This window comes from Nitratireductor sp. PBL-C9, from assembly GCF_050877045.1.
GTDB lineage: Bacteria > Pseudomonadota > Alphaproteobacteria > Rhizobiales > Rhizobiaceae > Nitratireductor > Nitratireductor aquimarinus.
This window is the reverse complement of sequence record NZ_JBPAXW010000006.1, coordinates 118869-174880: the sequence shown is the minus strand read 5'-3', so window position 1 is coordinate 174880 and position 56012 is coordinate 118869. Positions and strand designations below refer to the sequence as shown.

Genomic DNA, 56012 nt, shown 5'->3' with positions numbered 1-56012 from the left:
GATGTGGGCGGCGACTACGATCATCTGGCGCGTGTGCTCGAATGGTCGGCCGGTGGCGATACGGGCGATGGCGGAGAGGGCGAATGAAGAAGCTGCCCTTCATCCCCGAAGACACGATCCGGGCGCAGGCGCTGGCCGCCGATCCGGCCAACTCCGCCTGGGTGTCGGCCAATGCCGGGTCGGGCAAGACCCATGTGCTCGCCCAGCGCGTGATCCGCCTTCTGCTGCAGGGGGCCGATCCGTCGAAAATCCTCTGCCTGACCTATACGCGCGCCGCCGCGGCCAACATGGCCAACCGCGTGTTTCGCGATCTCGCGGGCTGGAGCCTGATGTCCGACGATGCGCTGTCGGAGGTCATTGCCAAGCTTGAGGGCGGCAGGCCAGGCCGGGAAACGCTCGCCCGCGCGCGGCGGCTTTTCGCCCGTGCGCTGGAAACGCCGGGCGGGCTGAAGATCCAGACGATCCACGCCTTCTGCGAGGCGATCCTGCATCAATTCCCGCTCGAGGCGAACATTGCCGGCCATTTCGAGCTTCTGGATTCGCAGATGGAAGAGGCGCTGCTGGCCGAGGCGCGGCGCGATCTTCTGTCGGGCGCCGCCGGCGAAGACGCGGTGCTGTCGGACGCCTTCGCCGAAGTGCTGGAGCGCGGTGGCGAAAGCGGTCTTCAGGATCTCCTGTCGGAAATCGTCTCCCGTCGCGACGGGCTGCGCGCCTTCATCGACGAGATTGCCAACGACCCGGTTCCCTACAGCGCGCTGTTCGAGGAATTCGGTTTTGCGCCGGGTGAAGACGCCGAGGCGATTGCCGCTTCCATCTGGCCGCTTCCCGGTTTCGACGCCAGCGCGTTTCGCGCGCTTGTGGCCGAGGCGGAGGCGGTGGACGCCAAGACGGTGCTGAAGGGCATCGTGCCAGAGGCGACGCTGGCCTTCGAGGAGCGCGACCCGCTGCGCCGGCTGGAGCATCTGCGGAAGGGTTTTCTCAAGGCCGATGGCGGCGTTTATGGCGAGAGCACGTTCAAGAAGGCGCTGCGCGCCGCCCTGCCCGATATCGTGGAGCGCTATGTCGAAGCGGCGGAGGTGATCCGCACTGCAGTCGACCGCGTGGCGTTGTTCCGCATGCTGGAGGCCACCCGTTCGGCACTGGTGATCGCCGACGGCATGATCGCGCGCTACGAACGGCTGAAGCGGGCACGCGGTTTTCTCGATTTCAACGATCTTATCACGCGCACGATCCGGCTTCTGGCGCGCGCCGATGCTGGACCGTGGGTGCAGTACAAGCTCGACAAGGGCATCGACCACGTTCTGATCGACGAGGCGCAGGATACGAGCCCCGAGCAATGGCAGATCGTGCGGCTTCTCGCCGAAGAGTTTTTTGCCGGCGAAAGTGCGCGCGAGGGATTGCAGCGCACCATCTTTGCGGTGGGCGACGAGAAACAGTCGATCTACTCCTTCCAGGGGGCGGAGCCGGCGGCATTCGGCGAAAGCGGACGGGCCTTCGAAAAGAAGGTGCGGGCGGCGGAGCGCCGTTTCGAGCGCCTGCGCCTGCGCTATTCCTTCCGCTCAACCGAGGATGTTCTGAAAGCGGCCGACCTGGTGTTCTCAAGGGAAGAGGCGGCGCAGGGGCTGACCCATGATCCCGAGCCGATCGAGCATCTTGCGGTGCGCGCGGGCCAGCCCGGCTATGTGGAAGTGTGGTCGCCCATCGCGCCGGAAGTGGTGGAGGAGCCGGACGACTGGACGGAAGCCATCGACCACGCGTCGGCTCCGGCGGTGCGACTGGCTGAAACCATTGCCCAGACAGTCGAGGACTGGATCCGGAATGGCGAGATCATTGAAGGCACGGGCAAACGCCTGACGGCGGGCGATGTGCTGGTTCTGGTGCGCAAGCGCGACCGCTTCGTGCATGCACTGTCGCGCAGCCTCAAGAACCGCCACATCGATGTGGCCGGTGCAGACCGCCTGCGGCTGACGGCGCATATTGCCGTGCAGGACCTGATCGCGCTTGGCCGTTTTCTGCTGCAGCCGCATGACGATCTCTCGCTGGCTGCGGTGCTGAAAAGCCCGCTGTTCGGCATGGATGAGGAGCGCCTGTTCCGGCTTGCCTGGAACCGTGGCCGGGCGGTGCCGCTGTTCGACGCCATGCGGGCGCAGGCGCTGTCGGACCCGGCGGTGGCCGGCATGGTCGATATGCTGCAACGCTGGCAGAACGAGGCGGCGTTCAAGCCGGCCTTTGAATTCTATGCCGGGCTGCTTTCGGGCAGCGGGGACCGGGAAGGCGCACGCCGGCTGTTCGTCGCGCGGCTCGGCCACGAGGCGAACGACATTCTCGATGAGTTCCTGTCATTTGCGCTGGCCGGCGAGCGGGCGGGGCTCAACGGTCTTGAGGCGCTGCTCTCGGCGCTTGACGGGCAGGCCCCGGAGATCAAGCGCGAGATGGATCAGACGCGCGACGAGCTGCGCATCATGACGGTGCATGCCGCCAAGGGGCTGGAAGCGCCGGTGGTGTTTCTCGTCGATCCGGGCAGCGCGCCCTTCGTCGCCCAGCATCTGCCAAAGCTGATGCCATTTGCGCCGCGTGGCGAGGGCTGGCAGGGCAAGGGCTTCCTCTGGCGCGCCGGCAAGGATGTCTCCAATTCGGTGGCGGCAGGCTTCGAGGCGAATGCAAAGGTCAAGGCGGAGGAAGAATACCGCCGGCTTCTCTATGTGGGCATGACGCGGGCCGAGGACCGGCTGATCGTGTGCGGGTATCACGGTGCGCGCGAACCGCAGGACCTGACCTGGCAGAACACGGTGCGGCAGGCGCTTTCAGGTGCGGAGGTCGCGGTGGAGCTGGACCGTCCCGCCGCCTGTGCACCGGTCTATCGCTACCGTGTGAGCGAAGCGCCACCGGTCGAGGAAGAGGCAGCGCCAGTGGCCGAAGCCGCGCCTGAAACAGCGCTGCCGGAAACTCTGCTGACGCCGCCGCCAATGCCGACAGACCTGCCGCGTCCGCTTTCGCCATCGCGGGCGGGGGCGTTGATCGAGGCCGATTACGAGCCCGTGCCTTCGCCGCGGTCGCCGGTGCTCGACGGAGAGCGTAAGCCGGGCTTTGCGATCCAGCGCGGTATTGCCGTGCACAGGCTTCTGCAATTGCTGCCCGACTGCCGGGAGGATGCGCGCGAGGCCGCCGCGCAGCGCTATCTCGACCGTGTCGGCAGTGGCTGGACCGCGCAGGAGCGGGAGAGCGTCTGGCGGTCTGTTCAGGCCATTCTCGAGGATGCGCGTTTCAGTGCGATTTTCGCGTCCGGCTCGCGGGCAGAGATTTCCGTGATGGGCGAATTGACGCTCGGCGAGCGCCGTCATGCCGTTTCCGGCAAGATCGACCGCCTTGCGGTCACCGACGAAGCGGTGCTGATCGTCGATTACAAGACGAACCGCCCCACGCCGGAGACGCTGGCCGAAGCGCCCGGCGCTTATGTGGCGCAGCTGGCGCTTTATGCGGAGCTTCTCAAACCGCTCTATCCGGGTCGCCGGATCGAGGCTGCGCTGCTCTTCACGGAAGCGCCGGTTCTGCTGCCTGTTCCGGAGGAGGAGCTGGCGGCTGCGCTTGAACGTCTTGCCCCGGCGTGACACAAGAGCGCTTGACGCAGCGAAGCGCCACCCCCACATGTTGTACAACACGTTTTGCCGATAAGGAGAATCCCCATGGCCACCGTGAAGGCGGACAAGAACAATTTCCAGGCCGACGTTCTGCAGGCTTCCGAGCCCGTGGTTGTCGACTTCTGGGCCGAGTGGTGCGGCCCCTGCAAGATGATCGCGCCGGCTCTCGACGAGATCGCTGCCGAGCTCGGCGGCAAGGTGAAGATCGCCAAGGTCAACATTGATGAGAACCCGGAGCTCGCCGCTCAGTATGGCGTGCGCTCCATCCCCACGCTCATCATGTTCAAGGGCGGTGAAGTGGCTGACATGAAGGTCGGCGCTGCACCGAAGACGGCTCTTTCGTCCTGGATCAGCGGCGCAGCCGGCTAATCACGACGATATTCGAGACATGAAAAACCCGGCCTTGCGCCGGGTTTTTTGTTGGCTGGGTCAGCGTTCGTTTGTGAAGATGTGCCGCCCCATTGCATTGATGTGCTGCGTGGTTCGACAAGCTCACCATGAGGGAGGTCGAGGGCTGTAAAACCCGTTAGCCGCGCCACCGAAGCAGGCTTTTATGCAATGCCCTGCATCCCTCATGGTGAGCTTGTCGAACCACGCACAACGCCGCTGCCACAATATCGAGCCGGGACAACTCGAAAACTGGTTTCCGCGCTTCAGCCCCTGCCCTGTCAGCCCCAGACGAGCAGGCCGATCAGGCCGGCGGTGCCGACGATGAGACGCCACCAGCCGAACAGCGCATAGCCGCGCCGCGACACGTAGCCGAGCAGCCAGCGCACCACCAGAAGCGCTGCGAAGAAGGCGGCGATGAAGCCGATGGCGATGATTTGCACATCGGCGGCGGTGAGCTGGTCGTAGTTTTTGTAGAGGTCGTAGGCGAAAGCGCCGGTCATGGTCGGCATGGCGAGGAAGAAGGAGAACTCGGCTGCCGAGCGCTTGTCCGCCCCCATGAGAAGGCCACCGACAATTGTCGCGCCGGAGCGCGAGGTGCCGGGGATCATCGACAGGCACTGGAACAGGCCGATGCCGAGATACATGGGCATGGGAAATTTCGTGATGTCGCTATAGCGCGGCTTGGTCGCCCAGCGGTCGACCCAGAGCAGCACGAAACCGCCGAGAATGAGCATGACGCAGATCAGCAGAGGCGTTTCGAAGAGCACGGTCTTGATGATCTTGTAGGCGAGAACGCCGATCACCGCCGCAGGCAGGAAGGCGAGGAGTATGCCGATCACGAAACGCTGTGTTGCGGGATCGCGCGGCAGGTCGACAAGCATTTTCCACAGACGTCCAGCATAGACGCTGAGGATCGCCAGGATCGCGCCGAGCTGGATCAGGACCTCAAAGGCCTTGCCGGTGGATTCGAAGCCGAGGAAATGGCCGGCCAGAAGGATATGGCCGGTCGACGAGACGGGTATGAACTCCGTCAGTCCTTCGAGGATGCCAAGGAGAAGGGCCCCCACGATGGTCTGATCCGTCATGTCCGTTCCTCAATCAGGGCTTGCTTGTCAGTCTGCCAGTCTCCCCCTATAGCTGAGAGGACCAAATCGCAGAATCAGGTAATCGAAGGATTACCGCCACGGCCATGAAATGGCCAGAGCCTTCCTTTAGAAGCCGACAAATGCTGACGCTGTTTCATCATCCACTCTATGCTTCCTGCCGCTTCGTGCGGCTTTCCTTTGGCGAATATGGCGAGGAACTCGCCTTGATCGAGGAACGCCCCTGGATTCGTCGCGAGGAGTTTCTGACGCTCAATCCGGCCGGCACGATCCCCGTGCTTCTTGCCGAGGGGGATCATCCGATTGTCGGCCCGACCGTGATCGCCGAATATCTGGACGAAACCCGTGGCGCGCTCAAGCGCGACAAGCGGCTGATGGCCGAAGATCCGGTCCAGAGGGCAGAGATCCGCCGTCTGGTGGACTGGTATCTGATCAAGGCCGATGCCGATGTGACCCGCCATCTGGTGCGGGAGCGGGCGCTGAAGCCGCAGATGTCCAGCGCGGAAGGCGGCGGCTCGCCGGATTCGGCGGCCATTCGCGCGGCCCGCGCCAATGTGCGCCAGCACCTCAAATACACCAACTGGCTCGCCGGGACGCGCGACTGGATGGCCGGCAAGCGGCTCTCCTATGCCGATCTGGCCGCTGCATCCACGCTTTCGGTGCTGGATTATCTGGGCGAGGTCGACTGGCAGGAATATCCGGCCGCGCGCGACTGGTATTCGCGCATGAAGTCGCGCCCCTGCTTCCGTTCCATTCTTGCTGACCGCGTGCGCGGGCTCTCCCCCGTTTCCCACTACGCGGATCTGGACTTTTGATGTCCGGCGCGCAGGCCGACCGGCTTCGCGCGTTCGTCGAGAAAGAGGCGCATGCGCTGGGCTTTGACGCCGTCGCGGTGGCGTCTGCCGAGGCTGCACCGTCGCGTGCGGCCGAGCTTGGGCATTTCCTGAAAGAAGGCCGCCACGGCAGCATGCAGTGGATGGAGGAGACGGCGGACCGCCGCGCCCATCCGCAGGGCCTGTGGCCGGAGGTGCGCTCGGTCATCATGCTGGGGATGAATTACGGGCCGGATGAAAACCCGCTCGAAATCCTCAAGCGCCGGGACCGGGCGGCGATCTCGGTCTATGCGCGCAATCGCGATTATCATGACGTCATCAAGGGGCGGCTGAAACAGCTTGCCGGCAAACTGGCTGCGCGAACCGGCGAGGATGTGAAGGTGTTTGTCGACACCGCGCCGGTGATGGAAAAGCCACTCGCCCGCGAGGCGGGGCTTGGCTGGCAGGGTAAACACACCAATCTGGTGAGCCGCGAATTTGGCTCCTGGCTGTTTCTCGGCTCGATCTTCACCACCGCGTCCCTGCCTGCCGATGCGCCGGAGCGCGACCATTGCGGCTCGTGCCGCGCCTGTCTCGACATCTGCCCGACAAAGGCGTTTCCCGCGCCTTACCAGATCGATGCGCGGCGCTGCATTTCCTATCTCACCATCGAGAACAAGGGACCGATCCCGCGCGAGTTCCGCATTCCCATGGGCAACCGCATCTATGGCTGCGACGATTGCCTTGCCGCATGCCCGTGGAACAAGTTCGCGCAGGATGCGGCCGAGGCGAAGCTTCAGGCGCGCGAGGATCTGAAGGAGCCGCCGCTTTCCGGGCTTCTCGAACTGGACGATGCGGGGTTCCGCGCCTTCTTTTCCGGTTCGCCGGTCAAGCGCATCGGGCGCAACCGCTTCATCCGCAATGTGCTGATCGCGGCGGGCAATTCCGGCGAAGCCGGCCTGATCGACCATTGCAGGCGTCTGGCGGAAGACGAAGCGCCGCTTGTGCGCGGCGCAGCCGTGTGGGCGCTGTCGCGGCTTATGGACAATAAGGCATTTGCTTTACTTGAAACGCAGCTGCGTCCGCGGGAAAACGATGCAGACGTGCAAGCCGAATGGGATGGGCGATCATGACCAAGAGCTTCTTCATCTTCGGCGCGGGTTATTCCGGCCGCGCGATTGCGCGCGAGCTTGCCGGTGAAGCGGCGTCCATTGCCGGCACCACGCGCAGCGCGGAGAATGCCGAACGCCTGAAAGAGGCAGGCATCGCGCCACATGTTTTTCAGGGCGGGGCCGCGCTTTCGCCGGATCTGGAAAAGGCGCTGGCCGAAACCACGCATCTCATCGTCAGCATTGCGCCCGACGCGTCGGGTGACCCGGTGCTTGCGGTCGCGCGTGAGACGATTTCCAGGGCCATGCCGGCGCTGAAATGGATCGGCTATCTGTCGACGGTCGGCGTCTATGGCGATCACGATGGCGCCTGGGTGGATGAAACGGCCAAATGCGATCCCGTCTCCGAACGCTCGAAACAACGGCTGGTTGCCGAAGCGGAATGGGCGCAGCTCGGGGCGGAAACGGGGCTGCCGGTGGCGATCATCAGGCTGTCGGGCATTTACGGGCCGGGCCGCAACGCCTTTCGCAATCTGGAGGCGGGCAAGGCGCGGCGGATTGTCAAGCCGGGCCAGGTCTTCAACCGCATCCATGTGGACGATATTGCCGGGGCCACGGCGCATCTCGCCCGCCGGTTCGAGACCGGAATTTTCAACGTCACGGATGACGCCCCCTCGCCGCCGCAGGATGTGGTGGCCCATGCTTCCGTGCTGATGGGGCAGGAAACGCCGCCGGACATCGCCTTCGAAGATGCTGATCTCAGCCCCATGGGGCGGTCCTTCTATGGCGAGTGCAAGCGGGTGAGCAATGCGCGGCTGAAAGCCACCGGCTACCGGATGCGCCATCCCGATTATCGCGCGGCGCTCGAGGCCATGTGGGCCGACGGGAACTGGCGGACGGAAAATTCGTAAACCGCGACCGTAAGCGAATCACAAGCTGTGCTATGCTTTGATGATCGCACGGGCGGGTCGAAAACGAGGAAACGATGCGATTCCAACGGATTCTGAAACTGGCGGCCACGGCCTTTCTGGGCTTTTCCGCCACGCTTGCATCGGCTGAGGCCGAGCCGCTGGCCAAGCAGCTTTTCGGCGCGAAAACACTTCCCGCCGCCACCCGCCCCGCCGTGCACGGGTTTTACTCAAAGGGTTGTTTCGCAGGCGGCGTGGCCATTGCGCCCGACGGGCCGAACTGGCAGGCCATGCGCCTTTCGCGCAACCGCCGCTGGGGGCACCCGGTCATGATCTCGGTGCTGGAAAAGCTCTCGCGCGAGGCGGCGCAGGATGGCTGGCGTGGTCTGCTCGTTGGCGACATCTCGCAGCCGCGGGGCGGCCCCATGCTCACCGGCCATGCCTCGCATCAGCTCGGGCTCGACGCCGATATCTGGTTCACCGAAATGCCGGCGAAGCGGATGACGGTGGCGGACCGTGAGCGCATCAGCGCCATCTCCATGCTCAAGAAGGGCTCGCTCTACGTTGACGACAAGAAGTGGACGAAGGGACATGAGGCCGTGTTGCGCCGCGCGGCGAGCTATCCGGAAGTCGAGCGCCTTCTGGTGCATCCCGGCATCAAGAAGAAGCTGTGCGACACGGTGCGTGGCGACCGTTCGTGGCTGAACAAGGTTCGCCCCTTCTGGGGCCATCACTATCATTTCCACGTTCGCATCGGCTGTCCCGCCGGGTCGCCGGGCTGCGAGCCGCAGAATCCGCCACCACGCAGTGAGGGGTGTGATGACACGCTGGCCTGGTGGTTCACCGACGAGCCGTGGAAGCCGGCCAAGGGACCTGCCAAGCCGAAGGCGCGCGATGTCATGACCATGGCCGCCCTGCCCTCGGCCTGTCGCGCCGTGCTTGCCGCACCCGACCCGGTATCCGAGGTTGCCGTGACCGTGACGGGCGCCGGCGGCGTTCCGCAGGCGGCGACGGCTGAACTGCCCGTGCTCGGCTATCAGGCAGAAAGCCCGGCCAGTATCCTCTCGGCCATGCCGTCGGCCAGCGTGCCGCGCCCGAGCAACAGGCCGGCATTCCAGTAGATTATCAGCGCCGGACAGGACCAGGCGCGCCGGTTTTTTGGCGTCGGCGCGCTTGCCTTCTGTCTTCAACCGATTTAATTGCGCTCTAAAGGCGTGTTTCAGAGCGGCATATCTGCGTCTGTTCTGCGATGCGCTGGCAATAAAAGGGTTGTGGGGCAACGCGATTGGCGGTTCCATGACCATAAGCATGCTGGGTGCGCCGCACGGCGGGTCCGGGAACCATGCGGGGAGCAGAGCTAGCGCCGTCAGCGCAACGTCCCGTCGCCGGAAACATTCATCGGCGCGTCATCGAGAATGGGGCAAAGACTGACAGGCGCGCCGCGTTCGGCCGCGCCTGAAACCTGAGTCTATGTCATGCATTTCAAGAACGAAAACGATACTGCGCTTCGATTTCCCATCCTGATCGGCGATATCGGCGGCACCAATGCACGGTTTGCCATTCTGGTGGATTCCAACGCCGAGCCGAAAACCTTTCCGGTGGTGCAGACCGCGGATTATGAAACCATCGATGAGGCGATCCAGAGCGCCATCCTCGACCGCACCTCCATTTTACCACAGTCTGCCGTTCTGGCCGTGGCCGGACCCGTCGATGGTGACGAGATTGATCTCACCAATTGCGACTGGGTCGTGCGCCCCCGCCAGATGATGGAGAAGATGGGGCTGGGCGACATCATCGTCATCAATGATTTCGAGGCGCAGGCGCTGGCCGTTGTGGCGCTCGACGACGAGCATCTGGAAATGGTGTGCCCGGGCGAGGCGGACCCGACGGGCAGCCGCGTTGTTCTGGGGCCGGGAACGGGCCTTGGCATGGCCGGGCTGGTTCATGCGCAGCACACCTGGTTTCCGGTGCCGGGCGAAGGCGGGCATGTGGATCTGGGGCCGCGCAGCGAGCGCGATCTCGAGATCTTCCCGCATCTGGAGCGCATCGAGGGACGTGTCGCAGCCGAGCAGATCCTTTGCGGGCGCGGCATGGTCAACCTTTACCGGGCGATTAGCGCCGCCGATGGCAAGCAGCCCGTTCATGAAACGCCGGCCGAGATCAGCAGCGCGGGGCTCGATGGATCGGACCCGGTCGCCGTTGAAACGCTCGATCTCTTCGTCACCTATCTTGGCCGCCTTGCCGGCGACATGGCGCTGATCTTCATGGCGCGGGGAGGGGTTTATCTGAGCGGCGGCATCGCCCAGAAGATCGTACCGACGCTCAAGAACGGCAATTTCCGCAGGGCCTTTGAGGACAAGGCGCCCCATAGCGCACTGGTGAAAGAGATCCCCGTCTATGTGATCACGCACCCGATGGCAGCACTTGTGGGCCTTGCCGCCTATGCCCGCACACCGGTGCGTTTCGGGGTCGAAACCCAGGGCCGGCGCTGGAAAGCAGACTGAAAAGACGCCGCCCTCGACCGGATTCACCGTTGCATGAGCGAGAGCGAACGGGCATAGCCTGTTGGCAAAGCTGCACTGGAGCGCCAAGCGCCCGTATGGACGCCTGAAAATGCTCCCACGCTTTGGATCGCCGTGTGTCCGTTTGGACGCACAAAGGACGATCGAAAGCCCGGTTGAACAGGAACGGACGTTTTGAAGCTTGGAAAAAACAAGACGGATGTCGGTGAGGTCCTTCCCGTCATTCGCCGCATTTTCGCGGAGAACGGCCGCGATTACATCGGACATTACCTGATCGCGATTGCCTGCATGCTGGCCATTGCCGGCACCACGGCCTTCAGCGCCTGGATCATGCGCGACATCATCGATGAGGTGTTCTATCGACAGCGCTGGGAGCTGGTCGGCTGGATCTGTGGCGCAATCGTCGCTGCCTTTGCGATCCGCGGCTTCGCGACCTACGGCCAGTCGGTCATGCTCGCCAAGATCGGCAACAACATCGTTGCACGCTATCAGCAGCGCATGTTCGACCATCTGATGCGGCTTGGCATCGACTATTTCACGACCACCCGCTCCGGCCAGCTCGCCGCCCAGATCAGCCAGAACGTGACGGGCATCCGCGATCTGCTCAACATGACGGTGGCCTCCATCGCGCGCGACATGGTCACGCTGATCGCGCTTGTGGCGGTGATGGTGATGCAGGATCCCCTGCTCTCGGTCATCGCGCTGGTGATCGGTCCGCCGCTCATCTATTCGGTGAACTATCTGATGCGCCGCCTGCGCCGCGTCACGCGCGAGGCGGTGGATGTGAACTCCCGCCTGCTGGGCGCAATGCAGGAATCGGTGCAGGGCATCGCCATCATCAAGGCTTTCACCATGGAGCAGCAGCTCTCGGACAAGATGTCCGGGCTGATCGCCTATGCCGAGGACCGCTCCAACAAGATCGCCCGCGTTTCCGAACGCCTCGGGCCGATCACCGAGCTTCTGGCCGGCCTGGCGATTGCCGGCGTGATCGGTTACGCGGCCTGGAGGGCTTCCGTCAGCGCGCAGCCGCCGGGCTCCGTGTTTGCCTTCATCACCGCCTTGCTTCTGGCCTATGATCCGGTGCGCAAGCTGGCGCGCGTGCAGGTCAATCTCGAGCGCGCGCTGGTCAATGCGCGCATGATCTACGAGATCCTCGACACCGAGCCGCAGCAGCGCGATGCGCCGGGGGCCGGCACGCTCGCGGTGGAAAAGGGCACGGTCACCTTCGACAAGGTGGCGTTCTCCTATGGCGACGATCTGCCGGTGCTGCATGGCATCAGCTTTGTCGCGAAGGCGGGCGAGACCACGGCCATTGTCGGCCCGTCGGGTGCGGGCAAGTCGACCCTCTTCGCCCTGTTGCAGCGCTTCTACGATCTGGATGGCGGCAGCATCGAGATCGACGGGCAGGACATCTCCACCGTTACCAAGAGCTCGCTGCGCAGCGCCATCGCCTATGTTTCGCAGCAGCCCTATCTGTTCGAGGGCACGATCCGCGACAACATCCGCTATGGCCGTCCCGATGCGACGGACGCAGAGGTGGAAGAAGCGGCAAAGCTGGCCTTCGCCGACGATTTCATCCGCCAGCAGGTTCAGGGCTATGACACGCTGGTGGGCGAGAATGGCGCAAACCTTTCCGGTGGCCAGCGCCAGCGCATCTCGATTGCCCGCGCCATCGTGCGCGACGCGCCGATCCTGCTTCTCGACGAGGCGACCTCCGCGCTCGACAATGAGTCTGAAGCGCGTGTGCAGCAGGCGCTGGAAGACATCATGGAAACCCGCACGACACTTGTGATCGCGCACCGGCTTTCCACCGTGGTCAATTCCGACCGCATCGTGGTGCTTGAGGAAGGGCAGCTGGTGGAAGAGGGCACGCATGAGAGCCTTGTGCGCCAACCGCACGGCATCTATGCACGCTTCCATCGCATGCAAAGCCAGAAGAGCGAGGATCTTCTCGCCAACACGACAGCAGACAATGGCGCGGCTGCGCCGCAGGAGAACTAGCATGACGGATATGGGGCTGGTGATCGTGGGAGCGGCAGGCCGCATGGGCCAGACGCTGATCCGCACCGTTCACGCCATGGATGGGGTGCGCGTCGCAGCCGCTGTCGAGCGCCCCGGCTCGTCTTTCCTCGGCAGGGACGCCGGTGAGCTGGCCGGCCTCGGCATCATCAATGTGCCGATCAGCGACGATCCGCTGGCGGCCTTCGCCAAGGCCGATGGCGTTCTGGACTTCACCTCGCCGGATTCCAGCGTTGAATTTGCCGGCTATGCAGCGCAGGCCCATATCGTTCATGTGATTGGCACGACCGGTTTCGAGCCGGAGCACGAAGCGAAGATCAAGGCAGCGTCGCACCACGCCACCATCGTGAAGTCGGGCAATATGAGCCTCGGTGTGAACCTGCTTGCGGTTCTGGTCGAGAAAGCCGCCCGCGCGCTGGAGGCTTCGGATTTCGATATCGAGGTTCTGGAGATGCACCACCGGCACAAGGTGGACGCGCCTTCCGGCACGGCGCTTCTGCTCGGCGAGGCGGCGGCGCGGGGCCGCGAGATCGCGCTGGCGGAAAAGAGCGTGCGCGTGCGCGACGGCCAGACCGGGCCGCGCGAGGAAGGCACGATCGGCTTTGCCACGCTGCGCGGCGGTTCCGTCGTTGGCGAGCACTCCGTCATTCTCGCCGGGACCGGCGAACGCATCACCCTTTCGCATCAGGCTGAAGATCGCGGCATCTTCGCCCATGGCGCGGCCAAGGCCGCCCTCTGGGCGCATGGCCGCAAGCCCGGCCTCTATTCCATGCTCGACGTTCTCGGGCTCAACTGAATCTTCCATTACGAAGCAACAAGGAACCCATCATGTCCGGTACCCTTATTCTCGTTCGTCACGGCCAGAGCGAATGGAACCTGAAGAACCTGTTCACCGGCTGGCGCGACCCGGGCCTGACCGAAAAGGGGCATGAAGAGGCGAAGGACGCCGGCCGCCGGCTGAAGGCGCGCGGCTTCAAGCCGGACATCGCCTACACCTCCGTTCTGTCGCGCGCACAGGTCACCAATGACCACATCCTCAGCGAGCTGGGGATGGAGGGGCTGGAGACCATTCGCGATCAGGCGCTCAACGAGCGCGACTATGGCGATCTGTCGGGTCTTAACAAGGACGACGCCCGCGCGAAATGGGGTGAGGAGCAGGTGCATGTCTGGCGCCGTTCCTACGACACCCCTCCTCCCGGCGGCGAAAGCCTGAAGGACACGGGCGCGCGCGTGTGGCCCTATTTCCTGCACGAGATCCTGCCGCATGTGCTGCGTGGCGAGACGGTTCTGGTGGCAGCGCATGGCAATTCGCTGCGCGCGCTGGTGATGGCGCTCGACGGCCTCTCCGGCGAAGAGATCCTGAAGGTGGAAATCGCGACCGGCGTTCCCATCGTCTACAAGCTCAACGCTGATTCGACGGTGGCCTCGAAGGAAGTTCTCGAGGATTGATCTGTTTCAGGGCGCCTTCGGGCGCCCTTTTCACGTTTTGGGCCCCCCGCAAACCCATGCGGCGGAACGCCCCATGTCATTTTCTTTACAAACATCAAAATCCGCGTTGACACGGAAGGGTTTGCCCCCTACATCGGCATCGCACACCTGCCCAGGTGGCGGAATTGGTAGACGCGCACGGTTCAGGTCCGTGTGCCGCGAGGCGTGGAGGTTCGAGTCCTCTCCTGGGCACCATCCCCTTCCCGACAAATGAATCCGGTTTTGTCAGCAGCGCTTGCTGCTGCCTGCGTATCAGCGCTTCGGGCGCGGTCCGGGCGGGTTATCGGGGACCAGCTCCTCAGCAATTTTCTGAACAATGTCAGTGGCGCGGTTGGGCACATTGCCCTGCCAGTCATCGAACGCCTCTTCCCTGTAGGTCACGGCAACGGCAATGGTCACGCGGCCTTCGGGTGAATGGCCCTGCGGCAGCGTGGCGACAGCCGATGCATTGCCGGCAAAGGATGGCGTCTGCATGACCCAGTCCCCGCGCAGCATCGCGCCAAGGCCGTAGCTGAAGGCGCTGTCCAGCGTGTGGCAGTTGGGGCAGCCCTCAAGCGGACTTCCAAAGCCGATCAGGCGCGGCTCGATCATGGCCTTGCGGGATTGCGGCTGCAGGAACCCGTCGATGCCGGTGATCGTGTCGAAGCTGCGGGCCATGTCGGAAATGCCCGTCGTTTGAACCGAGCCCTGCGCCAGTGTCCAGGAAGGATTCCAGTGGGTGGCGTCCTCCCAGACGCCGCGCTCGGCGGTGTAGGAGTGCACCACCGGTTCCGGGACAGACGGCGTGTCATGACCCTGCGTCTGCGAGAGATTGAGCGGATCGAGAACGTAGCGCTGCATCAGTGCGGCGAGCTTTTCGCCCGTGGCCGCCTCCATCACGCGCCCGAGGATGACATAGCCTGAATGGGAATAGTCCCAGTTCTCTCCGGGCGCAAAGCGACGGGGGGTGGACAGGCTGACATCGATCAGCTCTTCCGGGGTCCACTGTCGAAAAGGATCGGCATAGAAGGGTTCGAGAAATCCTTTCTCACTCGCCACGTGATCGGGGTAGCCCGCCGTCATGTTAAGCAGCATGCGGGGCGTCGCCGTGTCGGCGGCGGGCAGGTCGGGCATCCATTCTGCAATGGGGCGGTCGAGGTCGAAGCGCCCCTCCTCCGCAAGCCGCAGCGCCACTGCCGCAACATAGGTGAGCGCAACCGCGCCATTGCGAAAGTGCCCGTCCGTGGTGAGCGGCACGCCCGGCATCGCTTCGCCATGGGCAAGCGTGATGAGCGGCTCGCCATCAATCCGCACCTCCAGAAGAAGCGCGTTGAGCTTCATGGCGTCGAAGGCGTCGAGCGCGATCTTCTGCACGGCGTCTGCCCCTGGACCGGTTTCCTGTGCTGCAAGCGGCGTGGAAGCCAGGAGCAGGCCGGCAAGCCCTGTAAGGCCGACAAGCCTGCGGGTGGAGCGAAGAGTGCGCGGCGTGTCGGTCAAGGAAGCCTCCCTCAAGGGCATAGGCGAAGCAGAAAAGCCCGAGAACGGCCCATCCTGCGTCGCAATTTCATGCCGTGGCGGCAGCTGCCGCTACGTCGCCTCATTTCGCCGCTATGCGGCCGCTACGTCAACTCCAGGAAACTGATAATGCATAGGCGACTTTCCCGCGGCGCGATGATCGCGCCGGCAGCCGCTTTGTTCGTTGCGGTGTTGTCCGCACCGGCGTCAGCACAGTGCGGCAGCGCGTCATGGTACGCGCTTACGTCGAAGACGGCTTCAGGCGAGCGGATGAACCCGGCTGCGATGACCGCAGCGCACCGCACCCTGCCCTTCGGCACGAAACTGCGTGTAACCAACGAGCGCAATGGCCGCAGCGTGGTCGTGCGGATCAATGATCGCGGCCCCTTTGCGCGTGGCCGCATTCTCGATCTGTCAAAGGCTGCTGCAGCGAAGCTCGGCTTCATTCGCGCCGGCCACACCAGGGTCTGTCTGGAAAAGCGCTAGGGTCAGGCCCCAAGCTGGCAAGCGAGCCGGAAGGCGGGTTAGCTGCTCGCGCGCTGCAGTGTTTTCTGTTCGCCCGTATGGTGGAGATAGCCAAGCGTGGCGTCGGCATTGCAGGGACGCCCGAAGAGATAGCCCTGCCCGCCCGCGCAGCCAAACTGCGTGAGGCGCTCGGCCTGTGCCTCGGCTTCGATGCCTTCGGCAACCACCTCCATGCCAAGCCCCTCGCACATGGCGAGAATGGCGCGGATGATGTGTTCGGACGGCCGGTCTTCCAGGATCGAGGCGACGAAGGCGCGGTCGATCTTGAGCTTGTCGAAATGGAACTCGCGCAGCCGGCCAAGGCTCGACTGTCCGGTGCCGAAATCATCCAGCGAAACGCGAATGCCAACCCGCCGCAGATCCTCAACGATGCGCTGTGCGGATGCCGGGTCGTTCATCAGGCCCGTTTCGGTGATCTCGATCTCCAGCCGGCGCGGATCGAAGCCCGTCTGTTCGAGAATGGAGAGAATCTGCAGGCCGGTATTGTGATCGACCAGTTGAGACGGCGACAGGTTGAACGAGAGGAACAGATCCTCCGGCCAGTCGCGTGCGGCTTCCGTGGCCTTGCGCAGCACCAGCTGCGATAACGGGCCGATGATGCCGCGTTCTTCGGCGATGGGAATGAAGATGCCCGGCGAAACCGGTCCCAGATCCCGGTCGGTCCAGCGCGCCAGCGTCTCGAAGCCCACCGTGCGGCGGGTTTCCAGATCGACGATCGGCTGGAAATGCGGCTCCACCTCGCCGGCGGCGACCGCCCGGCGCAGGGCCTGCTCGATATGGGTTACGCGCTTGGCGGCCTCTTCCATCTCGCGGGTGTAGACCACGACTGCGCCGCGCCCCGTGCGCTTGGCCTGATAGAGCGCGGTTTCCGCCTTGTTGAGCAGAACCTCGCCTGTCTCTTCCTCGGAATAATAGAGGGAGCAGCCGGCAGACGCCGAAAGCCGCGCGGTGCGGTGGCCGACATCATAGGGGGCAGAGAGAATTTCGATCAGAAGCCGTGTCTTCTCGCGGGCGGCCTCCTCGCTGAAGACCAGTGGAAACAGAAAGGCGAATTCGTCTGCGCCGATGCGGGTGACCGTGGAGTGCGTATCCATCGCGGCGCGCAGCCGCATGGCCACCTGCTGCAGGATTTCATCGCCCGCGGCGCGGCCAAAAAGGTCGTTGATCGGCTTGAAGCCATCGAGATCCAGTACGCCGATGGCGAAAGGAGCGGGGTCGTCCGCGCGTTCCTCGATCAGCCGGTCGATCTTGTCGAAGAATCGGCGCATGTTTCCGAGGCCCGTCAACGCATCGGTGAAGGCAAAGTCGGACTGGTCCGCCGTTATCGTCCGTGCTTGTGCGGGCGCCGGCTGCATCGAAACTCCGTTATGCGGGCGATCTTGTTCTCGATGCGCCGAACAGTGGACGCAAAGTGTTTATGAATCGTATCCAATATAACGTTATCGTGAACAGTCTTTTGTTCATCGACGGCGCGGCGTGACGTCTGTGCGGCATCCACAGCTTGACAGAAGCATGCGCGGGCCGTCATCTGCCGCACAACAGTCCCCTCCGGAGCTCTTTCCATGTCCCTGAAAGTCGCGGTCCAGATGGACCATATCTCCACCATTTCGATTGCCGGCGACACCAGCTTCGCGCTCGCTCTGGAAGCGCAGAGGCGGGGCCATGCGCTCTGGCACTACACGCCGGATCGTCTCTCCATGGCCGATGGCAAGGTCATCGCCTGGGCCGAGACGCTTGAGGTGCGCGATGAGGAGGGCAACCACTTCACGCTCGGCGAGCCGCAGCGCACGGACCTTTCGGAGCTGGATGTGGTGCTTCTGCGCCAGGATCCGCCCTTCGACATGAATTACATCACCACGACGCATATTCTGGAGCGCATTCACCCGAAGACGCTCGTGGTCAATGATCCGGCCTGGGTGCGCAACAGCCCGGAAAAGATCTTCGTGACGGAATTCGCCGACCTGATGCCGGAAACGCTGATCACCCGCGATCCGCGCGAGGTCGATGATTTCCGCAGGAAGCATGGCGACATCATCGTCAAGCCGCTCTACGGCAATGGCGGCGCCGGTATCTTCCACCTCAAGGAGGGAGACCGCAATCTGGCCTCGCTTCTGGAAATGTTCATGGAAGCGTTCCGCGAGCCCTTCATCGTGCAGCGCTACCTGAAAGAGGTGCGTGGCGGCGACAAGCGCATCATCCTCATTGAGGGTGAGCCGGTTGGCGCCATCAACCGTGTGCCGGCCGAGCACGATTCGCGCTCCAACATGCATGTGGGCGGTCGCGCCGAACATGCGGAACTGACGGATCGCGAGCGCGAGATCTGCGAGCGCATCGGGCCGTCGCTGCGCGAGCGCGGTTTCACGCTGGTTGGTATCGATGTCATCGGCGACTGGCTGACGGAGATCAATGTGACCTCTCCGACGGGCCTCCGCGAGGTCAAGAAATTCGGCGGCGCGGATATTGCCGCACTGTTCTGGGATGCCGTCGAGGCGCGCTGCGCCGCAGTCTGAGCGCTGCATCATGCAGAAGGTTTAAGGGGCGGGCCGCGTTTGCGCTCGCCCCGATCTGTTCTCCCGGCACAACTCTCTGCAACCTGCCGACAACCTTTGCGCTAGGTTGTTCTCTCAATGTTCTTGATCTGATCGCCTGAAGCTGCTTCAATGCGGTTGCAAGGGGATTGGAACTCGTGTTCTGGCTGCAATGCCGGGCGTGCGCAGGGGGAGAGCACATGGTTTCGCATGTGAGCACTGTGGCATTTCAGGGCGTGGAGGCTGTGCCTGTCGAGGTGCAGGTGATGGTGGCTCCCGGCAAGATGGGGATGCAGATCGTCGGGCTGGCCGACAAGGCCGTCGCGGAAAGCCGGGAGCGGGTGCAGGCGGCGCTTCATGCGTCGGGCCTTTCCATGCCGCCCAAGAAGGTGACGATCAACCTCGCACCTGCGGACCTGCCCAAAGAGGGCAGCCATTACGATTTGCCGATTGCGCTGGGTCTCATGGCCGCTCTCGGCGCGATTCCCGGCGATTCATTAGCTGGCTATGTCGTGCTTGGAGAACTTTCTCTCGATGGCACGGTGGCGGCGGTGAACGGTGTTCTGCCGGCGGCCATCGGGGCGAATGCGATGGGGCGCGGCCTGATCTGCCCGCATGCCTGCGGCGCGGAGGCCGCGTGGGCCAGCGCGGATCTCGACATTCTCGCGCCGCGCAGCCTCATCGCGCTCGCCAATCATTTCAAGGGTAGCCAGGTGATGAGCCGCCCGGAGCCGGCTCTCGGGCCGCCGCCGGTCAGATTGCCGGATCTTGCCGACATCAAAGGGCAGGAGGGGGCCAAGCGGGTTCTGGAGGTGGCAGCCGCTGGCGGGCACAATCTTCTGATGAATGGTCCGCCCGGGGCAGGCAAGTCGATGCTGGCGCAGCGCCTGCCATCCATTCTGCCGCCCCTGTCTCCGCGCGAATTGCTGGAAGTCTCCATGATCGCTTCCATTGCCGGGGAACTGGCGGAGGGCAAACTCACTGATCAGCGTCCGTTTCGCGCGCCGCATCACTCGGCCTCAATGGCGGCCATCGTGGGCGGCGGATTGAAGGCGCGTCCCGGCGAGGCTTCGCTGGCGCATCACGGGGTTCTGTTTCTGGACGAGTTGCCGGAGTTTTCACCGCAGGTTCTGGATTCGCTGCGCCAGCCGCTGGAAACCGCCGAATGCGTGATCGCGCGCGCAAATCACCGGGTCAGCTATCCGGCGCGTATTCAGCTTGTTGCGGCCATGAACCCGTGCCGTTGCGGCATGGCCGGGGAGCCGGGGCATCGCTGCCGGCGCGGCCCGCGCTGCCAGACTGATTATCAGGCGCGCATTTCGGGGCCGCTGCTCGACCGTATCGATCTTCGGGTCGATGTTCCCGCCGTCTCCGCGAGCGATCTTATCGGCGGGGGCGGGCGTTCGGAGCCCAGTGCGGTGGTTGCGGAGCGCGTCAGCTGGGCACGCGCCATGCAACAGGAGCGATATACGGCGCTGGGCCTGCCTGCGTGGACGACCAATGCCTCCTGCTCGGCCGCAATGATCGAGGATGTGGTGACGCTTGATGCGCCATGCACGGCGCTCATTCGGGAGGCCAGCGAGAAGCTCGGCTTTTCCGCGCGCGCGTATCACCGGGTTCTCAAGGTCGCGCGCACGCTGGCCGATCTGGATGGCGCCGGCGATGTGACGCGAACCCATCTGGCCGAGGCAATCTCCTATCGCGTGGCCGGCACGGTGCGCGCAGAGGCGGCGTGACGCTCTGCCGTTTCGTTTGCCTGTCCGGTGTTCGATGAGGCGGTGCGGAGGCGCGTGGTGGCCGGTGGTTTGCCGGGTAATTGTCTTGACTGGCGGTGCATCGCGGGTGTGGGTGTGTGTGCCCCGGGGTCCCAAGGGAGGGCAAGGCGGTTAGCCGGCGTGCTTCTTGTGGCCTGTCGATGCATTCAGTTCGGCTGCGGCCTTCAGAAGGGCCTTGAGCGCGTCTTCATCAATCGCATCGCCTTCGTGAAAGTCGATGGCGCGGCGGGTGTTGCCTTCGAGGCTGGCGTTGAAAAGGCCGGACGGGTCGTCCAGCTTCGCGCCTTTGGCGAAGGTCATTTTCACGGCCTTCTTGTAGGTCTCTCCGGTGCACAGCATGCCGTCCTGATACCAGACGGGAACGCCACGCCATTTCCATTCTTCCGTCACTTGCGGCAGGGCCTCCTGGACCAGTTGCCGAAGGTGGGCGAGGGTTTCGCCGCGCCAGTCATTCAGTTCCGCAATGCGTGCATCGATCTGTTCTGACGGGGTTTTGCCGGTGTCGGTTGCGCTCATGGGGCGATCTCCGATTGTTCTTTCTTGTGCGTGTCTGCTTTCGATGCTCAGTCGAGGCGTTCAAGAACCCTTTCGAGCTCCGCGATGAAGCGCGGCCATGCAGCGCTTGCGCCGCGATGGTAGGGCTTCTGTTCTGGCAGAAAGCCCTCCTGCTCCATGCGCAGCAATGTGCCGCCCGCCGTCGGCGTCAGCGTCCATGTGACAGTGCTGCGCAGATCCTTTGTGTCCCAGGCGTAGGAAAGCGTTCGGTACGGTTCGGCCTCTTCCACCACGCAGTCAACGCCACCCCAGTCTGCGGTCAGGCTGAAGCGGTGTCCGACGCGGGGTGCGAAATCGTTCTTCATCAGCCATTCGGCGATCAGGTGCGGCTGGGTGAGCGCCCGCCAGACCTTTTCCGGCGGATGCGAAAGCGCGCGCTCCACCACCACACAGAGCGTTTCGGCTGTTGCGTCGTTCATTGATCCATCCTGTCGAGAAGATCTTCCAGATCATCGAACCGGTTCTCCCAGAAGCCGGCCATCTCACGCGTCCAGTCGAGGAGCGGGGCCAGCGCAACCGGGTCGGCGCTGTAAAAAGTCTGTCGGCCGCTTTGCCGGTCATGCACCAGCCCGGCGCGCTTCAACACGCCAAGATGCTTGGAAACGGCGGGCTGCGATACCCCGGCCCCGGCGGTGAGGGCGGTGACCGTCAGATCGCCATCGCGGCACAGCCGCTCGAAGATGGTGCGGCGTGTGGGGTCGGCCAATGTTCGGAAGAGGGTATCGCGGGTCGGCTGCATCGTTACACATAACTACAGGGTTATTGTTTAATGAATAACCCTGTAGTTATGGATTTGTCAATGTCGGGGCTGTGCTGTGTGTCAGCCGGCCATCTGCCTCACCGCATCGAGCAGGAATTCATCCTGATAATGCGCGCCAGCAAAGGAAAGCCCCACCGGACAGTCATCGACCGTCATGATCGGGGCCGAGATCTCGGGAAGCCGCGCCACGCCGGAGAATGCGGTGAGGGTCATGGTCCGGTCGTAGAAATCGATCACCGCTTCCATTGTCGTCAGGGAGCCCTTCAGCGGCGCGATCACCGGCGTCGTGGGAAAGCAGACCACCGTGCCGGGGGTGAGGGCTGCGTTGATCGCCTGGAAGAGCCATTCGCAATGTTTGATGCTTTCGAGCGCGGCGATCCGGTCGAAGGCGGTCACATTGCCGTAGGCCATGGAGAAGGTGAAGCCGAGTTCCGGCTTCTCGGTCTCGATCCAGTTCGCAACCGTGCTCTGGAACTCCGCCGTCTGCAGGTCGCGCAGCGCCTTCAGATTGCAGTCGCTCAGGGGCGCAACTGCGCCGATCAGTTCCGCAAAGCGCATGGGCTCCGGCGCGATGCCGGTTTTCGCGGCAATCGCCTTCAGCGCGGCCTTCACCTGCTGCTGCACGGCCGCGTCGGCGATCTCCACCGCGTCCGTCAGGACGATGATACGCTCCAGCTTCTGCTGCTTGGCCTTGCCGCTGCGCAGGAGCACGCGCGCGGCGCTGTCGAGCGTTGCAAGGCTGTTTGCCACCACGCCCACCGTGCTGACGCTCGGCATGAAGGGCAGGACGCCGGCCTCCGAAACCCGGTGCAGCGAGGGGCGCAGGCCCCACAGACCGCACAGGCTTGCCGGGACGCGGATCGAGCCGCCCGAATCCGTGCCGAGCGAAAAGTCTGCGAGCCCATTGGAAACGGACGAGGCCGAACCGCTGGAGGAGCCGCCGGGAATGCGCTCCGGCGCATTGCCGTTGCGCGGCGTTCCGAAGAAATGGCTCTCGCCGTCGAGGCTGTAGGTGAACTCGTCAGCCACCACCTTTCCGACGCAGCGCGCTCCTGCGGCAAGCACCTGGTCGACACACAGCGCGTTGTGAACCGGGGCCGCATGGGCGTCCCGCCATGCCGGGCTGCCATAGGAGGTCTTAAGCCCTGCCAGGTCGATATTGTCCTTCACGGTGAAGGTCAGCCCATCAAGCGGGCCGGAGGCATGGGGCGCGAGGTCGAGTCGCTCGACCAGGGAACCGGAGGGATCGGCAAGGGATGTCTGGGGCATGGGCACTCCGAATCTGAGAACAGGCTGGAGCTTCCTGCGGACCACAATCGCTTCAATGTCTCAAGGCCCGGTGGCCGGAACCGGCGCGAACGCACCAGTCGCGATCCCGGGAGCGCGGGGAGGCGTGGTCAGGCCCCGTCGTATCTCTTCAGGCTGTTTCTCTGGAGCCCGTTTCTCTGGAGCCCGTTTCTCTGGAGCCATGTTTCGTAGAGATGCCCGCGCGCGCCCTGCGCCTGCGGGATGTGCGCTGCTTCAATGCCTTCCTGCTCATCGACGGGGCGGGCAAGCTCGGCGGCGATGGAGGCTGTCGACAGGCCATAGGGTTCGGCCTCGTCATTGGAATAGGCGAAGAAGACCCGGTCGATACCGCACATGCGCATGGCGGCGAAGCACATGGGGCAGGGCTGGCCGCTGGCATAGACCGCGCAACCGTCGAGATGGGGCGCGCCCAGCGCTTTGCCGGCGGCGCGCAGTGCAAGCAGCTCGGCATGGGCGGTGGGATCGCAGTCCACCGCCATACGATTGACACCGCGCGCAACCACCGCGCCGTCCTTCACCACCACGGCGCCGAATGGCCGGCCACCCTCATCGACATTATCGAAGGCAAGCGCGATGGCTTCGTCCAGAAAACGTTTCGTATCGCTCATTTTGCCCCTGCGCCTTCCAGAATTTCGATCATCTCCGTGTAGCCGCTGCGTTTTGCGTGCTGCAATGGGGTCACGCCTTCGCGGTCGGCAATGTCGGTGTCTGCGCCGGCGTCGACCAGCAGTTTCACAATAGCCGTATGGTTCGGCCCGCCATCGCCCAGGATCACGGCTTCCAGCAGCGCCGTCCAGCCCAGCTTGTTCACATGGTCGAGATCAACCCCGGCCTCGATCAGCGTGCGTACGGTCTCCACATGGCCGCGGTCGGCTGCCGGGATGAGCGCTGTTCCACCGAAGCGGTTGGTGCTTTCAAGGTCTGCGCCGTTGTCGAGCGTCAGGCGCAGAATATCCTGATAGCCGCGTGCGCCAGCCAGCAGATAGGGGCTGTCCTCGATTCCGTCCTTCGCATTGACGTCAGCACCCGCCTCGATCAGAAGGCGCGCGGCCTCCCCCTGGTTTGCCTGCACGGCGGCCATGAGGGCCGTTCTCTTGCGCGCGTCACGCTCATCGACGGCAGCGCCGTTTTGAAGCGCGCTCTCCAGCGCAGCGATGTCGCCACTTTCGGCAGCGGTGATGAGGGGCGTTTGTGCAAAGGCGCCGGTTTGAAAGGCGGTGGCCATCAGGGCTGCTGCCACGAGGCGGAGAAACCGCCGGCCGGATTGTGCGCGCAATACATTCATTGAGGTCTCCCGATCTGCTGGTCGGGAAAGACCTTAGTCCATCAATTGTGACGAAGTTTGGAGTGCGCCGGTGCGGCTATTCGCTCACTGCGCCGACAACCGGGTTGTTGCTTTCGCGCAGGCTCACCCAACGGCCGGTATGCGTGCTGGCCTGACGCTTCAGATAGCTATAGCCGGTGGCGCTCCACAGCTTCACGCTGTTGTTGAGGTTGTCGAGAACGAAGTCCCCGCGATCCGTGCGCACGGTCAAGACCGCATGGCCTTCGCCATTGGGCTTGCGCACCACGGTGATCAGAAGGTTGGAGAGCGAAATGCCGGCCCGTTTCAGCGCGCGGCGCTTCTCGAGCACATAGTCCTCGCAGTCGCCAACGCCGGTGGAAGGGTAGGTCCACACTTCTTCCTGGCCATAGATGTCGATGTCGTTCATCGGCTCGATGGCGTTGTTCACCGCGGTGTTGATCTCGGTCAGGGTTTTCCAGAGCGTTTTGGTCATATGCACCGGCCCCTGATCGCGCATGCGGATCGAGCATTCGACCGGGTTGGCCTTGCAGAACTCGTAATGACCGATGGGCTGAGAGGTCAGTCCGCCGGTTTCCATCAGATTCATCGCTCCGGCCGGTGCAATCATGCCCCCTGCCAGAAAAAGGCTCGCAAGAACCCCACTGCGGAATCCCCCCCGCAAAGCAGCCATCATGGCGCTCCCCGCTCGTTTCAATCGTTAACGAAACGTTAAGGATGATGGGGTGTCGGTGTCAATCAGCAGAGCGGCAATCTTACCAGCTATGGTTACCAGCGGTGCTTCTGGCCACCGGCTTTGGCGCTTCCTGTTGCGCAAATGCCATTGCCGCAGGGGATGATCTGCGCCCGACACTGAAGCTTTTCAGCGTCGGGCGATAATTGTGATGACCGGTAGATCAGGACGCGCCGGTGGAGCCTGTGGACGGCTTGCGGCTGCGGGCGGCCGGCTTTTTCGCCGTCCCGGCGCGTGGTTTCGCCGGTGCGGCTTCGGCTGCTGCCGGCTTTGCGGTCTTCAATCCGCCGGCCGGGTTGCTGCGCATAAAGTCGAGAATGCGCGGCGCGATTTCGGAGCGGAAACGCGAGCCGTTGAAGACGCCGTAATGGCCAACGGCGGGCTGCATGTAGTGATGACGCATGTCGTCGGGAATGTTGACGCACAGATCATGCGCGGCCTTCGTCTGGCCGACGCCGGAAATATCGTCATTCTCGCCTTCCACCGTCAGAAGCGCCACGCGCTTGATGGCGGAAGGGTCGACCAGTTCGCCGCGATGGCGCATCTGGCCGCGCGGCAGGTCGTGCCGGATGAACACGGTCTCCACGGTCTGCAGGTAGAACTCGGCCGTCAGGTCCATCACCGCCAGATATTCGTCATAGAAGTCGCGGTGCTTCTCCGCGGAATCGCCATCGTTCTTCACCAGATGCATGAAGAAGTCCTTGTGCGCCGTGATGTGGCGATCAAGGTTCATGCTCATGAAGCCGGAAAGCTGCAGGAAGCCCGGATAGACCTGACGCATGAAGCCCGGATTGGGCCACGGAACCGGCATGATGACATTGTCGCGGAACCACGAAATGTCCTTCTCCTCGGCCAGCTCGTTCACGGCGGTCGGGTTCTTGCGGGTGTCGATGGGGCCGCCCATCAGGGTCATGCTGGCGGGCACGGTCTTTGCGCCGCGCGCCTCCATGATGGCGATGGCGGCAAGCACCGGCACCGAGGGCTGGCACACGGCCATCACATGCGTGTCTGGACCCATCTGCTCGAAGATGTCGATCAGATAGTCGATATAGTCGTCGAGATCGAAAGAACCGTCGGCCAGCGGCACCATGCGCGCGTCCGACCAGTCGGTGATGTAGACATCGGCATAGGGCAGCATGGTCTCCACCGTGCCGCGCAGCAGCGTGGCGTAGTGGCCGGACATGGGCGCGACCATCAGGATCTTCGGGCCGGCATGCGCGCCTTCGGGCAGGTCACGCTTGAAGCGGATGACGTCACAGAACGGGCGCGACCAGACGATCTGCTCGTTGACGGCCACTTTCACGCCGTTGACGCTGGTTTCCTTCAAGCCGAATTCAGGCTTGGTGTAGCGGCGTGTGCTGCGCTCGAAGACCTCGGCAGCGGCGGCGACGCTGCGTCCGAAATAGGTCTTGGCGACCGGGTTCATGGGGTTGCTGTAAAAAAGCCGAACGGCGTCGGCATAGGCCCGCGCCGGCTGCAGCGCGGCGTGGTTGAATTCATAAAGCTGATAATACATTGCTAGGTTTCCTGGGAGGACCTTCGCTATGGCCAGGCCGCCAGGGGAAGTGGATATGTGACGGCGAAGCCTTGGTCGTTTGCATGCCAATCAGAGTAAACGACTTTTGCTGCGTTGCAATAGAAGCGCGCGTTTCCGATTTCTCGGAGAGCGGGCGTTTTATCAAGTATATGATTCTAAAAGAGAAAATAAGACTGCACGTCAAGCGTTGCTGTTGCGGCGCAGCATGAGAAGGCGGCTTTCCGGCGAAACATCGGGCGGGATTTCGATCAGAAAGCGCTCTTTCAGTGCTTCGGGCGCTGCATTCAGAGGCCATTCGGCAAAGCCGTGACGTTCGTAGAATGGCGCGTTGAAGGGCACGTCGCGAAACGTGCTGAGCGACACACCTTCGAGGCCGAGCGCCCGGCTCTCACCGATCACGGTCCGAAGCAGCCGCCCGCCAAGCCCGCGGCGTCCGTGCTCGGGCGCAACGGAGAGCTCTTCGACATGGAGAAATGCGTCGATGGGGCTGGTGATGACAAAGCCCACCGGGCCGTCTGCCACATGAACCGCCACGAATGTGCGGCGCTGCGCGGCGAGCCTGTCAAAGGCGTCTGCTTCCATCGCCGGTGTGGCGGCGAGATCCGCGTGCCCGTGTTCGGTAAAAAGCTGCGCAGCGCGCACCTCAACGGCCGGTAGCTGCTGCGCATCGGCCGGCCGGTAAGGGCGGATCACATAGTCCTGAACTGCGGTTGCCGTGGGCCTGTCCTCGCGGTTTCGGGGATTATTCCGCGCCCTCGACAAGCACCATGTCGGCATCGGCCACCGTGTTGCGGATGGCTTTCGCCGCTTGGTATTCGGGCGAGTTGTAGCAATCATGTGCGGCCTGCAGCGAGGGAAACTCGATCACCACATTGCGTCCGCGTCCGGTGCCTTCCAGTCCTTCCCATTCGCCGCCGCGCGCCAGAAAGCGCGCGCCGAACTTTTCGAAGGCCGGTTTGGCCGTGGCCACATAGTCCTTGTAGCGCTCGGGGTCGCGCACATCGACATGGGCAATCCAGTATCCCTTGGGCTCCTTGGGCTCGTTGGGCATGGTTCCTCCTCCCTTGCTTGGTTCCTGCCTGTTCTGTCAGGCTGCCGCCATCTCGTTGAGAATGGCTTCTGCCGCAGCCTTTGGATCTTGTGCCGCCACGATGGGGCGCGCAACCACCAGATGCGTGCTGCCGGCGCGGATGGCGTCGCCTGGCGTCATGACGCGTTTCTGGTCGCCATGGTCGCTGCCGGCCGGCCGGATGCCGGGCGTCACCAGCGCCATGTCAGGGCCGGCCACGCCGTGCATTTCCTCCACCTCGGTCGGGGCGCAGACAATGCCGCCCATGCCGGCCTCGCGGGCCTGGGCAACGCGCTTTGCAACCAGTTCACGGGCGGTGAGCGCATAGCCCGCATCGTTCAGGTCGGCATCGTCCATGGAGGTGAGAACGGTCACGCCGAGCAGGGTCAGGCCGGAGCCTTCGGCTGCCTTGACCGCAGCGCGCATCGCCTTGGGGTAGGCGTGGATGGTGAGCATGGTCATGCCCATCCGCGCGATGTTCTCGACGCCCTTGGCCACCGTGTTGTCGATGTCGAGCAGTTTCATGTCGAGGAAGATCTTCTTGCCGGAGCCGGCCAGCTCACGCGCGAAGCTCAGGCCGCCGGCAAAGGCGAGCTGATGCCCGATCTTGTAGAAGGACACCGTGTCGCCCAGCGCGGCGACCACGCGGTCCGCCTCGGTCAGGGTCGGTACATCGAGGCCCACGATCAGGCGGTCGCGAATATCGTTGGTCATGGTCAGGCTCCCACACGGGTTGAGGTCAGTTTGGCACGTTCGATCAGTCCGCGACAGACGGCTTCCATCATGCCCCGTGTGCGCTCGTCCCTGAAGCTGCCATCGGTGTCGAAGGCATCCTGTGCGCGGGCAACGGAGCATTGAGGGGTGATGATGTCGGCCTTGCAGTTCATCAGCACGGCGCGCAGGTGATAGAGCCCGCGAATGCCGGCGAAATTGCCGTCGGAAGAAGAGCAGAGCGCGATGGGCTTGCCGGCCCAGGGGCGCAGGGGCTTGCCATTGTCCTTGGAGAGGCGGCTTACCCAGTCGATCGTGTTCTTGAGCAGAGGCGGAATGGAAGCGTTGTATTCGGGGCTGGCGATCAGCACTGCGTCATGCGCGGCGATCAGCCGGCCGAGCCGGTACACATTCTCGGGAATGCCTTTCTCCCGCTCCAGATCCTCGTCCATGATCGGCAGCGGATAATCCACCAGCGATATGCGCGTGACCTCCGCACCCTGCTGCGCGAGTTCCTTCATGGCTGCGTCGGCGGTCTGGCCGCTATAGGCGCCCGTGCGGATCGATCCTGCAAAGACAAGGATTTTGGGGGTCATCGGCGAATGCTCCTCTGTTTGCGAAGAGCCGTATAAGCAATGAACTTTTCAATCAATGGAATATGCGTGTGGAAGACCGCCACCGGCGGCAGATGTGAAAAGGAGCCGACAAGCGGCTCCTGAAGACGTTTTTGCTGGTGGTTCACCGGCCCGTTCAATCCGGGGCTCGATCTAGTGCTTTCCCCGGCGATAGACCCAGAGCTGTGTCGGGGGGATGTTGCGCAGCACGAAATCGAAATGCTCGACCGTGTAATTGCCCTGGCCCGCCGGGATCGGGGATTTGGGGCCGTAGGTGAGCTGCACCACCGGACGTCCCTCGGGAATGAGGTCGAGAAGGGAATCCATATAGGCAACGCGCTCTTCAACGGGGAAGTTGAGCAGCGGAACGCCGGACACCACGCTGTCGAACAGTTTGGGTGTCTTGTCGCCCAGCGCCTTTTCCAGCGTGTTGCGGATATCGAAGGCGTTGCCCTCGATCACGTTCACGCCCGGATAGGTCTCGCGCAGATGGGTCACGAAATCCGGGGAGTACTCAACGGCGTAAAGGTTCTGCGGGTCGACGCCATGGGCGAGGATCGCCTTGGTGATGACGCCGGTTCCGGGGCCTGCCTCGAGAACCGGTAACCCGGATTTGGTGTCGATGACCGATGCCATCCGCCGGGCGGTGACACTGCTTGTGGGCATGATGGCGCCGACAGCCTTGGGCTGGTCAATCCAGCCGCGAAAGAAGCGCAGTTCTTCCCCAAAACGGTCTGCGATCGCTTTGCGCACACCTTGCCCTTTGCTCATCGTACCGCCATCCTCCTTCAAAACCCCGTTATAAAATCATTTTTGTTGCGGGAAGTATCCCGCCATTCCGCAGATCGGGCCGAACAGCCCGATCCAGTCCAATAGCCCAATGCAGTCCAATTGCACCGTGCGGCTATTCTCCGAAGGATTCGAAGAAGTCCTTCATACGTGAAAAGAAGCCTGCCGACTGCGGGCTATTTTCCTTTGAAGAAATTTTCTCGAACTCTTCAAGAAGCTCACGCTGTTTTTTCGTGAGGTTTTGCGGCGTTTCTACGGCCACCTGAATGTAAAGATCGCCAACCTTGGTCTGTCGCAGCACGGGCATGCCCTTGCCGCTGAGGCGGAACTGGCGGCCGTTCTGGGTCCCTTCGGGCACTTTGACACGGGCCTGCGTTCCATCCAGCGTGGTGACCTCGAAAGAGCCGCCGAGTGCTGCCGTGGTCATCGAGATGGGCACCTTGCAGTAAAGGTCGGCGCCGTCGCGCTGGAAAAACTCGTGTGGTTTGACCGACAGGAAGATGTAGAGGTCGCCGGGCGGTCCGCCGCGCAGACCGGCCTCGCCCTCGCCGGCAAGGCGAATGCGCGTGCCGTCTTCGATGCCGGCCGGGATGTTGACCGAGAGCGAGCGCTCTTCGGCCACGCGGCCCTGTCCGGAGCACTTCTGGCAGGGGTCGGAAATGGTTTCGCCACGCCCCTGACACTGCGGGCAGGTGCGTTCGACGGAGAAGAAGCCCTGTGCCGCGCGCACACGGCCCGAGCCATGGCACATCTGACACTGGGTCGGAGACGTGCCGGGCTTTGCGCCGGTGCCGGCGCAGTCGTCACAGGCCACGGCGGTTGGCACGCGGATCTGCCCGGTCTTGCCGGCGAACGCCTCTTCCAGCGTGATTTCCATGTTGAAGCGCAGGTCTGCGCCATGCTGGCGACCGCCACGGCGACGCCCGCCGCCCATCATGTCGCCGAAAATGTCTTCGAAGATATCGGCGAAACCGCCGCCACCGCCGCCGAAGCCACCGCGTCCACCCATGCCGCCATTTTCAAAAGCGGCATGGCCGAACTGATCGTAAGCCGCACGCTTCTGCGGATCACGCAGCGTTTCGTAGGCTTCGTTGACTTCCTTGAACTTCTCTTCCGCCTCGCCATCGCCAGGGTTGCGGTCCGGATGGTACCGCATGGCGAGTTTGCGAAAGGCGCTTTTAAGTTCCTTCTCGTCGGCGTTTCTCGACACGCTGAGCGTCTCGTAAAAATCTGCCTTCATCAATGAGAGTCCCGCATAATCTGTTTGGAGCGAACACTGTTCCCCCGATCAGTGCCCGTTATTTAGGTATTCGCGACAGCGAATGCCATAGTTTGCGGCAGATTGCCAGCGGCACGGGGCATCACACGCCATGCGCGCAGGCATCCGGAACCCCGTCAGGCTGCAGCCACGTTCGTGCGCGGCTTCTGCCGGCCGAGGCCGGCAGCATTCAGCAGATATCCAGAAAGCACGTTTTCGAAGAAGCGGAACGACGCCATGGCGACGAAAATCGTCAGAAGCATCACCGCGCCCGTATAGGCGAAAAACAGAGCGACCGAGGGCGACTGGATATAGTGCCCCCAGATGAAGGAGAAGAAAATGCTCTCCGTTACCGGGTGCCACAGATAGACGCCGAAGGAAACGGCCGCCGCCGGGCGCAGGAAGGCGGGATAGGTGTAGCCATCGGGATTGTTGCGCTCCACGACGCCAGCCAGAAACACGGCAACCGCCAGGAGCAGAAGCGTCACATAGATGTCGAGCCGGAGCGCCATGGAGGTGCAGGCGAGCAGGATTGCGACCCAGGCAGGCCAGCGGGCCGACACGGTCAGCGCGGAGCGCCTCACGAGCACGGCAAGAAGCGCGCCCAGCACGAAATCGGCAAAGGTGCGGTAAGCGCCCCATGTGTCTGCCTGAACCCAGCTCTCGAAGGGCATGACGCCCGTGCGCACCATTACTTCCAGAATGGCGTAGCAGGCGAACAGGAGGCCGAACAGGCCCGTGAGCCCGCCACGGCGATAGGCCATGATGATGACGGGCAGGAGAAGATAGGCAAACCACTCCGCCGAGAGAGACCAGGAGACGAAATTGAAGGTGAGATGGTCTTCCACGCCCCAGGCCTGGATCAGCAGCAGGTTGGCGGGAAGGGCGCTCCAGTCAAAAAGGGCGGCTTCGCCACCGGTGCGGAGAACGCCGAGCGAAACCAGAAGGCCGATAAAGACGAAGTAGGACAGCGTCGCCAGATGAAGCGGGTAGAGGCGTATCAGCCGCTTGTATAGATAGACGCCGTAGCTCCGGGCATCGCGCACCTGATCGCCATAGCGCGAGAAGATGAGAAAGCCGGATATGATGAAAAACATGTCGAGCAGTGGCCGCAGCGCTTCCAGCTCGTTTTTCACCTGAAGCCCTTCGCCGGGCGCGAAGTGGCCGAAGTGGTAAAGCATGATCAGAAGCGCTGCCGCAAAGCGCCAGATCTCATAAAGTCGATAGCGGATCATGAGCCCCCCGGCCAATCCAACAGATATTCTCGAGCGCCCTGTGTCCGTTCGGACGCATAAAGGGCGATCCAAGTTATTGATCGAGCATCGGAATAACCCAAAAACCGGATGCCGATTTTCGGTCCCACGCTCCAGTTTGCCGGCAATCTTATCGGGGGGATTCTTTAAAAGGCATGAAAAAAAGCCCGGGGCGAAAACCCCGGGCTTTTCAGATTCACTGCCTGACGATCAGGCCGACTTCTTGTCGTCTTCGTCGATCTCTTCGAAATCGGCGTCAACGACATCGTCGCCGGAAGCCTTGGCGTCAGCCGCTGCGTCTGCCTCGGCAGCTTCGGTCTGGCTGGCCTCGTACATGGCCTGACCAAGCTTCATGGAAGCTTCGGCGAGGGTGTTGGTCTTCGCCTTGATGTCCTCGGCGTCGTCGCCCTCGACGGCCGTCTTCAGGTCGGCGAGTGCGTCTTCGATGGCCTTCTTCTCTTCCTCGGAGACCTTGTCGCCATATTCGCCAAGCGACTTCTCCGTGGAGTGGATGAGGGCCTCGGCCTGGTTCTTGGCTTCGACCGCCTCGCGGCGCTTCTTGTCGGCCTCGGCGTTGGACTCGGCGTCCTTCACCATGTTGTCGATCTCATCGTCGCTGAGACCGCCGGAAGCCTGAATGCGGATCGCCTGCTCCTTGCCGGTGCCCTTGTCCTTCGCGGACACGTTCACGATGCCGTTGGCGTCGATGTCGAACGTGACCTCGATCTGCGGCACGCCGCGCGGTGCGGGCGGAAGACCGGTCAGGTCGAAGCGGCCAAGGCTCTTGTTGTCCGCAGCCATTTCGCGTTCACCCTGGAACACGTTGATGGTCACGGCATTCTGATTGTCCTCGGCGGTCGAGAAGACCTGGCTCTTCTTGGTCGGGATCGTCGTGTTGCGGTCGATCAGGCGCGTGAACACGCCACCGAGCGTCTCGATGCCCAGCGAAAGCGGGGTCACGTCGAGCAGCAGAACGTCCTTCACGTCACCCTGCAGAACACCGGCCTGAATGGCGGCGCCCATGGCGACCACTTCGTCCGGGTTCACACCCTTGTGCGGGTCCTTGCCGAAGAAGGCCTTCACGGTCTCCTGAACCTTCGGCATGCGGGTCATGCCGCCGACCAGAACCACTTCGTCGATCTCGCCAGCGTTGAGGCCGGCATCCTTCAGAGCGGCCTTACAGGGCTCGACAGTGCGCTTCACGAGATCCTCGACGAGGCTCTCGAACTTGGCGCGGGTCAGCTTCATGGTCAGGTGCTTCGGACCCGACTGGTCGGCCGTGATGAAGGGCAGGTTGATTTCGGTCTGCGAAGCGGACGACAGCTCGATCTTGGCCTTCTCGGCAGCTTCCTTCAGGCGCTGCAGGGCAAGCTTGTCCTGCTGCAGGTCGATGCCCTGCTCTTTCTTGAACTCAGCCGCCAGGTACTCGACCAGACGCATGTCGAAGTCTTCACCGCCGAGGAAGGTGTCGCCATTGGTGGACTTCACCTCGAACACGCCGTCACCGATCTCGAGGATCGAAACGTCGAACGTGCCGCCGCCAAGGTCGTAAACGGCGATGGTCTTGCCGTCTTTCTTGTCGAGACCATAGGCAAGCGCTGCTGCAGTCGGCTCGTTGATGATGCGCAGGACTTCAAGACCGGCGATCTTGCCGGCGTCCTTGGTGGCCTGACGCTGGGCGTCGTTGAAGTATGCGGGCACGGTGATGACGGCCTGCTCGACCTTCTCGCCGAGATAGGACTCAGCCGTTTCCTTCATCTTCTGAAGGGTCATCGCCGAGATCTGCGAAGGCGAATAGGTCTCGCCATGGGCTTCAACCCATGCATCGCCATTGTCAGCCTTGACGATCTTGTAGGGGACCAGCTTCTTGTCCTTCTCGACCGTGGGGTCGGAGAAGCGACGGCCGATCAGGCGCTTGATCGCGAAAAGCGTGTTTTCCGGGTTGGTGACAGCCTGACGCTTGGCCGGCTGGCCGACGAGACGCTCGCCCGAATCCGTGAATGCCACGATGGACGGGGTGGTGCGTGCACCTTCCGCGTTCTCAATAACCTTCGCGTCCTTGCCATCCATGACGGCGACGCAGGAATTGGTCGTTCCGAGGTCGATACCGATTACTTTTGCCATATCTTCTCTCCGCAAAGCAGACTGTCAGGACCCATACCGGCGTTCCAGATGACAGCCCCTGTTCACACGAAATTGCCGCAGCAGCGCCTCAGGACGAAACGCGCCAAACGGCTTCGTGGCGTATATAAGAATGGGATTTTTCAAGCGCAAGGCGGGATTTGCCCCGATTTGGCTTCGAAAGCGGGGTTCGGAGGCCGCGACCGGCGCTCTGACGCTTGCCCCGCGCGGCGTTGATGATGAAACGGAACGCTTCGGACTTTGAGGAAAAGTCAATTTGATCGGCTGCCGCTGATGTGAGAGCGGGTCGCCGAGGGGGGATTTGGCTCAGGCGATAACCGCCGATCAAACTGACATCCGGGAAAATAATGGTCCGAAGATTCGTGTTCTGGGGGCTCGTTGTGTCGTTCCTGCTCCAGGCAGGCTGTATCTGGGAGAACGAAGAAAAGAAGGCTGGCGCGAAGAGAGCACCGATCAGGCTGCCGGTCGCCATGGCGCTCAGGGCGGCGCAGAAGCCCGCCGCCGTGGAGGACGCCCTTGTGGCAATCAATCGCCTTGCGGAGCGCACCTGTCTGGCCACCGCCATCTATTACGAGGCGCGGGGAGAAACGGTGAGCGGGCAGAAGGCCGTCGCGATGGTGATCTTCAACAGAAGCAGGTCGCCTGCATATCCGCCCAGCATTTGTGGCGTGGTCTTTCAAAATGCGCGCTGGCGCAATCGCTGCCAGTTTTCATTCGCCTGCACAGGCATTTCACTGGTGCCGAAAGATGCCGAAGCCTGGCAGCTCGCATTCAGGATCGCCAAGGCCCGATACTCCTGCGCACCTGAATGCAACAATTACACGCTGGTCGACAAAACCAACTATCTGGCCGTCGACGCCACGCATTACTATGCCAATTATGTCAGCCCCAGATGGGCTAAACAGATGCACAGGCATGGCCAGATCGGGCGACACATCTTCCTGTCGCCCCGGTCCGCCGACGGAGTCTGAAAGTGCCGCCGCACCCTGCGGCAGCGGCTTCTGCTAGACTGTCTCCCAGCCATCATGGGTGGCGGCGCGATAGATGGCGTCTATGAGTTTCTGGTTCTTCACCGAATCCTCGAGCGTGAAGATCGCCGCCTCTTCGCCCCGCGCCGCCCGCGCGATGGCTTCCGCCTGCAGGCGGTACTGCCGGGCGCGGGGAAAACGGTGGACGCTGGCGCTGTTGTGATCGGCGCTGAACACGGTAACGCGGGTATCGCCATAGTCCGGGGTGTTGAAGGGGGCGTTGACCTCAATGAACCCCTTGTCGCCATGGAACACCATCGACTGTCTGAGCGCCATCTGCGTCGAGACGTAGAAGGTCAGTTCGAAGTTGCCGAAATCGGCCTTGGCGCTGGCGTAGATGTCGGTGCCGAAATTCGGGTCGCGCTCCACCATCGCCTGCACGCGCTGCGGCTCGCTGCCGGTTGCAAAGCGGGTGGTGACCGTGGGGTAGACGCCAATGTCGGGCAGGCCGCCACCGCCAAGCTCCGGCTTGTTGCGCATGTTGTCGGGGTCGACATTGTGATAGCAGAACACGCCCTGTACATGCCGCAGCCGGCCGATGGCGCCTTCGGCGATCAGGTCACGCACCTTGTGCCATTGCGGGTGGTAAGTGACCATGAAAGCTTCCGAGACGACGACATTGTTCCGGTCGCGCGCCTCGATGACGCGGGCAATGTCCTTTGCATCGAGCGCCAGCGGCTTTTCGACCAGCACGTGCTTGCCGGCGTCGGCCGCCCTGATGGCCCAGTCCACATGATCGGAGGTCGGCAGCGGGATGTAGACGCCGTCCACATCCGGCGAGGCGAGAAGCGCGTCGTAGGACGAGAAGGTGTGCGGAATGCCGAAGCGCGCAGCCAGCGCCTGCGCTTTGGCCTCATCGCGGCTGGCAATCGCCGTCACCACGCCGTTTTCGGCATCCTGGATCTGCGGAATAACCTGCTCGCGACCGATCTTGGCCGTCGAAAGAACGCCCCAACGGAACATGGATTCTCCTCCTGAATTTGGCGCAGGCAATCACATAGTTCGGGGAAAGAAAACCGATAAGGTTTTCCGACTCTTTTTGTTCTGCTAATGTTCCGCAAACAGTCTTGGAGACACCCATGCCTGCAGATGAGCCGGTTCACCTGGTGGAAGATGGAGAAACCGGAGATCGCTTTCTGATCTACGACGGTGAAAAGGGGCTGCGGCTCGATATCCGTTATGAAGCTGAAACGCTCTGGATGACGCAGGAGCAGATCGCCCGGCTTTTCGGACGTGACGTCTCCGTCATATCCCGGCATGTAACGAATGTGATTGCCGAAGGAGAGTTGGACGAAGAGAGTTCTTTGCAAAAAATGCAAACAACTCGAGGACGTCCAGCCGTACTCTACAGCCTCGATATGATCATCTCTGTTGGCTACCGGGTCTCGTCCGCGCAGGCCACCCTGTTCCGCCGCTGGGCCACCGGGATTCTGGTTCAGTTCGCGCGCAAGGGCTTCGTTGTGGATGCCGTGCGCCTGAAGCAGGAAAGCAACCGGGATCGCATTGCGGAACTGCGGGAGATCATCCGGGACATTCGTTCCGATGAAGCGAATGTTTATCGGGAACTGCAGCGAATCTGCGCCCTGTGCCAGGACTATGATGGGCGTTCAGCAAGCGCGCAGAGCTTCTTTCAGCAGACGCAGGCAAAGCTGATTTATGCCGTCGTTTCGCAGACGCCATCAGAACTGGTGCAGGCGCGCGCCAACCACCAGTTCGAGAATATGGGCTTGCAAAGCTGGCCCGGCGACGCAATCCGAAAACGGGATGTGACTGTTTCCAAGAACTATCTGGCCGAAGCGGAGCTCCGCGAACTCAATCGCCTGACCACGATCCTCCTCGACATATTCGAAGATCAGGCGGATCTTGGCCGTCTGGTGGTGATGGACGATGCGACCCGTCTTCTGGAGGCGCAGCTGGTCGGACTTGGACGAACCGTTCTGCGTTCAGGTGGCAGCGTTAGCGCGGAGGCTGCAAAAGAACATGCGCGCAGCGAATACACACGGTATTCCGAACAGCTCAAAATTGAACGCCATAAGAAAGCGGACGAGCACATTTCTGCACTCGTCCGCGAAGCCAAGCGGCTCCCCAAAGGGCGCCGCTGATATGTGATCTAACCGCGCAGCGTGCCGCCGGTCTGCTTGCCGACATTGGCCACGATGCGGCCGGCGATGGCTTCGAGTTCCTCGTCCGTCAGCGTCTTTTCGCGCGGCTGGATCGAGACTTCGATGGCGACCGACTTCTTGTCTTCGCCGAGCGATGCGCCCTCGAAGATGTCGAACACGCGCACGGCGGTCACGAGCTTCTTGTCGGCTGCCGCGGCTGCCCGCTCGATGGTTGCCGCCTCGACCGATTTGTCGACCACAAAGGCGAAATCGCGGCGCACGAGCTGGAAGGGTGAAAGCTCCAGGCGCGGCTTGGTGCGCGTTGCCTTCGCCTTGGGCTCGGGGATCGTGTCGATGAACACCTCGAAACCGCAGATCGGTCCTTCGGCGTCCAGCGCCTCCAGCGTGCGCGGGTGAATCTCACCGAACGTGGCGAGCACGATCTTGGGTCCAAGACGGATCGTGCCGGAGCGGCCCGGGTGATACCAGTCCGGACCACCGGCCACGATCTGCAGCTTGTCGACAGGTGCGCCCGCTGCCTCGAGAGCGGCCAGCGCATCGGCCTTGGCGTCGAACACGCCGACCGCTTCGCTGTTGCCCGACCAGTGACGCCCGGAGCCGTCCATCTTTGCCGTGCCGCGGCGGATGCCGCCGGCAACCCGGCGCTGGCCAGCATAGCTGTCATTCTCATAGGTGCTCGACACCTCGAACAGAGCCACATCGGCAAAGCCGCGCGCTGCATTGCGCTGGGCGGCTGCGATCAGGCCCGGCAGCAGCGAGGGGCGCATGTCCGACATGGCTGCGGCAATCGGGTTGGAGAGCTTGAGCGATGCATCGCCACCACCGAAGAGCTTCGCCTGCGCTTCATCGATGAAGGTCCAGGTCACGGCTTCCATCATGCCGCGCACGGCAAGAGCGCGCCGCGCATTGCGGGTGCGGTTCTGCAGGACGGTGAGGATCTGGCTGTTGACCGCGCCGTGGGAGGAGAGGGGCTCGGGCGCGATCTCGTTCACGCCGTGAATGCGCATCACCTCTTCCACCAGATCGGCCTTGCCGTCGATGTCCGGCCGCCAGGACGGCACGGAAACCTCAAGCACGTCGCCCTCGCCCGTGGAGGCGAAGCCGAGACGCTGGAGAATGTCCTTGCTCTCGGCACTCGACACATCGAGACCGGTCAGGCGCTTCACCTCGCTCACCGGGAAGGTGATGCTGCGCGGCTCGTAGCCCTGATAGCCGACCACGCGGCTTTCGCTCGGCTCGCCGCCGCACAGGTCCAGAACGAGCCGGGTGGCGACTTCAAGACCGGGCTCCATCATCTCCGGGTCCGCGCCGCGCTCGAAGCGGTAGCGCGCATCGGTGATGATGCCGAGATCGCGGCCGGTGCGGGCGATGTTCATCGCGTCCCAGAGGGCGGATTCGATCAGCACGTCCGTGGTGTTCTCATCACAGCCCGAGTGCTCGCCGCCCATGATGCCGGCAATCGACTCGACGCCATTGCCATCGGCGATGACGCACATCTCCGGGGTGAGTTTGTACGTGCGCTCGTCAAGCGCCAGAACCGTCTCGCCTTCTTTGGCCCGGCGCACGGTGAGGTCGCCCTTCACCTTGGCGGCGTCGAAGACGTGGAGCGGGCGGCCAAGATCGAAGGTCACATAGTTGGTGATGTCGACCAGCGCGTTGATCGGGCGCAGGCCAATCGCCGTCAGACGCTGCTGCATCCATTTGGGCGAGGGGCCGTTCTTCACACCGCGCACGAGACGCAGCGCGAAGCCGGGGCAAAGCTCCGGTGCTTCGATGGTCAGCTCGACAGGGCACGCGCCCTTGCCGGCAACCGGCGCAATGGGCGCATCCCTGAGCGTGCCAAGGCCGGCAGCCGCCAGATCGCGGGCAATGCCATGCACGCCGGTGCAGTCGGGACGGTTCGGCGTCAGACCGATCTCGATCACCGGGTCGTCAAGGTTCGCCCAGCTTGCGAATGAAGTGCCGACGGGGGCGTCTTCGGGCAGGTCGATGATGCCGTTGTGCTCGTCCGACATCTGCAGCTCGCGTTCCGAGCACATCATGCCGTGGCTTTCCACGCCGCGGATCTTGCCGACGGAGAGCGTCACGTCGATGCCGGGCACATAAGCGCCGGGCGCCGCGAACGCGCCGATAAGGCCCGCACGCGCATTGGGCGCGCCGCAGACCACCTGAACCGGCTTGCCGTCACCCGTGTCGACGGAAAGAACCCGCAGCCGGTCGGCATCGGGATGCTGCTCGGCCGTCAGAATCTTTGCGATCACGAACGGCTTCAGCGACGCCTTGTCGTCCACCTCTTCGACCTCAAGGCCGATCATGGTGAGCTTCTCGACGATCTCGTCGAGCGTGGCGTCGGTCTCAAGGTGCTCCTTGAGCCAGGAGAGCGTGAATTTCATGGCATCATTCCTTCGGGTCTTGCCGTTCCAGGATTTTCACCAGCCGGAACCGCTCGCAAACCAGTTTCATATCGGGGCTGAAGCCGCCATTTCGCTGGAAATAGGCCTCATGTCCCTCACGCCAGCATGTCAGCGAGAGGTCTCCCTCGCCTTCGGCGCGTGCAAAATCTTCGTCCACTTCGCTAAAGGCGCGAATGGTGATCTCTACCGTCTCGATTACGGCAGCAGGGCGTCCCTTGCCGTCAAGGACGATATCCTGCCGCCCAACCTGCGGCATTGGCTCGCCGCCGGCCTCGAAGTCGCTCAAGGCCCCGCAGGTCGCCGTCTTGCGTCCGGCAAGCACCAGCTCCAGCAGTTCATCTGCCAGCGCCGGGCTGTCGCCGAACGCGAAACGGATCGTCTCGCCATGGCCTTGAGACAAACTCATCAGGCGCTCAATCCGCCGAAAAGCGTCGGCAGGTCGAGCGGGCGGAAGCCGTAATGCTCCAGCCAGCGCACATCCGCGTCGAAATAATCGCGCAGGTCAGGCATGCCGTATTTCAGCGTGGCGATACGGTCGATGCCCATGCCCCAGGCAAAGCCCTGATACTCGTCCGGATCGAGACCGCAGGCGCGCAGCACATTGGGGTGCACCATGCCGCAGCCGAGGATCTCCATCCAGTCATTGCCCTCGCCGAAGCGCACTTCGCCCGGCTGCGAGCGGTCGCACTGGATGTCCACTTCCAGGCTCGGCTCGGTGAAGGGGAAGAAGGACGGGCGGAAGCGCATGTTCAGCTGCGGCACCTCGAAGAAGGATTTGCAGAATTCCTGCAGGACCCACTTCATGTTGGCGACATTGGCCGTCTTGTCGATCACCAGCCCTTCGAGCTGGTGGAACATGGGCGAATGCGTGGCATCCGAATCCTGACGGTAGGTCTTGCCCGGAATGACGATGCGGATCGGCGGTTCCTGGGCTTCCATCGTGTGGATCTGAACCGGCGAGGTGTGCGTGCGCAGGAGCTTGCGCTCACCCTTCTCATCCGGCGGGAAGAAGAAGGTGTCGTGCATCTCGCGGGCCGGATGGCCTTCGGGGAAGTTAAGCGCCGTGAAGTTGTAATAGTCGGTCTCGATGTCCGGACCTTCGGCGATGGCGAAGCCCATATCGGCGAAGATGGCCGTGATCTCGTCGATCACCTGGCTGATCGGGTGGATGCGGCCGCGCTCGGCCGGCGGGCGGCGTACGGGCAGGGTCACATCGACCTTCTCACGCTCCAGCCGGGCATCGATGGCGGCTTCGCGCAGCTCGGTGCGCCTTGTGGTCAGCGCTTCGGTGACGCGCGCCTTGAGACCGTTGATCGCCGGGCCCATCACCTGCCGCTCTTCCGGCGACATGGAGCCGAGCGTCTTCAGCATCTGCGAGACCGAGCCCTTTTTGCCGAGCGTCGCAACGCGCACCGCCTCGATCTCCTGCTCGTCGGCGGCCGTGGCGATCTGCCCGGCGATGGTCTTTTCCAGTTCTTCGAGTTCGCTCATGCCTCGTAGCCCTTTTTGGGTTTGATGTCGTGCTGGCTCATTTCGGCGGGGCTGGCCGCCGCGTTGCCGAGAGCCGTTTTGAGAAACCGTGTCGCTTTCAACACGCGCTTGCCGTCGCTGCCAAGCCCCCTGTGCTCGATTGCGCCGAGAAAGGGGATGAGCGGCGAGAGAAATCGGACGATCCGCCGCAGTGCGTCGCGCACTCCGGAAGGCGGGGCGGCGAAATAGGCGTCGAACGCCGCCTGCGGCGTTTCGGGCTGCTTCGCCTGCATGCAGATCTGCAGAAACAGAAGCCAGACGTCACGCGCCTGCGCCGTGGCAAGCGGCATGGAGGCTTCGGGTTCTTCCTCGAAGTCGACGAAGCCCCAGCGTTCATCGCTGGTGATGAACATGTCGCGCGGGTGAGGACGGCCGTGACACAACCCGCGCCTGTGCGCGTCGTGCAGAGCCCGCGCCGCGTCAACGAGGAGCCTGTCATGGGCCGCGTCTTCGCCGTGGTGCGCCAGCATGGCCAGCTCGTTCTGGGCGATGGGAGCCACATTCGACAGAACGAGCACCCTGTCGTTGCGGAAGAGCAGTTTCGCCGTTGGCAGCCCTGCGGCGCGGAAGGCTTCGAGCTTGCGCGCTTCACGGTCGATGGCGCTTGCCCTGTTCGTTTTAGGTGACGCGCGCAGAAAGGCGGAGGGCATCAGCGGCGTCAGCGCCGTGTGCAGCCATTTGGCCACCGGCACCCGCTCCACATCATAACGCTTGATCCAGACGGTCTGTCCGTCGAGCACGGCCGAGGAGACGCGCTCGCGCTCACCGGTGATGAGCATGCGCAGCAGTGTCGCCGTCGCTTCCGGCGAAAGAACGTCCTGCTCGTGTCTCGTCTCGTCGTTCATGGTCTTCATCACAAAGAAAAACCCGCGCCAGCCCTGCCAGCGCGGGTTTCCCGAACTAAACCTGATTGCTTCGGGAAGCGCTGGCCTTAGGCGACAGCGCTTTCAAAAGCATTCGGGGTGGTGTCCTTGAGGTACACGAGCGCTTCCTTGGACTTCTTCACCAGAGCGGCGAATGCCTGCGGCTCATGCACGGCCATGTCGGCCAGCACCTTGCGATCGATCTCGATGCCGGCCTTGTTCAGACCGTCGATGAAGCGGCCATAGGTCAGGCCGTGTTCGCGTGCGCCGGCGTTGATGCGCTGGATCCACAGAGCGCGGAAATTGCGCTTGCGAGCCTTGCGATCGCGGTAGGCGTACTGCATCGACTTTTCGACCGCCTGCTTGGCGATGCGAATGGTGTTCTTGCGACGGCCGTAGAAACCCTTGGCGGCTTTCATGACCTTCTTGTGCTTGGCGTGGGCGGTAACGCCCCTCTTTACGCGTGCCATGACATGATCTCCTTAAATGTGTTCCGGGTTCCTGCGATTACAGGCCGTAGGGCATGAACTTCTTCACGATCTTCGTATCGGGATCGGAAAGAACCATCGTGCCGCGGGCATCGCGGATGAACTTGTTGGAACGCTTGATCATGCCGTGGCGCTTGCCAGCAGCTGCGACTTTCACCTTGCCGGTGGCGGTTACCTTGAACCGCTTCTTGACAGAAGACTTCGTCTTCATCTTGGGCATTTTGCTTCTCCGTTCTTGGCTCACGCCGGTGTGTCGGTGCAAACGGCTCCGCAAGGAGCGCCGGAAATCCGGCGGCGGCCTGAGCCGCATTTCGTCTGCTCGGTTCCCTGCGTGTGCTTTTCAGCATTAAGGACCGCCACGGCATGCCCTGCCGGCCGGTCCAGGAACGCGGCCTTATAGCGGGGGGCGAAAGATTGCGCAACTCCTGATTTGGCCGCGTTGCGGGGCGGGGTTGCGGGGCCGGATCAGTAGAGACGGAACAGAGTGGGCAGCAGCCCGAGATCCTGGACATATTCGACCAGTTCGAAGGCCGGCATGGCCAGAAAGAAGATCAGGCCGTCCCGCAGCGTTCCGTAAAGCCGCTCCGGCAGGATGGTCAGCGTCTTGGGATCGTGAAAGAGCTTTGGGTTCGGGAGGAATGAAGGCACGCGCGCCGCGTAGGCGTCATAGGCGTCGCCGAAGGTGTCGCGCAGGTGGTGTTCTTCGCGACGCGCGGTGATGCTGAGAATGAAAGCGGCCAGAGCGCCGCAGATCAGCGCCGCGATGATGCTGCCGGTCTGCGCGCCCACACCCATCGCGCCGATGGTGGAAAAGACATAGAGCGGATTGCGTGTGATCGAGTAGGGGCCGTCCTGCACCAGCTCCGCCGCCTTGCGCCCGCCGATATAGAGCGTGCACCAGAGCCTGCCCACGATGGCGATGCCGATCAGGCCGAGGCCGGCGATCTCGATGATCTCCTCAACATCAATGCCGAGTGGCTGGTAATGCGCCCAGCCGGAATGGAAAAAGAGAACGAAGCCGCACAGCAGAGAGGCAATCAGCCAGAAACTGGCGATGCGCAGGCGCTGGAACTGTCCAAGCGCAATCTGATGAATGGACACGCGAAAACCCCCTAGCAAACCATGTTTATGGTTTTGCTAGGGAGAGAATGCGGCATTTTATGGGGGAAGAGCCGGACAAAGTTCCGGCTTTTTCGCGTCGAAACGGCCCCGGCCCTTGCGGGCGCAGGCCTGTTACGTGGTGCGGGGCGCCAGAACCATCATCATCTGGCGGCCTTCGAGCTTGGGCTCGGCTTCCACCTTGGCAATCGGCTCGACCTCTTCCTTGACGCGGTTGAGGAGCTTCATGCCGAGTTCCATATGGGCCATTTCGCGGCCACGGAAACGGAGCGTCAGCTTGACCTTGTCGCCAGCCTCGAAGAAACGGCGCACAGCCTTCATCTTCACCTCATAATCATGAGAGTCGATGTTCGGACGCATCTTGATCTCTTTGATCTCGATGGTCTTCTGCTTCTTGCGCGCCTCGGCAGCCTTCTTCTGAGTCTGATATTTCATCCTGCCGAGATCGGTGATCTTGCACACAGGCGGCTTGGCGTTCGCTGCCACCTCAACCAGGTCAAGTCCGGCCTCTTCTGCAAGACGCAGGGCATCTTCCGTGGCGAGCACGCCGCGGTTGTTGCCTTCGTCGTCGATGAGCTGAATCTGGGGAACCCGGATGTCGCGGTTTGCGCGCGGGCCTTCTACTTTCTGAGGCGGCGCTTTGAATGGTCTGCGAATGGTCGTGATCTCCTCGAATTGTTAAATCACTGGGTTTCGGCACTGTTTAGCCGAGGCGTATGTCGTCTCGGCAGGCGAAGTGTCAATAGCATATAAGGTCAAAAGAATCACGTCGCACCTTTTGATTATGCCGGAAACGGTGCGGTTGAAAGAATTTATCCGGGTAAATAAGGAGCCAAACCATGACGGACGCCACCCCCAGCTTCCTGAAGATCGGCGATACGGACATCGCCTATCGCCACCGGACCGGCAGAGCGCCGGGCGCTGTCTGGCTGGGCGGCTACAAGTCCGACATGCTGGGCACCAAGGCCGAGGCGCTTGATGCGTGGGCCGGCGAGGCGGGACACGCCTTCCTGCGGCATGATTACTCGGGGCATGGCGAGTCCGGCGGCGCCTTCCGCGATGGCACCATATCCCTTTGGCTCGAGCAGAGCCTCGGCGTGTTTCGCGCCATGACCGAAGGCCCGCAGATCCTCGTCGGCTCGTCCATGGGCGCATGGATCGCGCTGCGCATGGCGCAGGAGCTCAACAGGGCGGGCGAGGGCGACCGGCTGGCCGGCCTTCTTCTTCTTGCGCCCGCGCCCGATTTCACCAGCGTGCTGGTCGAGCCGAAGCTTTCGGACGCCAACCGGCGGGATCTGGAAGAGAAGGGCTATATGGAAGAGCCGTCCGAATATTCCGACGAGCCCTATGTTTACACCCGCGCGCTTTTCGAGGACGGCAGGAAGAACCTGGTGCTCGACGGCGTCATCGACACCCATTGCCCGGTGCATATCCTGCAGGGCAAGGCAGATCCCGATGTGCCTTTCGCCCATGCCATGCGGCTGGCCGAGCATCTGCCGGCAGACGATGTCACCATCTCGCTGATCGGCGATGGCGATCACCGGCTTTCCAGACCCCAGGATATCGCGTTGATCTTGCGGTCGCTGGAAGGTTTGATCGAGCGTCCGGTTTAGGCCAATTGTCGAAATTGGCCGGTGAGTGCGGAAATAAATATAGGAAAAACAAAGGATTGACTGTTTCTCGTTTACCATTTCCTTGAAACCTGAAAAACAGCCCCCATCTCGAATTCATGCAACTTCCCGGGGGTTGCATGCTCAAGGAAAGGAACGGGTGATCATGACAAATTCTGCACTTATCCGTCCTGCCTGGACGCCAGCGACGATTGCTCTGATGGTGGTGGGTTTCATGGTTTTCTGGCCGCTCGGCCTCGCCATGCTCGCTTACATTCTGTGGGGTGATCGCCTCGGGGAGTTCAAGAAGGACGTCAACCGCAAGACTGATGAAGTCTTCGCCGGCTGCCGCCGCGCCTCGCGGAGCCAGTCGTTTACCGGCAACGTTGCCTTTGACGACTGGCGCAACAAGGAGCTCGACCGGCTCGCTGAAGAGCGCCGCAAGCTCGACGAGGCGCGTGACGAGTTCGACGAATACATGCGCGAACTGCGCCGCGCCAAGGATCAGGACGAGTTCGATCGTTTTATGAACGAGCGCAACAAGGGCCGCAAATCAGGCCGTGGCAAGTCCGTGCCGGACGTGACCGACGAGGACTGATTTTCCAAAACGGCAGGCATATGACTGGAACGGCATCTCTTTGAGGTGCCGTTTTCTTTGCGCATTTTCGCTCACGAATCGCTTAAACTTTCACCATGGCGCTTGGATTTCTCAACAAAATGATCGGGCTTAAGGTCGCCGCACCGCCGACCGAACGCACGCACCGGGTGGCCGGGCGCGAGCTGCCTTTGCGCATCGTTGAGAATGCGCGCGCCAAGCGCCTGACCCTGCGCATTGAGCCGGGCGGGAGAGGTCTTCGCATCACCGTGCCGCCGGGGCTCTCCCGGTCGCGTGAGGTGGAGGCGTTTCTGGACCGCCACACGGGCTGGCTCGAGGAAAAGCTGAAAAAGCTGCCCGAGCGCCCTGTGGTGCGCGCGGGCATCAAGATCCCGGTGCGTGGTGAGCCGCATCTGATCGTGCATGAGACCGGCCGTCGCGGGGCCGCACATGTCGCCACGCGTGATGGCGCGCCGGTGCTGGTCGTCTATGGCGACCCGGAGCACCTGCCCCGCCGTGTCGCCGATTTCCTGAAGCGCGAGGCCAAGCGCGATATCGAGGCGTTGGTCGCCCGGCATACGGCCACCATCGACAAGCGCGCCCGCGCGATCCGCTTCCGCGACACCAAAAGCCGCTGGGGTTCCTGCACCTCCGACGGCGTTCTCTCCTTCTCCTGGCGCATCATGATGGCCCCGCCGCTGGTGATCGACTATCTGGTCGCGCACGAGGTCGCGCATCTGCGCGAAATGAACCACGGTCCCCGCTTCTGGAAGCTCTGCAAGGAGCTGTCGCCGGAAACGGATCGCTGCAAGGACTGGCTCAAGCGCAACGGAACCGCATTGCAGGCCATCGGCTTTGAGTGACGGTTGTGTTGGGCTGAGTGCGCTTGTGAGATGGCGCTCGGCGCCGCCACCTCCCCCCGGTTGGCCGCCTGACGCCCCGCATATCCTCGCCTCCAGCCGGCTGGCTCAATCGCGTTGTGCCTCGACTCCGCCGCCTTTTCGTGCGACTTCCCTGACATGACACTCGACGTAAAGATCTGCGGTCTGAAGACCGAGGAAGCGCTGGCTGCCGCGCTGGACGGCGGAGCGAGCCATATCGGCTTCATCTTCTTTGAAAAGAGCCCGCGCCATGTGGAGCCGGATCAGGCCGGTCGCCTGCGTGAGGCTGCGCGCGGTCGCGCGGATGTGGTGGCCGTCACGGTCAACGCCGATGACGCGGCGCTCGACGCCATTGTCGCGGCGGCAAAGCCCGATATCCTGCAGCTCCACGGGGCCGAGAGCCCGGAGCGCGTGGCCGAGGTGAAGGCACGGTACGGGCTGCCGGTGATGAAGGCTTTTGCGATCCGCGAGGCAGCCGATCTCGAGAAGATCGCGCCCTATCGTGGCATCGCCGACCGTTTCCTGTTCGACGCCAAACCGCCGAAGGGATCTGACCTTCCCGGCGGCAATGGTGTATCCTTCGACTGGGAGCTGCTTGCGGCCCTTGACGATGGCGTGGATTACATGCTTTCCGGTGGGCTGAACGCGGCCAATATCGGCGCGGCGCTGAATGCCGCGTCGCCCCGCGCAATTGACATTTCGTCAGGCGTGGAACGTGCGCCCGGTGAGAAAGATCCGGATCTGATACGCAATTTCTTCCGCGCCGTCCGGGCGGCGCGTGAAGGCGATGCGGTTCTGGCATGAGGAGAACACCTTGAACAAACCGGCAGAACCCAATTCCTTCCGGATTGGCCCGGATGATGACGGCATGTTCGGCATCTTTGGCGGCCGGTTCGTTGCCGAAACGCTGATGCCGCTGATCCTCGATCTGGAAAAACACTGGAACGAGGCCAAGGACGATCCGGCGTTTCGGGCCGAGCTCGAATATCTCGGCCGTCACTATACGGGCCGGCCCTCGCCGCTCTATTTCGCAGAACGCCTGACCGAGCATCTGGGCGGCGCGAAGATCTACTTCAAGCGCGAAGACCTGAACCACACCGGTTCGCACAAGATCAACAATTGCCTCGGCCAGATCCTGCTCGCCAAGCGCATGGGCAAGACCCGCATCATCGCCGAGACCGGGGCCGGTCAGCATGGCGTGGCCTCGGCCACCGTGTCGGCCCGCTTCGGCCTGCCCTGCGTGGTCTATATGGGCGCGACCGATGTGGAGCGGCAGAAGCCGAATGTCTTCCGCATGCATCTTCTGGGCGCCGAGGTGAAGCCGGTTTCTTCGGGGCACGGCACGCTGAAAGACGCCATGAACGAGGCGCTGCGCGACTGGGTGACGAATGTTGAAGACACCTATTACCTGATCGGCACGGCGGCAGGCCCGCATCCCTATCCCGAGCTGGTGCGCGATCTTCAGTCGGTGATCGGCACGGAAGCACGCGAGCAGATCCAGGAACTGGAAGGCCGGCTGCCCGACGCCATCGTGGCGGCGGTGGGCGGCGGTTCGAACGCCATCGGCCTGTTCCATCCCTTCCTCGATGACCGCCAGGTGGAGATCCACGGCGTCGAGGCCGGCGGACACGGGCTGGAGGGCGACGAGCACTGCGCTTCCATGACGGCTGGCCGTCCGGGCGTGCTGCATGGCAACCGCACCTATCTGTTGCAGAACGATGACGGGCAGATCCTCGACGGGCATTCGGTGTCTGCGGGGCTGGACTATCCCGGTGTCGGGCCGGAGCACAGCTGGCTGAAGGATTCCGGTCGTGTGATCTATTCGCCCATTCTGGACGATGAGGCGATCGAGGCGTTCCAGATGACGACGCGTCTTGAGGGCATCATCCCGGCGCTGGAATCGGCCCACGCGATTGCCCATGCGATCAAGCTTGCGCCGACCATGGGCAAGGACCAGATCATGATCGTCAATTTCTCCGGTCGCGGAGACAAGGACGTGCATACCGTTGGAAAGATGCTCGGCATGGAGATCTGAACATGTTCGAAATCTATCGCTCCAAGCAAAACCGGCACCACTATGTGGCCATCCGCCAGGACGACGATAGGGAAAACCCGCAGGGGATCCGGGAAAGCCAGAACCTTGCTTTCCTGACCCATGTGGCCGATGACGGCGAACCGCGCATCGCGTTCGATCCCGATGAGGCTAAAAGCCGGATCGAGCGCGATGGGTTCTATGCTTTCGCCGTGACCATCGATATCCGCGAACACGCTGAGGGATGATCTGTTTGCATGGTGTTGCCGCGTTCGTGATCGAGCGCCGAGGCCGCTGCAACCGCAAGGAATGCAAGACGGCGTGGGGGCGCCGCGCTGGATGTACGAGGACCAGAGACTGACATGACCACCCGCATTGACCGCCGCTTTGCGCGGCTGAAGGAAGAGAACCGTCCCGCGCTCGTGACCTATTTCATGGGCGGCGACCCGGACTATGAGACCGCGCTGTCGATCATGAAGGCGCTGCCTGCGGCGGGCAGCGACGTGATCGAGCTGGGCATGCCCTTCTCCGACCCGATGGCCGATGGCCCGGCCATTCAGGCCGCCGGCCTGCGCGCGCTCAAAGGCGGGCAGACGCTTTCCAGGACGCTCCGGATGGCGCGGGATTTCCGGGAAGACGACGACGACACACCCATCGTAATGATGGGCTATTACAACCCGATCTACATCTATGGTGTGGACCGCTTTCTCTCCGATGCGAAGGAAGCGGGCATTGACGGTCTGATCATCGTCGACCTGCCGCCGGAGATGGATCAGGAGCTTTGCGTTCCGACCATCAAAGCGGGGCTGAACTTCATTCGTCTTGCCACGCCGACGACCGACGAAGCGCGCCTGCCGAAGGTGCTGGAGAACACGTCGGGCTTCGTCTATTACGTGTCGATGACGGGTGTGACGGGTTCGGCCCTGCCGGACACGAACAATGTTTCGGCTGCGGTTTCGCGCATCAAGGAACACACGGACCTGCCGATCTGCGTCGGGTTCGGGGTGAAGACGGCGCGCCAGGCGCGGGCGATTGGCGAGGTCGCGGACGGTGTTGTTGTCGGCAGCGCCATCGTGGCGACCATCGCACAGTGTTACGACGCCGATGGCAACAGGATTGAAGACCCCGCCGAGGCCGTTGCGACCCTCGTCAAAGGGCTTGCGGACGGCGTGCGGGAAGCGCGCCTTGCTGTTGCCCGATAGACGGCGCATTCTCAGTATCCAGAAGAAAAGAAGGCAAATGGAATGAACTGGATCACCAGCTATGTGAGGCCGAAGATCAACTCGATGCTCGGTCGTCGGGAAATGCCGGAGAACCTCTGGATCAAGGATCCCGAGAGTGGCGAAATGGTCTTCCACAAGGATCTGGAAGACAATCTCTGGGTCATTCCCTCCTCCGGTCATCACATGAAGATTTCCGCTCGCGAGCGGTTGAAGTCCTTCTTTGACGATGGCGAATACGCGGTTCTGGAAAATCCGAAGGTCGTGATCGACCCGCTGAAATTCCGCGATGAGCGCCGCTACACCGACCGCCTGCGCGACGCCAAGGCCAAGACCAGCATGGAAGACGCTGTGCTGAGCGGTGTTGGCCGCGTGGAAGGTCTGGAGCTGGTGGCAACCGTTCAGGACTTCGCCTTCATGGGCGGCTCGCTCGGCATGGCTGCCGGTGAAGCGATCGTCCGCGCCTTCGAGACGGCTGTGGAGCGCAAGCTTCCGCTGGTGCTTTATGCTGCTTCGGGTGGCGCGCGCATGCAGGAAGGCATTCTTTCGCTGATGCAGCTTCCGCGCACCACGGTTGCGCTGGACCGGCTGAAGGAAGCGGGCCTGCCTTACATCGTCGTGCTGACCAACCCGACCACCGGCGGCGTGACGGCGTCCTACGCCATGCTGGGCGATGTTCACATCGCAGAGCCGGGCGCGCTGATCGGCTTTGCCGGCCCCCGCGTGATCGAGCAGACCATTCGCGAGAAGCTGCCGGAAGGCTTCCAGCGGGCTGAATATCTGCGCGACCACGGCATGGTCGACATGGTGGTTTCGCGTCTGGAAATGCGTGAGACCATTGCGCGGCTCCTTAAAATTCTCCTGAAGGAGAAGGTCGAGGCCAAGCCGGAAATCGTCGAAGAGGTGGTGGTTGAAGAGGCCGAGGCCGTTTCGGACGCTGCGCCCGAGGCAGAAGCCGAGCAGCCCAAGGCCTGAGCCAGACTGGCTGTCGCCGGCCGAGACCCCATCCTTCTTCGGACAGGACTGCAATGACCACTCTTTCTGCCGAGCGGGAAATCGAGCGTCTGCTTTCGCTCCATCCCAAGGGCTTCGACCTGTCGCTCGAGCGCGTCACGCGCCTGCTCGAGCGGCTGGGCAACCCGCACCTCAACATGCCGCCCGTCATTCATGTGGCGGGCACCAATGGCAAGGGCTCGGCAACGGCCTTTTCGCGCGCCGTGCTGGAGGCGTCGGGGCGGGTGGTTCACGTCCACACCTCGCCGCATCTGGTCAACTGGCACGAGCGTTACCGGATCGGGGCAGAGGGCGGCGGCAGGCTTGTCGAAGACGCGGTTCTGGCCGATGCCGTGGCGCGGGTCGCCGAGGCCAATGGCGGCGAGGCGATCACCGTCTTTGAAATCCTCACGGCGGTGATGTTCGTGCTCTTTTCCGAGCATCCGGCGGATGTGGCCATTGTCGAAGTCGGTCTGGGCGGGCGTTTCGACGCCACCAATGTCATTCCCCGCCCTGCGGCCAGCCTCATCATGCCGATTTCGCTTGATCACGAGGCTTATCTGGGCGACCGGGTGGAGCTGATCGCGGCCGAGAAGGCCGGGATCATCAAACGCGGCTGTCCTGTCGTGGTCGGACAGCAGCCCTTCGACGCCGCGCGCGAAGTGCTCGTCGATACGGCTGAGCGGCTCACCTGTCCGCTGACCGTCTATGGCGAGGACTTCCTCGCTTTCGAAGAGAATGGCCGCATGATCTATCAGGACAATGACGGTCTGTTTGACATGTCATTGCCCCGGCTCAGCGGACGGCATCAGATCGCCAACGCTGCCGCCGCCATCGCGGCGGTCAAGGCAGCGGGTTTCCCCGTCGATCTGCGCGCGGCGGAAACGGCCATGGAACGCGTTGTGTGGCCTGGCCGTTTGCAGCGGCTCGAGGCCGGCCCGCTGGCAGATCTGGCCCCCGAGGGCTCAGAAATCTGGATTGATGGCGGTCACAATCCCGGCGCGGGTGAGGCGATTGCCGAAGCGCTCGCGTCTGAAGAGGATCGCTCGCCGCGTCCGCTTTTCCTGATTGCCGGCATGATCAACACCAAGGATCAGACGGCATATTTCCGCGCTTTCGAGGGCATGGCCCGCCATGTCTACACGGTTCCGGTGGCGGCAAGTGATGCCGGCGTGCCGAATGCCGAACTGGCTGCCCGGGCGATGGAGGCGGGGCTTTCCGCCGAGCCGGTGCACTCGGTGGCCAATGCGCTGAAGCTCCTGCATGACACGCTTGATGCCGGTCGCGACGGCACCGAGCCGCCGCCGCGCATTCTCATCTGCGGCTCGCTCTACCTGATCGGTGAGGTTCTGGCCGATAACGGCACGCCGCCGCGTTAGTCCGGTTGGGGGAAGCCCGACATCCACGCCCGGCTCCCCCTCCCCTCCGCTGTTCCTTCCCTCCGCTCCTTCGTCATCCTCGGACTTGATCCGAGGATCCATGCCGGAACGTCTGGGACGAACCGCAGCCTCTGAAGATTGCGGATCGTTTTCCGCGCCAGTGCCGGGGGCGTCGCAATGGCATGGATCCTATGGTCAAGCCATAGGATGACGAAGTGGGGGATGGGTATCTGCCCGATCTGCTTAAGGTGGCCCGAGTGGGGTTTGAGCATGTCCCCCTATGACTGCCAGCAGGTGAAACCTGTAACGGCAAAGACGGATGCCCCACCCCGCTCCTTCGTCATCCTCGGACTTGATCCGAGGATGCATGCCGGAACGTTTGGGGTGAACCGCAGCCTCTGAAGATCGTGCATCGTTTTCCGCGCCGGTGCCGGGGCGTCGCAATGGCATGGATCCTATGGTCAAGCCATAGGATGACGAGGTGGGGGAGGGGTGACGAGGTGGGGGAGGGGTGACGAGGTGGGGAGGTGTATGGCGCAAGCCTCACCGGAGAAAGGCACCGGGGCGCCACCCGGTCAGCCAAATGGAAAACCCCTTACACCATCCCCATCAGGCCGCGTCGGATGAGGTCCAGTGCGAGCAGGGTCAGGCCGATCCTGAACCAGCGCCGGAACGTCTCTTCCGGCATTCTCTCCAGAAGGCGGCTGCCATAGAGGGTTCCAAGATAGCCCGAGGCGATCATCAGGGCAATGAAGGGCAGCCAGCGCCAGAAGGCGAACCCCGCAACGGCAAACACGATGACCTTCAGTGCGTGCTGCACGGTCATGCCGGCGGCGTGGGTGGCGACCAGCGCCTTGCGGTCATCGGGAATGATCTGCGCGAAGAAGGCGGACAGGAGTGGTCCCGTCGCGCCGACAAACATGGTTGCGAGCGCCAGAACGGCGCTGCCGGCGGCAAGGCCGGCATGGCCGAGGCGGGCCGCACCCGGGATCTTCGTCCAGGTAACCGCGATGACGAACACGCCCAGAACGAGCTTCAGCAGCGCGTCGGGCAGCTGCACGACGAAATACGCCCCGACGGCGGCGCCGATCAGGCTGCCGAGAATGAACGGTGCGGCGATGGAGAAGCGGATATGCGCGCGCTGGCGCCAGGCGCGCCCGGTGTTGGAGCCGAGCTGGACGGCTCCATGCACGGGGATGAGTGCTGCGACCGGAATGAAGAGGCCGAGCAGCGCCAGCATGGCCACCCCGCCGCCGACGCCGAAAGCGGCTGTCAGCGCTGAAGTGAAGAAGCTGGCGATGACAAGGAGAAGCGCCGGGAGCGCTCCCAGCGTGTCAGGCAGAAATGTCTCCCAGCCGCCCAACAACAGGTCCTAGATCACCGTGCGCCCATTCGGGCGCACAAAGGACAATCCATTTCCCTGATGGAGCATCGGAATGACCGATGCTCTAGAGGAACTGCTTGCGGGTGAACTGGCCTGCCGGGCGATAACGCCACAGATAGGTGGGCAGGATGGCTGCAAGCGAATGCTTCTGGATGCCGAGCCCGTCGAGCGTGCGGCCGGCGGCATTCGCCTCCTCGGAAACGACATTGTCGGACTTCAGAAGCTTCACCTGATCGAGCGTCAGCATCGGCTTGGGCAGAAGGCCGAGAATGCGGGCCTGAATGCGCGCCACGAACCAGGGCAGGGAAACGAACCAGCGTTTGCGGTAGGTGGCTTCCAGCATCTCTTCGAGGCATTCGCGGAACGAAAGCACTTCCGGGCCGCCCAGCTCATAGATCTGGCCGCCTTCCAGATCGCCGTCCACGGAGCGGGCATAGGCTTCGGCCACATCGCCCACATAGACAGGCTGGAACTTCGTCTCGCCACCGCCGATGAGCGGCAGGAAGGGCGAGAAACGCGCCAGATTGGCGAAGCGGTTGAAGAAGTCGTCTTCCGGACCGAACACGATGGAGGGGCGAATGATCACCGCATCCTTCACGGTCTCCAGAACCGCCTGCTCGCCCAGCGCCTTGGTGCGGGCGTAGTCGGAGTCGGAATTCAGGTCGGCGCCGATGGCGGAGCCATGCGTCAGCTTCGCGCCGGCTGCACGGGCGGCCTCCGCGACGGCGCGCGCGCCGAAATTCTGCACGGCGTCGAAGGACTGACGGCCGGATTCATAGAGGATGCCGACCAGGTTGATCACATGGTCTGCCCCTTCAACGGCCCGGTCGATGGAGGCGCGGTTGCGCAGGTTTGCCTGCACGGCCTGCACCTGTCCCACATTGCCAAGCGGCTGCAGGTGGATCGCCGAATTGGGGTTGCGGCAGGCAACGCGCACACGATGCCCGCGCTTGGTGAGCGCCTGCACCAGATGACGGCCGACAAAGCCTGAGCCGCCAAAAATGGTGATGAGCTTAGGGTTCTGGCTGATCGTTGCCATTTGCCTCGGTCTCCGATTTCTCAGGGGTTACATAGTCGGTTTCGCGCCAAAGGCAAAGGGCGATGGCGCAACAAGATGAACATGTCGCGGCGCAAGCCGTCATCCCCAGCCCGAAATGGCCCGAAAACTTGGAAAAAAGCCATGAAACGCCTATATCTTGGTCAGTGAGCGCTGACTGATTCGCAGCGCGTTTTTCCCATGCCCTACAGGGGGTTCCCTCCGGGCTCCTGAGTGAAAGAATTTGATGAGCGACACGCCCGAAACTCTCCCAGGCGAACAGGCCGAATACGGCGCGGAATCCATCAAGGTATTGAAGGGGCTGGACGCTGTTCGCAAGCGCCCCGGCATGTATATCGGCGACACGGATGACGGCTCCGGCCTGCATCACATGGTCTATGAGGTGGTCGACAACGCCATCGATGAGGCGCTTGCCGGTCACGCCACGCTGGTGACCGTGACGCTCACAGCTGACGGCTTCGTCACCGTCACGGACAATGGCCGCGGCATTCCCACCGACATGCATGCGGAAGAGGGGGTCTCGGCGGCCGAGGTCATTATGACGCAGCTGCACGCGGGCGGTAAGTTCGACCAGAACTCCTACAAGGTGTCTGGCGGTCTGCACGGCGTGGGCGTGTCCGTGGTGAACGCGCTTTCCACCAAGCTGAAGCTCAAGATCCGCCGCAAGGGCCAGATCCACGAGATGAGCTTCTCGCATGGCGTTGCCGATGCGCCGCTGGCCGTTACGGGCGATGCGGGCAGTGAGACGGGCACGGAAGTGAGCTTCATGCCTTCGCCCGAGACCTTCACCATGACGGAGTTCAACTACGACACGCTGGAGCACCGCCTGCGCGAGCTCGCGTTCCTGAACTCCGGTGTGCGCATCCTGCTGACGGACAAGCGTCATGCCGACGAGAAGAGCCAGGAATTCCTGTTCGACGGCGGCATCGTGGAGTTCGTGAAATATCTCGACC

At 62.9% G+C, this 56012-nt stretch carries 56 protein-coding genes and 1 tRNA gene (2 of these 57 cut by a window edge); 27 read left to right on the top strand and 30 right to left on the bottom strand.

Annotated elements, in window-relative coordinates; genetic code table 11:
* The 3 genes from addB to trxA all read left to right on the top strand — a co-directional run.
* Positions 1–87: the final stretch of a double-strand break repair protein AddB gene (addB, locus tag ACRTG1_RS14335; protein WP_432516450.1), read on the top strand. The gene continues 3039 nt to the left of window position 1, outside the view; only the last 87 of its 3126 coding nucleotides appear in the window; its start codon lies off the left edge, out of view; its stop codon occupies positions 85–87.
* Complete coding sequence (addA, locus tag ACRTG1_RS14330; protein ID WP_432516449.1) at positions 84–3608, top strand: double-strand break repair helicase AddA; 3525 nt, start codon at positions 84–86, stop codon at positions 3606–3608. The genes addB and addA overlap by 4 nt, the downstream gene beginning before the upstream one ends.
* Before the next feature lie 75 nt (positions 3609–3683).
* Positions 3684–4007: a thioredoxin gene (trxA, locus tag ACRTG1_RS14325; protein ID WP_113153654.1), complete on the top strand. Its 324-nt coding sequence runs from the start codon at positions 3684–3686 to the stop codon at positions 4005–4007.
* Positions 4008–4306: 299 nt separating this feature from the next.
* Here trxA and ACRTG1_RS14320 read toward each other — a convergent pair whose 3' ends face one another.
* Positions 4307–5113: an undecaprenyl-diphosphate phosphatase gene (locus ACRTG1_RS14320; RefSeq protein WP_206545550.1), complete on the bottom strand. Its 807-nt coding sequence runs from the start codon at positions 5111–5113 to the stop codon at positions 4307–4309.
* Between the two features lie 140 nt (positions 5114–5253).
* Here ACRTG1_RS14320 and ACRTG1_RS14315 point away from each other — a divergent pair, with 140 nt between their 5' ends.
* The 9 genes from ACRTG1_RS14315 (at position 5254) to ACRTG1_RS14275 (ending at position 14184) form a co-directional block, all read left to right on the top strand.
* Positions 5254–5946: a glutathione S-transferase family protein gene (locus ACRTG1_RS14315; RefSeq protein WP_206545549.1), complete on the top strand. Its 693-nt coding sequence runs from the start codon at positions 5254–5256 to the stop codon at positions 5944–5946.
* Positions 5946–7076 (top strand): tRNA epoxyqueuosine(34) reductase QueG, encoded by a 1131-nt coding sequence (gene queG / locus ACRTG1_RS14310; protein WP_297560884.1) that lies wholly within the window; start codon positions 5946–5948, stop codon positions 7074–7076. Before ACRTG1_RS14315 ends, queG begins: the two co-directional genes overlap by 1 nt.
* Positions 7073–7963 carry an SDR family oxidoreductase gene (locus tag ACRTG1_RS14305; RefSeq protein WP_297560887.1) on the top strand — a complete coding sequence of 297 codons (891 nt, stop codon included), beginning with the start codon at positions 7073–7075 and terminating at the stop codon, positions 7961–7963. The genes queG and ACRTG1_RS14305 overlap by 4 nt, the downstream gene beginning before the upstream one ends.
* A 74-nt stretch (positions 7964–8037) precedes the next feature.
* On the top strand, positions 8038–9081 hold the full coding sequence (gene mepA, locus ACRTG1_RS14300; protein WP_206545546.1) for a penicillin-insensitive murein endopeptidase: 1044 nt from the start codon (positions 8038–8040) through the stop codon (positions 9079–9081).
* Positions 9082–9435: 354 nt separating this feature from the next.
* Complete coding sequence (locus ACRTG1_RS14295; protein WP_206545545.1) at positions 9436–10464, top strand: glucokinase; 1029 nt, start codon at positions 9436–9438, stop codon at positions 10462–10464.
* A 192-nt stretch (positions 10465–10656) separates the two neighbouring features.
* Positions 10657–12483 (top strand): ABC transporter ATP-binding protein, encoded by a 1827-nt coding sequence (locus ACRTG1_RS14290; protein ID WP_432516448.1) that lies wholly within the window; start codon positions 10657–10659, stop codon positions 12481–12483.
* Position 12484: 1 nt separating this feature from the next.
* Positions 12485–13297, top strand: coding sequence for a 4-hydroxy-tetrahydrodipicolinate reductase (gene dapB / locus ACRTG1_RS14285; protein ID WP_432516447.1), 813 nt, complete (start codon positions 12485–12487; stop codon positions 13295–13297).
* A 32-nt stretch (positions 13298–13329) separates the two neighbouring features.
* The gene (locus ACRTG1_RS14280; protein WP_113153662.1) at positions 13330–13950 is read left to right on the top strand and encodes a 2,3-bisphosphoglycerate-dependent phosphoglycerate mutase; all 621 of its coding nucleotides are present in this window, start codon (positions 13330–13332) and stop codon (positions 13948–13950) included.
* A gap of 149 nt (positions 13951–14099) precedes the next feature.
* Positions 14100–14184, top strand: a tRNA-Leu gene (locus ACRTG1_RS14275).
* Between the two features lie 57 nt (positions 14185–14241).
* Here the strand turns inward: ACRTG1_RS14275 and ACRTG1_RS14270 are convergent.
* Positions 14242–15465, bottom strand: a complete 1224-nt coding sequence (locus ACRTG1_RS14270; RefSeq protein WP_432516446.1) for a serine hydrolase domain-containing protein — start codon at positions 15463–15465, stop codon at positions 14242–14244.
* Positions 15466–15612: 147 nt separating this feature from the next.
* On the opposite strand from ACRTG1_RS14270, the gene ACRTG1_RS14265 reads away from it, so the two are divergent.
* The gene (locus tag ACRTG1_RS14265) at positions 15613–15969 is read left to right on the top strand and encodes a septal ring lytic transglycosylase RlpA family protein (RefSeq protein ID WP_206545541.1); all 357 of its coding nucleotides are present in this window, start codon (positions 15613–15615) and stop codon (positions 15967–15969) included.
* A gap of 38 nt (positions 15970–16007) precedes the next feature.
* On the opposite strand, the gene ACRTG1_RS14260 is transcribed toward ACRTG1_RS14265, so the two are convergent.
* Positions 16008–17363 (bottom strand): putative bifunctional diguanylate cyclase/phosphodiesterase, encoded by a 1356-nt coding sequence (locus tag ACRTG1_RS14260; protein ID WP_113153665.1) that lies wholly within the window; start codon positions 17361–17363, stop codon positions 16008–16010.
* 207 nt (positions 17364–17570) lie between these two features.
* On the opposite strand from ACRTG1_RS14260, the gene gshB reads away from it, so the two are divergent.
* Together gshB and ACRTG1_RS14250 are read left to right on the top strand one after the other, a co-directional pair.
* A complete protein-coding gene (gene gshB / locus ACRTG1_RS14255) occupies positions 17571–18518 on the top strand; it encodes a glutathione synthase (RefSeq protein WP_206549282.1) in 948 nt (315 codons plus the stop codon).
* A 218-nt stretch (positions 18519–18736) separates the two neighbouring features.
* The gene (locus ACRTG1_RS14250) at positions 18737–20272 is read left to right on the top strand and encodes a YifB family Mg chelatase-like AAA ATPase (RefSeq protein ID WP_432516445.1); all 1536 of its coding nucleotides are present in this window, start codon (positions 18737–18739) and stop codon (positions 20270–20272) included.
* A 150-nt stretch (positions 20273–20422) separates the two neighbouring features.
* Here the strand turns inward: ACRTG1_RS14250 and ACRTG1_RS14245 are convergent, their stop codons facing one another.
* From ACRTG1_RS14245 to dnaK, 16 genes are all read right to left on the bottom strand, one after another.
* Entirely contained in the window at positions 20423–20827 is a 405-nt protein-coding gene (locus ACRTG1_RS14245) for a DUF1801 domain-containing protein (RefSeq protein ID WP_432516444.1), read from the bottom strand.
* 47 nt (positions 20828–20874) lie between these two features.
* The gene (locus ACRTG1_RS14240; RefSeq protein ID WP_317088512.1) at positions 20875–21285 is read right to left on the bottom strand and encodes an SRPBCC family protein; all 411 of its coding nucleotides are present in this window, start codon (positions 21283–21285) and stop codon (positions 20875–20877) included.
* Entirely contained in the window at positions 21282–21605 is a 324-nt protein-coding gene (locus tag ACRTG1_RS14235) for an ArsR/SmtB family transcription factor (protein ID WP_113153670.1), read from the bottom strand. The genes ACRTG1_RS14240 and ACRTG1_RS14235 overlap by 4 nt, the downstream gene beginning before the upstream one ends.
* An 81-nt stretch (positions 21606–21686) precedes the next feature.
* The gene (locus ACRTG1_RS14230) at positions 21687–22895 is read right to left on the bottom strand and encodes an amidase family protein (RefSeq protein ID WP_432516443.1); all 1209 of its coding nucleotides are present in this window, start codon (positions 22893–22895) and stop codon (positions 21687–21689) included.
* A gap of 128 nt (positions 22896–23023) precedes the next feature.
* Entirely contained in the window at positions 23024–23542 is a 519-nt protein-coding gene (locus ACRTG1_RS14225; RefSeq protein ID WP_432516442.1) for a nucleoside deaminase, read from the bottom strand.
* The gene (locus ACRTG1_RS14220; protein ID WP_432516441.1) at positions 23539–24219 is read right to left on the bottom strand and encodes an ankyrin repeat domain-containing protein; all 681 of its coding nucleotides are present in this window, start codon (positions 24217–24219) and stop codon (positions 23539–23541) included. The genes ACRTG1_RS14225 and ACRTG1_RS14220 overlap by 4 nt, the downstream gene beginning before the upstream one ends.
* A 76-nt stretch (positions 24220–24295) precedes the next feature.
* The gene (locus tag ACRTG1_RS14215) at positions 24296–24847 is read right to left on the bottom strand and encodes a transglutaminase-like cysteine peptidase (RefSeq protein WP_222474331.1); all 552 of its coding nucleotides are present in this window, start codon (positions 24845–24847) and stop codon (positions 24296–24298) included.
* A gap of 286 nt (positions 24848–25133) precedes the next feature.
* Positions 25134–26486 (bottom strand): polyhydroxyalkanoate depolymerase, encoded by a 1353-nt coding sequence (locus tag ACRTG1_RS14210; protein WP_206549289.1) that lies wholly within the window; start codon positions 26484–26486, stop codon positions 25134–25136.
* A 201-nt stretch (positions 26487–26687) separates the two neighbouring features.
* Positions 26688–27200, bottom strand: coding sequence for a GNAT family N-acetyltransferase (locus tag ACRTG1_RS14205; protein ID WP_432516440.1), 513 nt, complete (start codon positions 27198–27200; stop codon positions 26688–26690).
* 49 nt (positions 27201–27249) lie between these two features.
* Entirely contained in the window at positions 27250–27558 is a 309-nt protein-coding gene (locus ACRTG1_RS14200) for a DUF1330 domain-containing protein (RefSeq protein WP_206545531.1), read from the bottom strand.
* 36 nt (positions 27559–27594) lie between these two features.
* Positions 27595–28290 carry an orotidine-5'-phosphate decarboxylase gene (gene pyrF / locus ACRTG1_RS14195; protein ID WP_432516439.1) on the bottom strand — a complete coding sequence of 232 codons (696 nt, stop codon included), beginning with the start codon at positions 28288–28290 and terminating at the stop codon, positions 27595–27597.
* A gap of 2 nt (positions 28291–28292) precedes the next feature.
* On the bottom strand, positions 28293–28883 hold the full coding sequence (locus ACRTG1_RS14190) for an NADPH-dependent FMN reductase (RefSeq protein ID WP_113153678.1): 591 nt from the start codon (positions 28881–28883) through the stop codon (positions 28293–28295).
* 171 nt (positions 28884–29054) lie between these two features.
* Positions 29055–29672 carry a phospholipid N-methyltransferase PmtA gene (gene pmtA, locus ACRTG1_RS14185; RefSeq protein ID WP_113153679.1) on the bottom strand — a complete coding sequence of 206 codons (618 nt, stop codon included), beginning with the start codon at positions 29670–29672 and terminating at the stop codon, positions 29055–29057.
* 133 nt (positions 29673–29805) lie between these two features.
* Positions 29806–30930 (bottom strand): molecular chaperone DnaJ, encoded by a 1125-nt coding sequence (gene dnaJ / locus ACRTG1_RS14180; RefSeq protein ID WP_113153680.1) that lies wholly within the window; start codon positions 30928–30930, stop codon positions 29806–29808.
* A 155-nt stretch (positions 30931–31085) separates the two neighbouring features.
* Positions 31086–32183 (bottom strand): acyltransferase family protein, encoded by a 1098-nt coding sequence (locus tag ACRTG1_RS14175; RefSeq protein ID WP_432516438.1) that lies wholly within the window; start codon positions 32181–32183, stop codon positions 31086–31088.
* A 228-nt stretch (positions 32184–32411) separates the two neighbouring features.
* Complete coding sequence (dnaK, locus tag ACRTG1_RS14170; protein ID WP_113153682.1) at positions 32412–34325, bottom strand: molecular chaperone DnaK; 1914 nt, start codon at positions 34323–34325, stop codon at positions 32412–32414.
* Positions 34326–34690: 365 nt separating this feature from the next.
* On the opposite strand from dnaK, the gene ACRTG1_RS14165 reads away from it, so the two are divergent.
* Positions 34691–35314 (top strand): cell wall hydrolase, encoded by a 624-nt coding sequence (locus tag ACRTG1_RS14165; protein WP_222474334.1) that lies wholly within the window; start codon positions 34691–34693, stop codon positions 35312–35314.
* Between the two features lie 33 nt (positions 35315–35347).
* Here the strand turns inward: ACRTG1_RS14165 and ACRTG1_RS14160 are convergent, their stop codons facing one another.
* The gene (locus ACRTG1_RS14160; protein ID WP_113153683.1) at positions 35348–36334 is read right to left on the bottom strand and encodes a Gfo/Idh/MocA family protein; all 987 of its coding nucleotides are present in this window, start codon (positions 36332–36334) and stop codon (positions 35348–35350) included.
* A 116-nt stretch (positions 36335–36450) separates the two neighbouring features.
* On the opposite strand from ACRTG1_RS14160, the gene rhuM reads away from it, so the two are divergent.
* The gene (gene rhuM / locus ACRTG1_RS14155) at positions 36451–37473 is read left to right on the top strand and encodes a RhuM family protein (protein ID WP_297563656.1); all 1023 of its coding nucleotides are present in this window, start codon (positions 36451–36453) and stop codon (positions 37471–37473) included.
* An 8-nt stretch (positions 37474–37481) separates the two neighbouring features.
* Here the strand turns inward: rhuM and pheT are convergent, their stop codons facing one another.
* The 8 genes from pheT to infC form a co-directional block, all read right to left on the bottom strand.
* Positions 37482–39887: a phenylalanine--tRNA ligase subunit beta gene (gene pheT, locus ACRTG1_RS14150; RefSeq protein ID WP_432516437.1), complete on the bottom strand. Its 2406-nt coding sequence runs from the start codon at positions 39885–39887 to the stop codon at positions 37482–37484.
* A gap of 4 nt (positions 39888–39891) precedes the next feature.
* The gene (locus ACRTG1_RS14145) at positions 39892–40314 is read right to left on the bottom strand and encodes an ASCH domain-containing protein (RefSeq protein ID WP_206553332.1); all 423 of its coding nucleotides are present in this window, start codon (positions 40312–40314) and stop codon (positions 39892–39894) included.
* Complete coding sequence (gene pheS, locus ACRTG1_RS14140) at positions 40314–41399, bottom strand: phenylalanine--tRNA ligase subunit alpha (protein WP_113153686.1); 1086 nt, start codon at positions 41397–41399, stop codon at positions 40314–40316. Before pheS ends, ACRTG1_RS14145 begins: the two co-directional genes overlap by 1 nt.
* Positions 41396–42283: a serine/threonine protein phosphatase gene (locus ACRTG1_RS14135; RefSeq protein WP_206553333.1), complete on the bottom strand. Its 888-nt coding sequence runs from the start codon at positions 42281–42283 to the stop codon at positions 41396–41398. Before ACRTG1_RS14135 ends, pheS begins: the two co-directional genes overlap by 4 nt.
* 86 nt (positions 42284–42369) lie before the next feature.
* Positions 42370–42771, bottom strand: coding sequence for a 50S ribosomal protein L20 (rplT, locus tag ACRTG1_RS14130; protein WP_007009055.1), 402 nt, complete (start codon positions 42769–42771; stop codon positions 42370–42372).
* 37 nt (positions 42772–42808) lie between these two features.
* Entirely contained in the window at positions 42809–43009 is a 201-nt protein-coding gene (gene rpmI, locus ACRTG1_RS14125; RefSeq protein WP_007009054.1) for a 50S ribosomal protein L35, read from the bottom strand.
* A gap of 245 nt (positions 43010–43254) precedes the next feature.
* On the bottom strand, positions 43255–43890 hold the full coding sequence (locus ACRTG1_RS14120) for a methyltransferase family protein (RefSeq protein ID WP_206553334.1): 636 nt from the start codon (positions 43888–43890) through the stop codon (positions 43255–43257).
* Positions 43891–44022: 132 nt separating this feature from the next.
* The gene (gene infC / locus ACRTG1_RS14115; RefSeq protein WP_113153689.1) at positions 44023–44565 is read right to left on the bottom strand and encodes a translation initiation factor IF-3; all 543 of its coding nucleotides are present in this window, start codon (positions 44563–44565) and stop codon (positions 44023–44025) included.
* Between the two features lie 182 nt (positions 44566–44747).
* Here infC and ACRTG1_RS14110 point away from each other — a divergent pair, with 182 nt between their 5' ends.
* The 9 genes from ACRTG1_RS14110 to ACRTG1_RS14070 all read left to right on the top strand — a co-directional run bounded on the left by ACRTG1_RS14110 (position 44748) and on the right by ACRTG1_RS14070 (position 52618).
* Positions 44748–45521, top strand: coding sequence for an alpha/beta hydrolase (locus ACRTG1_RS14110; RefSeq protein WP_432516436.1), 774 nt, complete (start codon positions 44748–44750; stop codon positions 45519–45521).
* Positions 45522–45684: 163 nt separating this feature from the next.
* Positions 45685–46116, top strand: coding sequence for a DUF2852 domain-containing protein (locus ACRTG1_RS14105; protein WP_113156104.1), 432 nt, complete (start codon positions 45685–45687; stop codon positions 46114–46116).
* 95 nt (positions 46117–46211) lie between these two features.
* On the top strand, positions 46212–46976 hold the full coding sequence (locus tag ACRTG1_RS14100; protein WP_206545522.1) for a M48 family metallopeptidase: 765 nt from the start codon (positions 46212–46214) through the stop codon (positions 46974–46976).
* Positions 46977–47132: 156 nt separating this feature from the next.
* On the top strand, positions 47133–47798 hold the full coding sequence (locus ACRTG1_RS14095; protein WP_113153692.1) for a phosphoribosylanthranilate isomerase: 666 nt from the start codon (positions 47133–47135) through the stop codon (positions 47796–47798).
* Between the two features lie 10 nt (positions 47799–47808).
* Positions 47809–49029 (top strand): tryptophan synthase subunit beta, encoded by a 1221-nt coding sequence (trpB, locus tag ACRTG1_RS14090; RefSeq protein ID WP_297563667.1) that lies wholly within the window; start codon positions 47809–47811, stop codon positions 49027–49029.
* 2 nt (positions 49030–49031) lie between these two features.
* On the top strand, positions 49032–49274 hold the full coding sequence (locus tag ACRTG1_RS14085; RefSeq protein WP_113153693.1) for a hypothetical protein: 243 nt from the start codon (positions 49032–49034) through the stop codon (positions 49272–49274).
* 114 nt (positions 49275–49388) lie between these two features.
* Positions 49389–50228 (top strand): tryptophan synthase subunit alpha, encoded by an 840-nt coding sequence (gene trpA / locus ACRTG1_RS14080; RefSeq protein WP_432516435.1) that lies wholly within the window; start codon positions 49389–49391, stop codon positions 50226–50228.
* Positions 50229–50270: 42 nt separating this feature from the next.
* Positions 50271–51221 carry an acetyl-CoA carboxylase, carboxyltransferase subunit beta gene (accD, locus tag ACRTG1_RS14075; RefSeq protein ID WP_206546516.1) on the top strand — a complete coding sequence of 317 codons (951 nt, stop codon included), beginning with the start codon at positions 50271–50273 and terminating at the stop codon, positions 51219–51221.
* A gap of 53 nt (positions 51222–51274) precedes the next feature.
* Positions 51275–52618 carry a bifunctional folylpolyglutamate synthase/dihydrofolate synthase gene (locus ACRTG1_RS14070; RefSeq protein WP_432516434.1) on the top strand — a complete coding sequence of 448 codons (1344 nt, stop codon included), beginning with the start codon at positions 51275–51277 and terminating at the stop codon, positions 52616–52618.
* A gap of 595 nt (positions 52619–53213) precedes the next feature.
* On the opposite strand, the gene ACRTG1_RS14065 is transcribed toward ACRTG1_RS14070, so the two are convergent.
* Both ACRTG1_RS14065 and ACRTG1_RS14060 read right to left on the bottom strand, forming a co-directional pair.
* Positions 53214–53981 carry a sulfite exporter TauE/SafE family protein gene (locus ACRTG1_RS14065; protein WP_432516433.1) on the bottom strand — a complete coding sequence of 256 codons (768 nt, stop codon included), beginning with the start codon at positions 53979–53981 and terminating at the stop codon, positions 53214–53216.
* 85 nt (positions 53982–54066) lie between these two features.
* Positions 54067–55041 (bottom strand): complex I NDUFA9 subunit family protein, encoded by a 975-nt coding sequence (locus ACRTG1_RS14060; protein ID WP_206546519.1) that lies wholly within the window; start codon positions 55039–55041, stop codon positions 54067–54069.
* A 244-nt stretch (positions 55042–55285) separates the two neighbouring features.
* On the opposite strand from ACRTG1_RS14060, the gene gyrB reads away from it, so the two are divergent.
* Positions 55286–56012 carry the 5' end (the start) of a DNA topoisomerase (ATP-hydrolyzing) subunit B gene (gene gyrB, locus ACRTG1_RS14055; protein WP_113153699.1) on the top strand. 1721 nt of this gene lie beyond the right edge of the window, so the window shows 727 of its 2448 coding nt (coding positions 1–727); the start codon lies at positions 55286–55288; the stop codon falls past the right edge of the window.

Excerpts from the sequence above, each read along its gene's own strand:
- ACRTG1_RS14210 (WP_206549289.1), bottom strand. The coding sequence starts at position 26,486 with ATGTATTATCAGCTTTATGAATTCAACCACGCCGCGCTGCAGCCGGCG.
- ACRTG1_RS14320 (WP_206545550.1), bottom strand. The coding sequence starts at position 5,113 with ATGACGGATCAGACCATCGTGGGGGCCCTTCTCCTTGGCATCCTCGAA.
- ACRTG1_RS14105 (WP_113156104.1), top strand. The coding sequence starts at position 45,685 with ATGACAAATTCTGCACTTATCCGTCCTGCCTGGACGCCAGCGACGATT.
- trxA (WP_113153654.1), top strand. The coding sequence starts at position 3,684 with ATGGCCACCGTGAAGGCGGACAAGAACAATTTCCAGGCCGACGTTCTG.
- ACRTG1_RS14225 (WP_432516442.1), bottom strand. The coding sequence starts at position 23,542 with ATGAGCGATACGAAACGTTTTCTGGACGAAGCCATCGCGCTTGCCTTC.
- accD (WP_206546516.1), top strand. The coding sequence starts at position 50,271 with ATGAACTGGATCACCAGCTATGTGAGGCCGAAGATCAACTCGATGCTC.
- ACRTG1_RS14235 (WP_113153670.1), bottom strand. The coding sequence starts at position 21,605 with ATGCAGCCGACCCGCGATACCCTCTTCCGAACATTGGCCGACCCCACA.
- ACRTG1_RS14085 (WP_113153693.1), top strand. The coding sequence starts at position 49,032 with ATGTTCGAAATCTATCGCTCCAAGCAAAACCGGCACCACTATGTGGCC.
- trpA (WP_432516435.1), top strand. The coding sequence starts at position 49,389 with ATGACCACCCGCATTGACCGCCGCTTTGCGCGGCTGAAGGAAGAGAAC.
- ACRTG1_RS14070 (WP_432516434.1), top strand. The coding sequence starts at position 51,275 with ATGACCACTCTTTCTGCCGAGCGGGAAATCGAGCGTCTGCTTTCGCTC.
- ACRTG1_RS14295 (WP_206545545.1), top strand. The coding sequence starts at position 9,436 with ATGCATTTCAAGAACGAAAACGATACTGCGCTTCGATTTCCCATCCTG.
- dnaK (WP_113153682.1), bottom strand. The coding sequence starts at position 34,325 with ATGGCAAAAGTAATCGGTATCGACCTCGGAACGACCAATTCCTGCGTC.
- ACRTG1_RS14250 (WP_432516445.1), top strand. The coding sequence starts at position 18,737 with ATGGTTTCGCATGTGAGCACTGTGGCATTTCAGGGCGTGGAGGCTGTG.
- pheS (WP_113153686.1), bottom strand. The coding sequence starts at position 41,399 with ATGAGCGAACTCGAAGAACTGGAAAAGACCATCGCCGGGCAGATCGCC.
- rhuM (WP_297563656.1), top strand. The coding sequence starts at position 36,451 with ATGCCTGCAGATGAGCCGGTTCACCTGGTGGAAGATGGAGAAACCGGA.
- ACRTG1_RS14265 (WP_206545541.1), top strand. The coding sequence starts at position 15,613 with ATGCATAGGCGACTTTCCCGCGGCGCGATGATCGCGCCGGCAGCCGCT.
- ACRTG1_RS14220 (WP_432516441.1), bottom strand. The coding sequence starts at position 24,219 with ATGAATGTATTGCGCGCACAATCCGGCCGGCGGTTTCTCCGCCTCGTG.
- ACRTG1_RS14060 (WP_206546519.1), bottom strand. The coding sequence starts at position 55,041 with ATGGCAACGATCAGCCAGAACCCTAAGCTCATCACCATTTTTGGCGGC.
- mepA (WP_206545546.1), top strand. The coding sequence starts at position 8,038 with ATGCGATTCCAACGGATTCTGAAACTGGCGGCCACGGCCTTTCTGGGC.
- gshB (WP_206549282.1), top strand. The coding sequence starts at position 17,571 with ATGTCCCTGAAAGTCGCGGTCCAGATGGACCATATCTCCACCATTTCG.
- dapB (WP_432516447.1), top strand. The coding sequence starts at position 12,485 with ATGACGGATATGGGGCTGGTGATCGTGGGAGCGGCAGGCCGCATGGGC.
- pyrF (WP_432516439.1), bottom strand. The coding sequence starts at position 28,290 with ATGACCAACGATATTCGCGACCGCCTGATCGTGGGCCTCGATGTACCG.
- ACRTG1_RS14100 (WP_206545522.1), top strand. The coding sequence starts at position 46,212 with ATGGCGCTTGGATTTCTCAACAAAATGATCGGGCTTAAGGTCGCCGCA.
- rplT (WP_007009055.1), bottom strand. The coding sequence starts at position 42,771 with ATGGCACGCGTAAAGAGGGGCGTTACCGCCCACGCCAAGCACAAGAAG.
- ACRTG1_RS14305 (WP_297560887.1), top strand. The coding sequence starts at position 7,073 with ATGACCAAGAGCTTCTTCATCTTCGGCGCGGGTTATTCCGGCCGCGCG.
- ACRTG1_RS14095 (WP_113153692.1), top strand. The coding sequence starts at position 47,133 with ATGACACTCGACGTAAAGATCTGCGGTCTGAAGACCGAGGAAGCGCTG.
- ACRTG1_RS14280 (WP_113153662.1), top strand. The coding sequence starts at position 13,330 with ATGTCCGGTACCCTTATTCTCGTTCGTCACGGCCAGAGCGAATGGAAC.
- ACRTG1_RS14160 (WP_113153683.1), bottom strand. The coding sequence starts at position 36,334 with ATGTTCCGTTGGGGCGTTCTTTCGACGGCCAAGATCGGTCGCGAGCAG.
- ACRTG1_RS14215 (WP_222474331.1), bottom strand. The coding sequence starts at position 24,847 with ATGATTGCACCGGCCGGAGCGATGAATCTGATGGAAACCGGCGGACTG.
- pheT (WP_432516437.1), bottom strand. The coding sequence starts at position 39,887 with ATGAAATTCACGCTCTCCTGGCTCAAGGAGCACCTTGAGACCGACGCC.
- ACRTG1_RS14245 (WP_432516444.1), bottom strand. The coding sequence starts at position 20,827 with ATGAGCGCAACCGACACCGGCAAAACCCCGTCAGAACAGATCGATGCA.
- queG (WP_297560884.1), top strand. The coding sequence starts at position 5,946 with ATGTCCGGCGCGCAGGCCGACCGGCTTCGCGCGTTCGTCGAGAAAGAG.
- ACRTG1_RS14200 (WP_206545531.1), bottom strand. The coding sequence starts at position 27,558 with ATGCCCAACGAGCCCAAGGAGCCCAAGGGATACTGGATTGCCCATGTC.
- ACRTG1_RS14135 (WP_206553333.1), bottom strand. The coding sequence starts at position 42,283 with ATGAACGACGAGACGAGACACGAGCAGGACGTTCTTTCGCCGGAAGCG.
- ACRTG1_RS14260 (WP_113153665.1), bottom strand. The coding sequence starts at position 17,363 with ATGCAGCCGGCGCCCGCACAAGCACGGACGATAACGGCGGACCAGTCC.
- ACRTG1_RS14315 (WP_206545549.1), top strand. The coding sequence starts at position 5,254 with ATGCTGACGCTGTTTCATCATCCACTCTATGCTTCCTGCCGCTTCGTG.
- ACRTG1_RS14165 (WP_222474334.1), top strand. The coding sequence starts at position 34,691 with ATGGTCCGAAGATTCGTGTTCTGGGGGCTCGTTGTGTCGTTCCTGCTC.
- dnaJ (WP_113153680.1), bottom strand. The coding sequence starts at position 30,930 with ATGAAGGCAGATTTTTACGAGACGCTCAGCGTGTCGAGAAACGCCGAC.
- ACRTG1_RS14110 (WP_432516436.1), top strand. The coding sequence starts at position 44,748 with ATGACGGACGCCACCCCCAGCTTCCTGAAGATCGGCGATACGGACATC.
- ACRTG1_RS14145 (WP_206553332.1), bottom strand. The coding sequence starts at position 40,314 with ATGAGTTTGTCTCAAGGCCATGGCGAGACGATCCGTTTCGCGTTCGGC.
- ACRTG1_RS14175 (WP_432516438.1), bottom strand. The coding sequence starts at position 32,183 with ATGATCCGCTATCGACTTTATGAGATCTGGCGCTTTGCGGCAGCGCTT.
- rpmI (WP_007009054.1), bottom strand. The coding sequence starts at position 43,009 with ATGCCCAAGATGAAGACGAAGTCTTCTGTCAAGAAGCGGTTCAAGGTA.
- addA (WP_432516449.1), top strand. The coding sequence starts at position 84 with ATGAAGAAGCTGCCCTTCATCCCCGAAGACACGATCCGGGCGCAGGCG.
- ACRTG1_RS14190 (WP_113153678.1), bottom strand. The coding sequence starts at position 28,883 with ATGACCCCCAAAATCCTTGTCTTTGCAGGATCGATCCGCACGGGCGCC.
- ACRTG1_RS14240 (WP_317088512.1), bottom strand. The coding sequence starts at position 21,285 with ATGAACGACGCAACAGCCGAAACGCTCTGTGTGGTGGTGGAGCGCGCG.
- ACRTG1_RS14230 (WP_432516443.1), bottom strand. The coding sequence starts at position 22,895 with ATGCCCCAGACATCCCTTGCCGATCCCTCCGGTTCCCTGGTCGAGCGA.
- pmtA (WP_113153679.1), bottom strand. The coding sequence starts at position 29,672 with ATGAGCAAAGGGCAAGGTGTGCGCAAAGCGATCGCAGACCGTTTTGGG.